At 41.7% G+C, this 57,109-nt stretch carries 46 protein-coding genes, 1 tRNA gene and 1 pseudogene; 8 read left to right on the forward strand and 40 right to left on the reverse strand.

Features of this window, described 5'->3' with window-relative positions; genetic code table 11:
• Positions 1-214 precede the first annotated feature (214 nt).
• Positions 215-814 (reverse strand): acyl-CoA thioesterase, encoded by a 600-nt coding sequence (locus DXB54_RS11510; protein WP_243104806.1) that lies wholly within the window; start codon positions 812-814, stop codon positions 215-217.
• A gap of 231 nt (positions 815-1,045) precedes the next feature.
• Here DXB54_RS11510 and DXB54_RS11515 point away from each other — a divergent pair, with 231 nt between their 5' ends.
• Entirely contained in the window at positions 1,046-1,291 is a 246-nt protein-coding gene (locus DXB54_RS11515) for a GlsB/YeaQ/YmgE family stress response membrane protein (protein WP_021937920.1), read from the forward strand.
• A gap of 430 nt (positions 1,292-1,721) precedes the next feature.
• Here the strand turns inward: DXB54_RS11515 and DXB54_RS11520 are convergent, their stop codons facing one another.
• The 20 genes and pseudogenes from DXB54_RS11520 to pflB all read right to left on the reverse strand — a co-directional run bounded on the left by DXB54_RS11520 (position 1,722) and on the right by pflB (position 24,067).
• On the reverse strand, positions 1,722-4,232 hold the full coding sequence (locus DXB54_RS11520) for a YARHG domain-containing protein (RefSeq protein WP_021937919.1): 2,511 nt from the start codon (positions 4,230-4,232) through the stop codon (positions 1,722-1,724).
• Between the two features lie 20 nt (positions 4,233-4,252).
• Positions 4,253-4,693 carry a YARHG domain-containing protein gene (locus DXB54_RS11525; protein ID WP_118695256.1) on the reverse strand — a complete coding sequence of 147 codons (441 nt, stop codon included), beginning with the start codon at positions 4,691-4,693 and terminating at the stop codon, positions 4,253-4,255.
• A gap of 91 nt (positions 4,694-4,784) precedes the next feature.
• Positions 4,785-5,510 (reverse strand): glycerophosphodiester phosphodiesterase, encoded by a 726-nt coding sequence (locus tag DXB54_RS11530; RefSeq protein WP_021937917.1) that lies wholly within the window; start codon positions 5,508-5,510, stop codon positions 4,785-4,787.
• Complete coding sequence (locus tag DXB54_RS11535) at positions 5,452-7,953, reverse strand: 6-pyruvoyl-tetrahydropterin synthase-related protein (RefSeq protein ID WP_118695258.1); 2,502 nt, start codon at positions 7,951-7,953, stop codon at positions 5,452-5,454. The genes DXB54_RS11530 and DXB54_RS11535 overlap by 59 nt, the downstream gene beginning before the upstream one ends.
• Position 7,954: 1 nt before the next feature.
• Positions 7,955-8,401, reverse strand: coding sequence for a 6-carboxytetrahydropterin synthase (locus tag DXB54_RS11540; RefSeq protein WP_021937915.1), 447 nt, complete (start codon positions 8,399-8,401; stop codon positions 7,955-7,957).
• Positions 8,402-8,495: 94 nt separating this feature from the next.
• On the reverse strand, positions 8,496-9,644 hold the full coding sequence (locus DXB54_RS11545) for a hypothetical protein (protein WP_118695259.1): 1,149 nt from the start codon (positions 9,642-9,644) through the stop codon (positions 8,496-8,498).
• Positions 9,637-11,010, reverse strand: a complete 1,374-nt coding sequence (locus tag DXB54_RS11550) for a TIGR03111 family XrtG-associated glycosyltransferase (protein ID WP_021937913.1) — start codon at positions 11,008-11,010, stop codon at positions 9,637-9,639. The genes DXB54_RS11545 and DXB54_RS11550 overlap by 8 nt, the downstream gene beginning before the upstream one ends.
• Positions 10,997-11,563, reverse strand: a complete 567-nt coding sequence (gene xrtG, locus DXB54_RS11555) for an exosortase family protein XrtG (protein ID WP_243104807.1) — start codon at positions 11,561-11,563, stop codon at positions 10,997-10,999. Before xrtG ends, DXB54_RS11550 begins: the two co-directional genes overlap by 14 nt.
• A 20-nt stretch (positions 11,564-11,583) precedes the next feature.
• The gene (locus DXB54_RS11560; protein WP_118695261.1) at positions 11,584-12,264 is read right to left on the reverse strand and encodes a Firmicu-CTERM sorting domain-containing protein; all 681 of its coding nucleotides are present in this window, start codon (positions 12,262-12,264) and stop codon (positions 11,584-11,586) included.
• The gene (locus tag DXB54_RS11780; protein WP_147361035.1) at positions 12,195-12,416 is read right to left on the reverse strand and encodes a hypothetical protein; all 222 of its coding nucleotides are present in this window, start codon (positions 12,414-12,416) and stop codon (positions 12,195-12,197) included. The genes DXB54_RS11560 and DXB54_RS11780 overlap by 70 nt, the downstream gene beginning before the upstream one ends.
• The gene (locus DXB54_RS11565) at positions 12,413-12,820 is read right to left on the reverse strand and encodes a 6-carboxytetrahydropterin synthase (RefSeq protein ID WP_021937910.1); all 408 of its coding nucleotides are present in this window, start codon (positions 12,818-12,820) and stop codon (positions 12,413-12,415) included. The genes DXB54_RS11780 and DXB54_RS11565 overlap by 4 nt, the downstream gene beginning before the upstream one ends.
• Before the next feature lie 296 nt (positions 12,821-13,116).
• Positions 13,117-13,620: a GNAT family N-acetyltransferase gene (locus DXB54_RS11570; RefSeq protein WP_021937909.1), complete on the reverse strand. Its 504-nt coding sequence runs from the start codon at positions 13,618-13,620 to the stop codon at positions 13,117-13,119.
• A gap of 25 nt (positions 13,621-13,645) precedes the next feature.
• The gene (locus tag DXB54_RS11575) at positions 13,646-14,629 is read right to left on the reverse strand and encodes a diaminopimelate dehydrogenase (RefSeq protein ID WP_118695262.1); all 984 of its coding nucleotides are present in this window, start codon (positions 14,627-14,629) and stop codon (positions 13,646-13,648) included.
• Positions 14,630-14,741: 112 nt separating this feature from the next.
• Positions 14,742-16,502 carry a 1-deoxy-D-xylulose-5-phosphate synthase gene (locus tag DXB54_RS11580; RefSeq protein WP_118695263.1) on the reverse strand — a complete coding sequence of 587 codons (1,761 nt, stop codon included), beginning with the start codon at positions 16,500-16,502 and terminating at the stop codon, positions 14,742-14,744.
• 297 nt (positions 16,503-16,799) lie between these two features.
• Positions 16,800-17,669, reverse strand: a complete 870-nt coding sequence (locus tag DXB54_RS11585) for an EamA family transporter (RefSeq protein WP_118695264.1) — start codon at positions 17,667-17,669, stop codon at positions 16,800-16,802.
• Between the two features lie 550 nt (positions 17,670-18,219).
• The gene (rbr, locus tag DXB54_RS12355) at positions 18,220-18,762 is read right to left on the reverse strand and encodes a rubrerythrin (protein WP_243104809.1); all 543 of its coding nucleotides are present in this window, start codon (positions 18,760-18,762) and stop codon (positions 18,220-18,222) included.
• Positions 18,763-18,822: 60 nt separating this feature from the next.
• A pseudogene (locus tag DXB54_RS12360) lies at positions 18,823-19,440 on the reverse strand (flavin reductase); the annotation flags it as partial.
• A 228-nt stretch (positions 19,441-19,668) separates the two neighbouring features.
• Positions 19,669-20,565 carry a cation diffusion facilitator family transporter gene (locus tag DXB54_RS11595; protein WP_118695266.1) on the reverse strand — a complete coding sequence of 299 codons (897 nt, stop codon included), beginning with the start codon at positions 20,563-20,565 and terminating at the stop codon, positions 19,669-19,671.
• 121 nt (positions 20,566-20,686) lie between these two features.
• Positions 20,687-21,529: a radical SAM protein gene (locus DXB54_RS11600; protein ID WP_118695267.1), complete on the reverse strand. Its 843-nt coding sequence runs from the start codon at positions 21,527-21,529 to the stop codon at positions 20,687-20,689.
• Between the two features lie 261 nt (positions 21,530-21,790).
• Positions 21,791-24,067: a formate C-acetyltransferase gene (gene pflB, locus DXB54_RS11605; protein WP_118695268.1), complete on the reverse strand. Its 2,277-nt coding sequence runs from the start codon at positions 24,065-24,067 to the stop codon at positions 21,791-21,793.
• A gap of 308 nt (positions 24,068-24,375) precedes the next feature.
• Here pflB and DXB54_RS11610 point away from each other — a divergent pair, with 308 nt between their 5' ends.
• Positions 24,376-25,071 carry a Crp/Fnr family transcriptional regulator gene (locus DXB54_RS11610; RefSeq protein WP_118695269.1) on the forward strand — a complete coding sequence of 232 codons (696 nt, stop codon included), beginning with the start codon at positions 24,376-24,378 and terminating at the stop codon, positions 25,069-25,071.
• Positions 25,072-25,138: 67 nt separating this feature from the next.
• On the opposite strand, the gene DXB54_RS11615 is transcribed toward DXB54_RS11610, so the two are convergent.
• The 11 genes from DXB54_RS11615 to DXB54_RS11665 all read right to left on the reverse strand — a co-directional run bounded on the left by DXB54_RS11615 (position 25,139) and on the right by DXB54_RS11665 (position 40,912).
• Positions 25,139-25,906 carry an alpha/beta fold hydrolase gene (locus tag DXB54_RS11615; protein ID WP_118695270.1) on the reverse strand — a complete coding sequence of 256 codons (768 nt, stop codon included), beginning with the start codon at positions 25,904-25,906 and terminating at the stop codon, positions 25,139-25,141.
• A 326-nt stretch (positions 25,907-26,232) separates the two neighbouring features.
• Complete coding sequence (gene ppdK, locus DXB54_RS11620) at positions 26,233-28,869, reverse strand: pyruvate, phosphate dikinase (protein ID WP_118695271.1); 2,637 nt, start codon at positions 28,867-28,869, stop codon at positions 26,233-26,235.
• A gap of 633 nt (positions 28,870-29,502) precedes the next feature.
• Positions 29,503-30,753: an aspartate aminotransferase family protein gene (locus DXB54_RS11625; protein WP_118695272.1), complete on the reverse strand. Its 1,251-nt coding sequence runs from the start codon at positions 30,751-30,753 to the stop codon at positions 29,503-29,505.
• A 51-nt stretch (positions 30,754-30,804) separates the two neighbouring features.
• A complete protein-coding gene (locus DXB54_RS11630; protein WP_021939353.1) occupies positions 30,805-32,202 on the reverse strand; it encodes a glycine--tRNA ligase in 1,398 nt (465 codons plus the stop codon).
• Positions 32,203-32,305: 103 nt separating this feature from the next.
• Positions 32,306-33,046 carry a DNA repair protein RecO gene (gene recO, locus DXB54_RS11635; protein ID WP_118695273.1) on the reverse strand — a complete coding sequence of 247 codons (741 nt, stop codon included), beginning with the start codon at positions 33,044-33,046 and terminating at the stop codon, positions 32,306-32,308.
• A 3-nt stretch (positions 33,047-33,049) separates the two neighbouring features.
• Positions 33,050-33,964, reverse strand: coding sequence for a GTPase Era (gene era / locus DXB54_RS11640; protein WP_021939351.1), 915 nt, complete (start codon positions 33,962-33,964; stop codon positions 33,050-33,052).
• A gap of 108 nt (positions 33,965-34,072) precedes the next feature.
• Positions 34,073-37,015 carry an insulinase family protein gene (locus tag DXB54_RS11645; protein WP_118695274.1) on the reverse strand — a complete coding sequence of 981 codons (2,943 nt, stop codon included), beginning with the start codon at positions 37,013-37,015 and terminating at the stop codon, positions 34,073-34,075.
• Between the two features lie 32 nt (positions 37,016-37,047).
• The gene (locus DXB54_RS11650; protein ID WP_118695275.1) at positions 37,048-37,464 is read right to left on the reverse strand and encodes a cytidine deaminase; all 417 of its coding nucleotides are present in this window, start codon (positions 37,462-37,464) and stop codon (positions 37,048-37,050) included.
• A 357-nt stretch (positions 37,465-37,821) separates the two neighbouring features.
• On the reverse strand, positions 37,822-39,450 hold the full coding sequence (gene groL, locus DXB54_RS11655; RefSeq protein WP_118695276.1) for a chaperonin GroEL: 1,629 nt from the start codon (positions 39,448-39,450) through the stop codon (positions 37,822-37,824).
• A gap of 49 nt (positions 39,451-39,499) precedes the next feature.
• Positions 39,500-39,787 carry a co-chaperone GroES gene (locus tag DXB54_RS11660; RefSeq protein WP_021939347.1) on the reverse strand — a complete coding sequence of 96 codons (288 nt, stop codon included), beginning with the start codon at positions 39,785-39,787 and terminating at the stop codon, positions 39,500-39,502.
• A 132-nt stretch (positions 39,788-39,919) separates the two neighbouring features.
• Complete coding sequence (locus DXB54_RS11665; protein WP_243104808.1) at positions 39,920-40,912, reverse strand: DNA-3-methyladenine glycosylase family protein; 993 nt, start codon at positions 40,910-40,912, stop codon at positions 39,920-39,922.
• Positions 40,913-41,049: 137 nt separating this feature from the next.
• On the opposite strand from DXB54_RS11665, the gene DXB54_RS11670 reads away from it, so the two are divergent.
• The gene (locus DXB54_RS11670; RefSeq protein WP_118695277.1) at positions 41,050-41,772 is read left to right on the forward strand and encodes a DUF6062 family protein; all 723 of its coding nucleotides are present in this window, start codon (positions 41,050-41,052) and stop codon (positions 41,770-41,772) included.
• Between the two features lie 222 nt (positions 41,773-41,994).
• On the opposite strand, the gene DXB54_RS11675 is transcribed toward DXB54_RS11670, so the two are convergent.
• The gene (locus DXB54_RS11675) at positions 41,995-43,644 is read right to left on the reverse strand and encodes a glutamine--tRNA ligase/YqeY domain fusion protein (RefSeq protein WP_118695288.1); all 1,650 of its coding nucleotides are present in this window, start codon (positions 43,642-43,644) and stop codon (positions 41,995-41,997) included.
• 149 nt (positions 43,645-43,793) lie between these two features.
• On the opposite strand from DXB54_RS11675, the gene DXB54_RS11680 reads away from it, so the two are divergent.
• Positions 43,794-43,866: transfer RNA gene (locus DXB54_RS11680), tRNA-Thr, on the forward strand.
• Positions 43,867-43,882: 16 nt separating this feature from the next.
• On the opposite strand, the gene DXB54_RS11685 is transcribed toward DXB54_RS11680, so the two are convergent.
• Genes DXB54_RS11685 through cysS form a run of 4 tightly spaced genes read right to left on the reverse strand, consistent with a single transcriptional unit; the run spans position 43,883 to position 47,139 of the window.
• Entirely contained in the window at positions 43,883-44,503 is a 621-nt protein-coding gene (locus DXB54_RS11685) for a sigma-70 family RNA polymerase sigma factor (RefSeq protein WP_118695278.1), read from the reverse strand.
• Between the two features lie 12 nt (positions 44,504-44,515).
• Entirely contained in the window at positions 44,516-45,280 is a 765-nt protein-coding gene (gene rlmB, locus DXB54_RS11690; RefSeq protein ID WP_118695279.1) for a 23S rRNA (guanosine(2251)-2'-O)-methyltransferase RlmB, read from the reverse strand.
• A 36-nt stretch (positions 45,281-45,316) separates the two neighbouring features.
• The gene (locus DXB54_RS11695) at positions 45,317-45,751 is read right to left on the reverse strand and encodes a Mini-ribonuclease 3 (RefSeq protein WP_021939341.1); all 435 of its coding nucleotides are present in this window, start codon (positions 45,749-45,751) and stop codon (positions 45,317-45,319) included.
• Positions 45,736-47,139, reverse strand: coding sequence for a cysteine--tRNA ligase (gene cysS, locus DXB54_RS11700; RefSeq protein WP_021939340.1), 1,404 nt, complete (start codon positions 47,137-47,139; stop codon positions 45,736-45,738). The genes DXB54_RS11695 and cysS overlap by 16 nt, the downstream gene beginning before the upstream one ends.
• Before the next feature lie 338 nt (positions 47,140-47,477).
• On the opposite strand from cysS, the gene DXB54_RS11705 reads away from it, so the two are divergent.
• Together DXB54_RS11705 and htpG are read left to right on the forward strand one after the other, a co-directional pair.
• Entirely contained in the window at positions 47,478-47,975 is a 498-nt protein-coding gene (locus DXB54_RS11705; RefSeq protein ID WP_118695280.1) for a DUF5721 family protein, read from the forward strand.
• Positions 47,976-48,132: 157 nt separating this feature from the next.
• The gene (gene htpG, locus DXB54_RS11710; RefSeq protein ID WP_199708765.1) at positions 48,133-50,130 is read left to right on the forward strand and encodes a molecular chaperone HtpG; all 1,998 of its coding nucleotides are present in this window, start codon (positions 48,133-48,135) and stop codon (positions 50,128-50,130) included.
• A gap of 223 nt (positions 50,131-50,353) precedes the next feature.
• Here htpG and DXB54_RS11715 read toward each other — a convergent pair whose 3' ends face one another.
• From DXB54_RS11715 to pyrE, 3 genes are all read right to left on the reverse strand, one after another.
• The gene (locus tag DXB54_RS11715; RefSeq protein ID WP_118695281.1) at positions 50,354-51,226 is read right to left on the reverse strand and encodes a methionyl aminopeptidase; all 873 of its coding nucleotides are present in this window, start codon (positions 51,224-51,226) and stop codon (positions 50,354-50,356) included.
• Between the two features lie 315 nt (positions 51,227-51,541).
• The gene (locus tag DXB54_RS11720) at positions 51,542-54,091 is read right to left on the reverse strand and encodes an LTA synthase family protein (RefSeq protein ID WP_118695282.1); all 2,550 of its coding nucleotides are present in this window, start codon (positions 54,089-54,091) and stop codon (positions 51,542-51,544) included.
• Between the two features lie 8 nt (positions 54,092-54,099).
• Positions 54,100-54,774, reverse strand: coding sequence for an orotate phosphoribosyltransferase (gene pyrE / locus DXB54_RS11725; RefSeq protein WP_118695283.1), 675 nt, complete (start codon positions 54,772-54,774; stop codon positions 54,100-54,102).
• A 445-nt stretch (positions 54,775-55,219) separates the two neighbouring features.
• Between pyrE and DXB54_RS11730 the strand changes: the two genes are divergently transcribed.
• A complete protein-coding gene (locus DXB54_RS11730) occupies positions 55,220-56,158 on the forward strand; it encodes an Abi family protein (protein ID WP_118695284.1) in 939 nt (312 codons plus the stop codon).
• Between the two features lie 196 nt (positions 56,159-56,354).
• The coding region (locus DXB54_RS11735) for a restriction endonuclease subunit S (protein WP_199708766.1) at positions 56,355-57,109 on the forward strand (755 nt) is incomplete at its 3' end.

Here is a 57,109-nt window from a genome sequence, read left to right on the forward strand (position 1 = left end):
TTGCGACAGCCTGTATAGGTTATCACATTTAGAAGCATCTGTCAACAACTTTTTTATTTTCCTTTGCGTTTATGTCTCAGGCCTGATTCGAAGATCGGCGTCTTTCGACTGCGCAAGTGATATAATACTAAACCAGTCCTCAAATGTCAACGACTTTTTGGGGCAAATATTGTATTAATTTTTATACAGATTTTATGTAAACTTTACCCGGATTTCAGAAGCCCTCTATCCTTCTCTCGAGTCTAAGTTCCCTTCTTTTTTCCGCAGCTTCCCACTCTGCCCTTTCATTTTCATGAAGCAATTTTATCCTTGGCACAGTCTTTGGTCTTCCTGTATCATCAAGAGCCACCATTACCAGATAGGCTCTGTTTATTGGTCTTCTCTCCCCATTAAGATTTTCAACATAGGTATCCACCCTGACTTCCATAGATGAATTACCCACATGGGTTATATAGCCAACCAGTACCAACAGCTCATCCACATAAGCACCGTCCTTAAATATAAGATTATCTATGGACGCCGTTGTAACATTTGTCTGACCTGTATGCCGCTTGGCTACAATAGCTGCAACCTCATCTATCATCTGCAGAAGATCTCCTCCGAACAGTCTTCCTCCTCCGTTAAGATTTGCCGGAGCCACCAGCCTCGTCTGTACAGTTCTTGAATATTCCACAGTTCTGGTAACTTCTTTAGTCTTTTTACATTTTCCGCCTTCAATATATTCATTATTTTCCTTGTACTCTTCACTCACCATATGCTTATCACCTGCCATATAATTTATATTTTTCTTTTCAATACGTTTATCACCCGCCATATAACTTCAGTTTCCCATATATTCTATATCCTATTTATATATCTTTACTTCCGGCATAGTCTCTACCTGCCTTACACTATTTATCTGTCACTCATCCGCCACTTTCGTATTTAACCGGAGGTTCAATTTAACAATATTTTATTTTCTTTTAATTGTATTATAAGAAAATGGTGATAATATATACTAATATAACATATATTTGAATTTAATGTGATCAGGAGGTCAAAGATTATGGGAATAATTGTTGGTATCATCGTGAATATCATCAGCGGAGCTATTGCAGGATATATCGCAGGTAAGCTTATGGAGTCCGAGGGGTCCCTTGTACGAAATATAATCCTCGGCGTTGTAGGCGGTGTTATAGGAAGTGTTCTCCTTCGTATCATTGGAATACATGCCTCAGGTTTTATCGGCGGCACTATAGTTTCTATAATAGGTGCATGCATACTTGTATGGCTTGCAAGAAAGTTACTGTAATATCCCCAAAAAGTATAATGTGCGAAAACATATTACATGCCAAAACATATTATACGCAAAATCATATTACATGCCAAAACATATTACATGCCAAAACGTATTATATGTAAAAACATATTATATGCAAAAACGCATTATAGGTTCAAAATACATTGCATAGCATAAGCAAATTTACACGAAGGCTGTGTTACAGATCAAAAAACACTCCAAAGTATGAATGTATCATATCAATCATACCATGGAGTGTTTTTCTTGTGTTATGGCAACGAGTCAAGTGCAACATGCTTGCATGATTGCATTTGTGTGTCGACTGCTAATCAGCGTATAAAACTCGCAAAGCATGTTTTATCGCTGTTCATTTCTTGTATATCTTATATGTCACTTATTTCCGGCACTGTCCTTTACCTCATGTGACATATTTCTCCTATCCCTATTCGCTTTCCGCACTGTATCCTGTGTCCACGCCATCCTGATGCTTCTTAAGGAAGGATATGTTCTTGTACTCATAAGTATTAAATACACTGCTGGAGAAGTTCTCACTGCTTACAGTTCCCTTATACCATGACTTTCCTTCAAAATACGCACGAAGCTCCGGATCATTGAATATATATCCATGTCTTGCATATATTTCATTTCTGGCATACATAAGCTGTGTGCCTGTCATATTCTTAAGATCGTCATTATTGAGATACCTGTTGCTGCTGTATGATATTACATAGTCGTCATCACCGGAGGTCTCAGGAGTTTCCGTGGTCGCCTCGGTGGTTGCTTCTGTGGTTACCTCTGTTGTGGCCTCTGTTGTTGCTTCTGTGGTCGCCTCGGTGGTTGCGTTATCCTTCTTCACCTGTTCAGGATCCACCACATCATACTCTCTTAAGGCGTCTTTATTTACCGCTGTAAATGTCATATCCGCCTTTATGTTCCACTTAAGATGTGCACCTGTAGTATCAACATCATCTTCTGTAAGGCTTGTCCTTTCAAATGCAAACATAGTGATCACATCCTGGTTCTTAAGGCTTCCGTCATCATTCCATATAAGTCCGAGCTTGTTCTTAAGGTACGCCTGTATATCTGAATAATAAGTATCATCCCTGGAAATCAGGTCAGGACTTATTCCTTCCTTGTCCTTTCTATCTGCCTTATACTCATCCGAGAACAGGGAAACGTCTCCCGGAGTGTTAGTTTCATCACTCCACTGATCCTGGTATGAGCCATCTGAAAGCCTCTCATAATACTGATATCCACTTATAGGCGCCGCATGATTTTCATAGCCGAAATCAAGTTCAAAGCTGTTGTTCTTATATGACAGAATATCATTGTAGATGTATATAGGAGAATAACTGTCCACATTTAATGGATATCTCTTATAGTCATTATCTGTAACCGCAATATACATTGCGTCCTTGCCGGGTGCTATCCTTACTGTTATATCCCTGTACGTCTCTGTAGAATCATAGAAGGAATAATTATGTATAGGCCTCAACACAGAACTGCCACAATAGCTGTCGGTATACTCGTCTGCCAGGGTTACCTGACCATTTTCAAGCTCATACATCCTAAAGCTCATACATTTTCTGTTCTCCGGACTTATGACCATAGATGTGTCCTGTACGCCTGCTGGGACATCCTTAGTCCAGTCGGGAGCGTCAACTATTGAAACTACAAACAATTCAAGGCTGCCATCGTAATCGAAGTCGGCTATCCTGTAGTTAAGTATACCTGTACTATTAAACCAAGGCTCGGAATTAACGACCCTGCCGTCTTTTGCAACATCCCAGGTTACATCAACCTTTCCCGTCACCTCGGTCTCCATCATTCCATCTTCTTTTACCACTGTGTCCTCGTAATACTTCTGAAGCTTCTCCCTGTCAGTGAGCTTCGCTGCTTCCGTAGTGGTCTCCGTATCAGTTGCGGACGCTGCCTCTGTAGCCGCCTCCGTAGTGGTATTGTCTTTATTACTGCCAAAATTACGCATAATGGCATAGGTTCCCACGCCTACACCTACAGTGACAACTACAGCAATGACACCTATTGCCACTTTACCTGCAGTGGTTGAAAGGAAGCTCTTTGGTGCACCGTTTTCTGTACCTGCTGCCTCATCCATGCCGGTGCTTCCTGACACATCATCCATGTCATCTGTGTCTATCATTCCCACATCTCCCGAGAACTCTGACATGGTCTGCTCGTCAAATATCCCCTGTGGTTCAGCCGGCTGGGGTGCACCTGCCACATAGAGTCTTCCTGTAAGCTCACCGCTTATAAGTCCTTCTGTGCTTCCGGAGAAAATATACCATATAGCACCTAAGGTGTTCACATTATCTCCCCTGCCTGTGCCTGTGGAAGCTCCGCCATACTTCATGACTGCATACTTCACCACCGACTTAATGTAGGCGATATTGCTCCTTACCTCATCAGGGTTCATGCTCATGGAAGCGGCTATCTCGGAAATACTCATATTTTCAAAATAATACTTTTGCTTGATTATCCTGGCAGTAACCGGAAGTCCTTCAATGTATTTGAACAGCTCTTCTATACACTCTCCGTTCTTAAGTGCCGCCAGCGGCACAAATACCTCTCCATCCTGTCCTGCATAATCTGTAACAGACTCTGCAGAGCCATAGGAGTAATCCACCTTCGCGTCAAGAAACTCCGGTGAATTATTGTATACATAGGAAAATGCTGCGTCTGTGGCAATACTACCTGCCCACACATAAAACATCTGGGGATCATCCAATGTTCCTATGTAATTGTATATCATTTCATATACTCCGGTAATTATGCCTGCTACTGCCTGCTCATCCGGAATAACATCAAATACTATGGCATGTACATAATTATATGTACGTCCATAGAAATCACCTTTCATTGAATAATTATTATTCTTAAAGGATAAGACCGCTTCATAAATCGGATCTTCTGTAGTTATTGTTTTACTGAACATCTTCTGCCTCCTGTTATAATCTATTCACTTTCTGCACTGTAGCCGGTATGCTCTCCATCCTGGTGTTTTTTTAAGAAAGTAACATTCTTATATTCGTAGTCATTAAATACACTGCTGGAGAAATCCTCACTCTTCACTGTTCCAGTATACCATGGTTTCTTCTCAAAGTATGCATATATCTCATTTCTTGCATACATAAGTTCCTCAGACGACAATCCCTCAAGATCATCATTTGTAAGATATCTGTCACTACTGTATGGTATAACATAATCCGTCTCTTCTGTCTCTTCATCAGTTTCGGTGGCCTTCTCTGTAGTAGTCTCCGTAATTTTCTCTTTCTGAGTGTCTTCAGAAGCAGACGAAGTTTCCTCGTCTCCCACAGACTCATATCTGCCGTCATCCGACGTGTTTATAGCTGTAAATGTCATGTCCACCTTTATATTATATTTTTCTTCATACATAACATTACTAAGTACAGCCTTTATATATGTATATTACAGCTCACAATTTAATTGCGTGCTATACCCGGAATAACTCGGCTAACATATCAGATTATGCCATTTTCATCTTCATCTTTAATTCTATCATAACATCAGGGCGGTCCGTGATTATTGCGTCAACCCTCTTATGTATAAGCTTTTTCATTGTCTTGCTGTCATTTACTGTCCACACATATACAGGTATCCTCTGCCTTCTCATTCTCCCTGCAAATTCTCCCGTGACCAGCTTATAATGTGGCGACACAAAATCCGCCTTACACAGTCTCAGCCGCTTTTCGGGAAAATACTCATGGATATGAGTTTTAAAGCCTGTATGCTCAGTTCCCACAAGCAGCCCTGTGGTTATTTTGTTATCAATTTCCTTTATCTTAAGAGATACTATATCTAAAAATGATTTTATGGAATATTCATTGTAATTGTAATATCTCCTCACCAGATTAACAACTCTTTTTTCGTAACCTGTCTCCTTAAGTTCTATGTCAAGGTGCACCTTTCCCTGACACACCTTAAGAACCTCAGCAAATGTAGGTACTCTGTACCCTTCCTTACCTGTTATATCATTTATCTGTCCATATGTAAGCTTCCCTATATCCGTCCCCTTAAGCTGTTTATCGTGAAACACCACAAGCTCATCATCCATAGTTCTTCTCACATCAAATTCTACCATGTCAGCCTTAAGCTCCATGGCAATATCAAATGCCTCAAGGGTATTCTCATGTTCAGCCAGAGCACTGGCTCCCCTGTGGGCTATGACCTGACATTTTTTCTTTTTCCTCATGGCAACCTCCACCATCCCTATAGTATAACACTGCAAACGCTGCCATACCAAGTATACTTACTATAAGTCCCTGTAAGAAAAGCGGATAATGGAGTTCTATCTCTGTCCTTCCGGCGTCAACTACCAGAAGGTTATTATCCTCCCTTATCTCACTGTCAGAAACAAATATATCCTGATATGCAATAGTCGTGTTCACATTATCACTGTCTGTATCTATAATAAGATTATTTCCCGAATATTCAATCGAAACCGAAACGATCTTCCTATCAGGAATACTGTCATGGGACGCAGAAAGTATATCATCAAGTACCCCTGCGGCTGTGTCATCTCCTGTAGATGTAGCAAAATACATAAGATTTATACCAAGAAAATACACATTCGGAGTATCATCATTATATCCGAAGAAGGTCAGTGTATGGGTATCATATCTGAAAGTTCCTAAGGGATTATCAAGGTATGCTATATATCCTGTGGTAAATTCCCTGTCTCCGTACATAAACGGTCCTGTGGATATATTCTGTCCGTTTATGGTAAGCTCCGGATAACTGTTGGTAAATCTTATCTCCTGATGTAACACATTAAGGAATTTCTGCTCCTTACTCCCTGATGTTACCGGCATATGAGTAGTATCTATCACCACTCTGACACCCTTCTCTCCAAGCTTTCTTACCAGATTCTCGGCATTTGCCCTGTTTCTGTACTCAAAGCCTGAAAGGAATATGGTATCATAGCCTTCAAGCTCATCCATATCGTAATCATCAATATAAATACTGTCTCCCATTTTAAAGCATGGGTACAAAGTTGTCATCTCATCAGCGTACTTTCCTATGGCGATATCTTTATACTCTGATACCACACCAAAATTCTCACCGGAACTTAATGTACCATTTGCAGACAGCTTAAACACATAACCCGTATCTGTTTCGGAAACCAGGCTGTAGCCACACTTATCTGCCGCAGCCAAAAGCTCCTCTTCCGTGCCCTCGCTGTGTGCCAGCTTATTCTTCTGTACCAGCACAGCGTCATCTCCAAGCTCTATGCTCCGGTCAAATACATATAAAAATCTTCCCTGTTCCAGTGCCTCATTAAGCAGCACTATATTTCTTCCGGTGACGGCTCCCTGCCATGCCCAGCCGAAGGTATATGCCACGCCCTCATCTCCACTTACACCAAAGGAAGGGTATGAACCGTATTCGCTGCTGTCCATGACCGACGCTCTCTGGACGGTATTATCCCTTAAAAGACTCACATCCCTCTTTGTTGAGGAACCGGCATTTATCCTGTAATCGTTAAGCATAAGGGATGGAATTATCTCAAGGATAAGTATACCTGCCACCACTGCAAGATATCTGTTCTTTATGGTCTTCCACTCCATAAGTGAGGCGAAGAAGAATCCATACATCATAGGTGAAAATCTTGTCATCCAGAAGAGACTGCTAAAGGGCAGCTTAGACAGAAATACTGCTGCCGACGTGGTAGTCAGTGCCACAAGTATGATGGCAAATATAAACCCTGCCGTACGTTTTCCCCTGGCAAGAAATGCCCCTAATATGCATATGAGCATCACACCTATACCGAAATAATAAACGTCCCTGGAATTGATCACAAACCTGTAAAACGGATTTAACGATACACTTAGTGGGTATGAATAATCCACAAGTATGGTAGATCCGGTCTGCTCTGCGGCGGCAACTCCGCCACCTGAAAGGGCAGGAACTATGATGATACCTGCAAGAAGTATTCCGCATACCATGTAGCAAAGTGCCATAAACATCCTCTTCCAGTCCTTATTTATAAGCTGATCTATAAAGAGGTATATGAAGGCAGCAAGTCCTGTTATGGCTGTAACCATCACATGTCCAAGTACCATAAAGAACATACTTGCAAATAAACCAACAGCTGCTTTCTTAGACTTATCATGTACATATCTGCACAGGAAAAATATCACATAAGGTGTTATGGCTGTGGTTATGATCTGTGGAAGATTTCCGTCACAGAAGGACACCTTGATTATGGCAGGCATGAAGAACCAGAGAGCTCCGGCAGGCACGCCGACCCGCCTTCTGTCTGTTATGTTTCCCCATATGACAAACGGGAGACCGCCCGCAAAGAATACGATTCCAAGAAGAAGTATATAGGCTGATATAACATCCCCACCGGTGAAGAAAAGACAAAGTGCCATAACATAATATGAAAGAGGCGGCCAGTATCTGTACAACTGGATACCGTTATACCATTTCATATCAAACAAAGGGTACAGATCCCCCTTCTTTAGTGACTGGTACATATACTGTCCCTTGTACATGTGACCCCAGATGTCATTTCCCGACGGCTCCCAGTTAATGGCATGGAGCACCAGAACAAGGATCACGCTTAATGAAAGCAGTATAAATATTCCTGTTAAATTGTATATCCACCTCTGCCTGTTCTCTCTCTGCTTCACTTTAATCTTCTACTCCGTTATTTATTTCATCCAGTATCATATCCGTAAGAGTACTTATATTCTGATCTGCATAAGAATCCTGCTCATCCATCAGATTTAATACATAGGTTCTGGCAGGAGTCTCGCTTATTTCAAGCATTAACAGCACCCAGCCATTTGCATTTAATATGACCTGTATCCTATCCTTGAAATATCTGGCACAATTCTCAAGTGTCGGGTTGATCTTGTCAAAGGGCTCCACATCGTTAAGGGTCTTTGACTGGTAACTGTCAACGAAATCTTCTATCTGTTTTTCCACTTCACCAAACCTTATAAATCCGCTCTTAAGTTTGGTAACATGAAGGATGATCTCCCATGTATGAGGGTGCACATCCCCCAATCTGCCGTTTATATATATGGCATGTCTGGCATTAAGATAAAACTTGAATTTATACTGCTGGTATCTCATATACTGTCCTGCCTCCTGATCTCCTATACTGATCTCTCATATTTATCTCTTATTAATTTCTTATACCAATTTTTTACACAAACGTCTCGCTCTGTTATCTTATACCGTTTTCCGTATATGAATCCATTATCGCCACCATATTTCTGCCATCATCATATTCAATACTGTGTCTCACTCCAACATTAAGACCGGAAACTGCCTCGTCAAAACTCTTTACCAGCTCTTCATATCTGATAGTTACCTGTCCCCTGTCTGCTTTATATGAGAACACCACGAACACTCCGCCCCTTAGCCGGCCTAGCACCTCATTATCTCCAAGGAATTCCTTAAACCTCTGTATACACTTAAACATCTGGTCCCTTGAGATATGGATCTGGTCAAATATCACTCCAAAAAACATCATGTGAACATTTTCCATGCCACGCTTCTTGGATTTTACCATCAGATCTCTCATGGTAAATACATTAAATACCGACACGCCATTCACAGTCTCTATACCGGTATTAAAGCCATAGTTGTTGTCTGCAGCCACCGGACTCTTAGTCTCGGTTCCCTCAGACGTATCCGACATAAGCTCCTCGGAGAGATCCTCCATGTCCTGGTTTCTCCGCTCCAACATATCCTGGGCATTGATATATTTCTTCTCCGCACTGCCCCATACCCCAAGCATTATCTCCAGTATGGCAAGCATTATAAGGCAGATCAGGGCAAGTATCATATAGACATAATACGAGTGCTTTATCATTCCCATATCTGCCTTTACGGTATATATATCAGATATCACAGCGATCTCCATATTTGAATCTGCGCCTCTAAACACCGCAGACGCAATAGACACTTCCTGTTCCTCTATCCGATCATAAAATCGGGTCTTATCCTTAAGAGCACCAAGACCTTTCGTAGTCACAATATCCCTGGCAAATATAACCTCATTTTCCTTGGTAAGCACATAGAATCTGCTGCCGGAAGACTCCAGAGAATCCATATACTCTATTATCTCCTGATCATTCCTGCCATCACTGTACATCAGGGACAAAGTATCACCAAGCTGCCTGGCCATCCTGTTCTGATCATCGTCATATCGGTCAAGAACGTCATACTCATAGTTACTCATCTCCATCACCGCCGCAAGGGTTACCAGTGCCATAAATACTGCTATCCCAAGGGTAAACAGTACCTTTTTTTTCTTAATGCTCTTTTTATTTTTCCTGCTTTCGCTTTTCTCGCCAAGCTTCTTACTCATTATTATTTACCTCGTTCCGAAGTCTCTCTAAAAATTCCGATGCCCCAAGAAAGTCCTTCTTTATAACCTGCCCAAAGCTGTGCCATTCCTCCGTCATGGTCCTGGTCTTCCATGACTGCACTCCCTTTATGGAATTGATTATACCTGCAAATCTGAACCAGAAAATAACAAAATTGTAAAACGGAAGGATGAATACTGTATACCATTTTCTCATGTAATATCTTCTGATATCCTTAAATCCCTTAAGGAACATGATTATGCATATATACATAAGTCCATTTGCAATGGCATACAGAAAATACATGAACAGAGTGGACAGTACCACCAGCTTAAGGGGATAATTGATAAATGCAAGACATATCAAGGCAAAGTACCATATCATACGGGGAAATGCGAAGGTGTGGTCATACATGAGCACCCTGGTAACAAAGTCAGACACAAACCCTCTGGCTGCATGGAGCTTTTCTTTTCTGAACATATGCATTACCTCCAGCTCACCGCTCTGCCAACGCTGTCTCTGCACATATAATTTGTTAAGGGACTCTATGGGATCAACGAAGAAGATGGCGTTATAGCAAAGAGAGATCTTCTTTCCCATTCCATCTCGTATCTGAAAGGTGACGTCAGTATCCTCACAAACAGTATCTGTATTATATAACTTACTCTTTAATATTGACGACTTCCTAAAGGCTGAAAATGCTCCCGAAAGGGTAAATATACTATTTAACTCTGACTGGAAATTCCTGCCTGCAAGAAATGCCTGACAATACTCACTAAACTCCAGCTTCTGCATGAAACGCTTGAAAAATCCCCTGGTCTCGTCAATCTGCGTAGGATTTGTAAGTATAGTACCCGTAAGACAATCCACGTCATCTTCATTTTCAAACATAGTTACCATATTTCTTATGGCTGAGGTCTCAAGTACTCCGTCACTGTCTATATGAATGATGTACTTGCCGTTGCTGTTAAAAAGGGCAAGATTTAACGCTCTGGACTTTCCCTGCTTGGCATTGAGCCAGTTCATGTGAAGTTCCGGGAAATCCTTCTGACACTGACAAAATATTGAGAAGCTGTCATCCTTTGTCATGTTATTTACAATCAATATATCTATCTTATCCTTTGGGTAGTCCGACTCCATTATGGATTCTATACATTGTCTGAAGGTCTGCTCTGAATTATATACCGGGATTATCAGCGTTATCTCCGGATAGAACACCAACGGTGAATACCTGCGTTTTTTTATCCTTCGCTTTATTAGTATAAAGAAATCTCCTATGGCAGGGATTATCTCCATTATAAGTGGGATTATTATCCAGGCAATCCAGAACATGACAGAGGATAAAAGAAGATCTTTAATTTCGCTCATAGTGGAACACACCTACCTTCTGCCTGATTATCTGCGGCTTGGTAAATACATAGAAATACAAAAATACCATACAAAGATAGAAGAATATCCTTCCCACTATAGTATGGGCTATAAAATAACAGTCACTGCCGAAGCATTTTATGAGAACACATATAAGGAATATCCTGAGAACATTTGAGATAAATATAAATATTGTTCCCACAACGCTTACGGCGATCTTCTCATATACATCGTACACCTGGAAGAACCACAGCAGGGACAGAAATGCCAGTATCTCTATAACACCCGAGCACTCAAAGTCTATATACATGGACAGATTGTCATGTCCGTTCTGTATAAACAATATCCCCTGATTGAAATAGGATTCATACATACCCGATGCCATGCCAAGTATGCCTGCCGCTGCGGAAACAGCCTTCTGCAGAAATCCCACAACATATGGTTCAATAAGGATCATGGAAAATATAAGCACTCCAACACTTCCTGTGATGAAGTACCATACTCCCATCTCTGCTCTCTTCATGACTGTCAGCACATATATCCAAATTATCAAAAATAATATTACTACCCAATTCATACAGATTTCTTTTTCTTTCTTCTATACAATGTAACTCCGCCTACAGCAACAAGACATATAGCAATACCAAGCCATGGTGCTGTGGAAGAGCCTGCTATGGTCACGCCCTGACTGCCAAGGTTAGGATTGTATATGGTTATGGTTCCCATCTGATCAGGATCAATGCCTGTATATTCCGCAAGCTTTGAAAGGCTTAAGGAAAATTCTATCTCATCGCCCTTTGCCCCCTGTCCATGGACAGAATCATATATTGTAAGGGCAACATTACTTCCCAGCTCGTCACCGCCGCTGTATCCGAAGAACATCTTAAGACCTGTGTAGGTTCCCTGAGCAGTAGGTATGCCCTTGCTCCAGTCAATCCTTCCACCGGATTCATTCTGTATCTGTATAGGGAACTGTCTTCCGTTTATATTGATGTACCATATCTGTATCTGCATATTGCTGGTATACAGGTCATTTGCCTTAAAATGTCCGAAGAGCTTATCTCCGCTTATGGCTAGCTGTCCGTAATGGTTACACTCTGCGTTGCTGCTGTTATAGGTTATGGTGGTCTTAGGATAACCCTCCCAGTCACCGTAATGGCCATCTATGGTAAGAGCTCCTGTAACTACGATATCTCCGTCTCCCGATGTGACATCCACGTCTCCTGCCGTAGCAACAGGTGTGGCATCTGCCACGTCATTTTTCCGGAGGAAGTGATAACTGTTTCGTCGTCAGACGCTGCCTTAACCACTGAAACCGGATACCATAATACCAGTACCACAGCCAGTACCACTGCTATAAGCTTACTCATATTATTCAACTGTTTAAGATTAAATAAATGTCTCATAATATCACCTCACGATTATTATTAGCATGAAATGCAACGTCCCCAACCTCATAAACAAATAATGGATTTTCTGCAATATCCAGCCTGTTAAGTTTAAACTCCGTCTTATCTATAAGTCCTGCAAGCTGGTCATAAAAGAAATCTCCTATATCCTCCACGCTTGCCCCATTCTCTGAAAATGGCTCCATATCGTTGAGGTATCTTCCCTCATACTGATGAAGAAATGACTCCACAAGCCGGTCGATACTGCCAATCTCCATATCGGTGGTATCGTTTTCAAGGTCTTCGCAACTTTTCCTCTCTACATATACTGATATGTGAAAGGTGTGACCATGTTCACTTTCTCTGCCACTGAAGCTGTGGGTAGCATTCATATTATATCTGCAAATGTAATAATCCTTCATATCCACATCACTCCCTTACCTTAACACGACTTATGGCAAAGCACGCCATGATACTCACGCTACTTCTTCTAGCTTCATTCCATTGTTTTAATCTGCTATCCTTTTTCGACCATATAGTACTTCACATTATTTTTTTCGTCAATATAACTATGAACAATTCATTAACATTTCACAATTACAATGTTCACGTTTATGCATTTTTACGCGCAACTGTTGCAATAATAAACAAAACACCCTGTAGAGGATATCTATATACGATCTGTATATGACATATCCCCCACAGGGTGCCCTATGTTTTAAACTAATTTCTTCTCATAGCAGAGAAACGGCTGTTCATACAGATCACATTCCCCCACTACATTAAATTTAAGCTTATTATATGACTTTATTGCCTTGAGGTTATTTTTATTTACAAGGAAATGGATACTCCTGTACCCGCGTTTCTTTAGTTCCTCCATGCCTGCCTTAAGCATTTTTACGGCAATACCCCGGTTCTGGCACTCCGGATGTACTGCAAGTCTTGACAGTTCTCCTCCGGGAGCAAGCTCCGGTGACCAGCACTCAAGTGCTTCCACATTTTCATCCTTGTCAATGGAAACTGACGCAATTACCCTGCCATCCTTTTCCTTCATTACAAACAAAGCATTTCTTGAAAGATCATAATCTATCTCTCCTGTACCCGGATAATGTTCATCCCAGGGACAGTACTCCCTTCCAAGCTGGAGCTTGTACAACCTGAGTATTTCGTCTCTGTCGTCAGATGTGGCTGCCACTATAATGTTTGTTGTATTTTCTTCCATATTTTACACCTTTTACTCTCTTATATTATAAAAGGTGTGCTCTCATATCCTCATCGCTCATGTTAATAAGGTATGCCGGAGCTATATCAAACACTGTCTTACAGCCTGTAACACCCTCGATGTTAAGTCTGTGGATGGCTCTTGCATACGCTGCAAGAACTGCACCTGTGAACTCAGGATTAGAATCAAGCTTGAGGCTGTACTCTATTACATGCTTATGCTCTCCCTCAAAGCCTGTAACACCTGTTCTTATAACTGATCCACCATGTGGAAGTCCGCTGTGATCCCGGTCCATCTCTTCCTTTGTGATGAAATGTACTGTTGTATCATAATCAGCAAAATAGTTAGGCATTTCCTTGATTTCCTTCTCTATTCTTGCCTTGTCTGCACCTTCCTTGGCAACAACATAAGCAACTCTTGTGTGCTTCTGTCTTGTTGTAAGCTCAGGATTTTCTCCGTTTCTTACCTTTTCAACAGCCTCCGGAACAGGAACTGTATACTGTCTTGCGTCCAGGACGCCTTCTATTCTTCTGCAGGCATCTGAATGTCCCTGGCTTACGCCTCTGCCCCAGAAGGTATAATCCTTACCGTTGTTAAGGATCGCATTTGCATATAATCTGTTTAATGAGAACATTCCCGGATCCCAGCCTACTGATATCATTGCTGTCTTGCCGGCTTCCTTTGCTACCTTGTCAACATTTGCAAAATGTACAGGAATATTTGCATGGGTGTCAAATGAATCTATGCAGTTAAAGTTCTTGGCGATCTCCGGTGTAAGTGTTGGCAGATCCGTTGCACTTCCTCCACAGATGACCATTACATCAATGTCATCCTTATACTGCTCTGCGTCAGAAAGCTTTGCTACCTTAACGCCCTCTGTCTTTATTGTCACGCTTGCAGGATCACGTCTTGTGAACACTGCCACAAGCTCCATATCCTCATTATTCTTCACGGCAGCTTCAACGCCTCTGCCTAAATTTCCATAACCGGCTATACCTATTCTTATCATGTCTGTTGTCCTTTCGTTATTATATTCTTAAGTATTTATGCCATTATCGTTAAATAATATAAATCATTTACAGTAAATACTTCTTTTAATAAATATAATAACGAAATTGCCTCTATCTTTCAATAATTAATTTAATATCTTCAACTATCTGCTCCGGAGTAAGGTGATTGTCCTTCATGACAGTATCCACATCATATCTGTCAAGGAACTCCTTCTTTATTCCGTAGTTTCTGGTCTTCACGTCCGAAGCTCCGTAAAATCTTGAGATCTTCTCGCCAAAGCCTCCGTCAAGGATACCATCCTCAAGAGTGATCACCAGTTCATGATCCTCCTTTAAGGATCTAAGAAGTTCTTCATCCACACCTGTTATATAGTACGGATTGATAAGGGTGGCGTCCATGCCTGTCTGCTCCTTAAGAAGCTCCCTTGTCCTATCTCCAAGACCGTAGAATGAGCCAAGACCTATAATGGCAACCTTGCTTCCCTTGTGGGTAACTTCATACTTGTTAAGTATTGAAAAGTCCTTGTCCACCTTCCTGCCATCGGATATAAATTCACCGCCAGGCACACGGATCGCCACTGGATATTCTGTCTGGTCAATACTCCAGTCAAGCATTGCAAGGTATTCTTCCTTTGTTACAGGGGCAAGATACACCAATCCCGGTATATTGGACATCATTGGAATGTCATATATTCCAAGATGTGTCACGTCGTTCATTCCCCATATGGAAGCTGAAAATGTTATTATGGTGGCAGGATTTCCATTTACACAGAGATCCTGGGATAACTGATCGTAGGTTCTCTGGATAAAGGTGCTGTATACACCATATACAGGCTTGCCGCCATTTGCAGCGATACCTGATGCCAGTGCGACGGCAGTCTCCTCTGCGATACCAACATCCACAAACTGTGCACCTGCTTCCTTACGCTTGTCCTCGGTAAATCCCATAACTGTAGGGGTGGCAGATGTAATGGTAACAACCGACTTATCCTTCTTCATCTTGTCCATAAGATAGTTACAGGTTATGCCTGAGTAATCCTCGCCGTCAAATTCATATAATGACTTTCCTGTCTCAATGTCGAACGGTCCGTTGTAATGCCACTGCTCCTTATGAGCCTCTGCCGGTGCGTAGCCCTTTCCTTTAAGGGTACGGATATGAACAACTACAGGCTTGCTACTGTCCTTAACAGACTGGAATGCAGCTATAAGTGATGGGATATCATTTCCCTTGTCCACATATACATAATCAAGTCCCATAGCCTTAAAGAGATTGCACTCAGCCTTGCCATTTGTTTCACGGAGCAGCTTGAGATTGCTGTACAGTCCACCATGGTTCTCAGCTATTGACATATCATTATCATTTACAACAATGATGAGGTTTCCATCTATCTCTGCGGCATAATCAAGACCCTCAAGCGCCTCACCACCACTTAATGAGCCGTCTCCGATTATGGCAACAACATTGCCGGTCTCCCCCTTCACGTCACGTCCCTTGGCAAGTCCGCAGGCAAGACTTATGGAGGTTGAGGTGTGGCCGATTATAAAATGGTCATGCTTGCTTTCATCCGGATTGCTGTATCCTGATACATCATTATAATGCTCCTCATACAGGTAAGCGTCCTTTCTTCCGGTAAGCATTTTATGTGGGTATGTCTGATGGGATACATCAAATACTATTTTATCCTTAGGTGAATCAAATACATAATGCAGAGCTATGGTAGCCTCTACCATACCAAAGTTCGGTCCGAAGTGACCGCCGTGGATACTTGCTCGCTTTAAAAGTGCACTACGCATTTCCTCTGCAAGACTCACAAGCTCTTCCGCTGATAATTTCTTCACATCTTCAGGTCCGTTGATCCTCTCGATATACATATACATAATCCTCCTGATTTTTTATTATTAGAGAGTTTTCAATGCCCATGTCCGTCATAATGACACCTGCGCATCCTATTCTTCTTGATTATAATACCTGAACTTAGCTTTAGGTCAAGAGTATTTTATATTGCCTCTTAAAATGTAAAAGTAACTTTTCATATGATCTTTTTAACCTATTTCATAATATCATTCTATCTTCATGTTTTTTCCTGTTTGATATTTCTGATCATAGTTTATAAACTTATATGTAATTTCAGACATTTTTAATCTGCCATCAACATTTTTAATCTGCCATCACATAACCGCCAGAAGTATGGTTCCTGCAATGATAGCAACAAGACCTTCCCCTGACTTAATATTTAACCGCTCATTAAATACTATCCTTGAGAAAACAATAGTAACCAGAATACTCAATTTGTCTATAGGCACTACCACACTGGCAGGGCCTTCCTTTAATGCCCTGTAGTAGCACAGCCATGAAGCTCCGGTAGCTATGCCTGAAAGGATTATGAACAAAAGCTCACGTCCTTCTATCTTCTTCACCTCTGAACATTTTCCCGTAACAAGCACCGTGAACCATGCCATAAGTAACACTACGGTAGTTCGGATAGCAGTTCCAAGATTGGAGTCGATATCCTCTATTCCTACCTTGCCAAGTATGGCTGTCACACTGGCAAATACTGCCGACAGTACTGCATATATAAGCCAGCCTCTGCTGTCCTTGTCTCTGTCTGCCTCTGTAGATGCTTTTCTGTCTATCATCATAAGAGTACCCACAGCAATAAGTACAACGGAAATTATCTTAACAGGGCTTAAGCCTTCCCCAAGAAATATCAGTGCCAGAAGTATGGTAAGCACTGTGCTTGATTTGTCTATAGGCACTACCTTGTTGATATCACCCTTCTGTAAAGCCCTGAAATAGCACAGCCATGAGGCTCCCGTTGCCAGTCCCGACAACACAAGAAATACCAGTGTTTTTGTGCTTATGTTGCCTACCTGGTTTCCACTTCCGACTATAAGGACCATTATCCAGGAAAATACCAGCACAACTATGGTCCTGACTGCTGTTGCCACATTAGAATCAGTCTTCTTTATTCCGATCTTTGCCAGGATAGATGTTATTCCTGCAAAAAAAGACGAGCCGACTGCATATAAGATCCACATAATAATTCCCCTTTTCACATCATGTCGGACAGATCAGTTCCAGACAGACTTATATTAACCTACACAATATACTGCTCCCTTTTCCATATGATATCACAACCTGATAGTATCTTAGCTTTAAAAGTTTAATTTGCAGTATGTTAAACATAAACATTTCCCAAACTTATAAATAATACTACAGATACCTCCATATAAAAAGACCATATATGTAATATGCTACATATCTTTATTTTCATTGCTTCCGTATCTACCGCTGAGCTTTTGTTATCATTCATCTGCAAATGTGCATAGTGGTCAAGTACTCCTATTGCCACATATAAAGCCGCTCCTTAAGATCTGAAAGCTTCTTAACAGAAAATAAAAGATGGCACACAGGTTGCTTTTATACATCATGCATGCCATCTTTTAAATGAACTTATTATTTTACACTTAACTAACTTATTCAGTACTTACTTTCTTAAATTTATGTTTTATAGCCTGAACAGAGTTTCCTATCTTAGGTATTGAGTTCAATAATCCCATCAGAATTTACACTCTTAAACTAGCATAATTAATAATTTTCTTCGTGAACCTCGAAGTAGCTCTGAGGATGGTTACATACAGGGCATACCTCCGGAGCCTTTGTTCCAACTACGATATGACCACAGTTACGGCACTCCCATACCTTAACCTCACTCTTCTCAAATACCTGTGCTGTCTCAATATTCTTAAGAAGTGCACGATATCTCTCCTCATGGTGCTTCTCAATCTCACCTACAGCTCTGAACTTGGCAGCAAGCTCAGGGAAGCCCTCTTCCTCAGCAGTCCTGGCAAATCCCTCATACATGTCTGTCCACTCGTAGTTCTCGCCCTCTGCTGCGGCAGCAAGATTAGCCTTTGTATCGCCAATTCCTGCCAGCTCCTTAAACCACATCTTTGCATGCTCCTTCTCGTTATCTGCTGTCTTAAGGAACAATGCCGACATCTGCTCATAGCCCTCTTTCTTGGCTACAGAAGCGAAATATGTGTATTTATTTCTTGCCTGTGATTCTCCTGCAAACGCCTCTTGTAAATTCTTCTCTGTCTGTGTACCTGCATACTTATTTGTTGCCATAATTTTTTCCTCCGTATCTTTATCTTTCTTAACATTCTTAATTATCTTCTCAAAAACTGACGCCGGCTGCTTACATAGCGGACATATAAAGTTCTCCGGCAGTTCCTCTCCGACATATTCATATCCGCAAACAGTACATCTCCACACGGTCTGCCCCTCATCTGTGACTCCCACAGCCTTAGGATTTGGCTTAATGTTGTCCAGATAATATTTATATGTCATCGAGGTTATATCATTCAGCACCTTCATCTCTGTTATCTCGCCAATAAACATTGTATGGGATCCCAGATCCTCAGTTTTAAAAACCTTCACCGAGATATATGAATTAGTTCCCTCAGTAATATAGTACAGACCATTTTCACCGGCTGCATACTCATTGTAACCTGCAAATTTATCTGTAGTCCTTCCCGACTGAAATCCAAACCGCTCAAACAACTTAAGGGTTGCTCTTACGTTTATCACTGACACATTAAACTCTCCTGTCTTAAGTATCATGTCATGGGTAAGGTTGTTCTTATTAACACTTATACTTAACTTAGCCGGCGCCGACGCCACCTGCACAGCAGTATCTATTATACATCCATTGTGCCGGTCTCCGTCTCTGGCAGTCAGCACATAAAGTCCATAGGTCAGGTTATGCATTGCATTACCAGCCATATACACGCCCCCTTTTTTCATAATTATACCACAAAAAATATTTATTATACTTTTTCATCGTGTAAAGTATTTCACGAACAAGTTTGCGCTCTCTTATTGGGAATTATTCTTGATAAGAATATATTAAAATATATATGAAAGTTTGTCAAGGGGGGAATTCAGCTTTCATTATGAATATAATCTGTGCATGATCAACACGTAATATCCCGTCTGTGACTGCCCTGTTGCATATGTATTCTCATTTTGCTTTTAATCAGGAATAACCTCGATATACACCTGATCGTACTTATATTTCAACTCCTGCTTTATCTCGTCCCTTACCTTGTGCAGAATGCTGATATGTATTACGTCTGTTTTGTTGCCTATATAAACCTCAACCCACAGCTTGCGTCCGGTCTGGATAACGTCAAGGAATGTAACCTCATAGGGATAATCCTGCATATGCTTGTCAACAATGCTTCGTATCTGGCTCAAGACCTCTTCTTCCGGAGCAAAAAGTATAAGGTTTTTGATACTTTGGAATATTACTGTCACCGGTTCCCTGATCAGGAGTATTGCCATGATCACCGCAACCGCAGGGTCAATATACGGAGCAATGAAGCTTAATTTTGTTTTAAGTAATATTACCTGGACTGCAAATGCTACCGCAACCCCCACACTGCCTACTATATCCAGCCTCCACATATAAAGCTCAGCCTTAATAGTTGTGGATTCATATTTCTTGCTGTAATGATTAAGTATCAGATACATGCCAACACAACCAAGACACACCACCAACTCAAATATAGCGATACTTCCCGCGTCCACATCATGCCCTCCGTGGAGCAGCAGCTTAATATTCTCGATCATAAGATTACAGGTAAGCGCCAGCAATACGCTGTATTTGACCAGAAGAAACAGTGACTCCACCTGAGCGTATCCGTAAGGGTGCTTCTCCGTAACGGGCTTATAAAGCAGTGGAACCAGCACCATAAAGGGGCCGATCATAACTAGATCTGCTGCGTCAAACAGACAATCTGTCCATATGGAATGGGAATGGCTGAAGGCTGCCATAATGCCTTCTGCCAGAATGAACATAACACTTCCAAGAAATGATAACTGCAATATTCTCTTCTCAATACTTAGTTTATCTTTTTTTGTTTTCATATTTTTGATCTCCTTCTTCCCAACACTATAACATAAAAATCCCGTCTGGCATACACCAAACGGGATTTCTCAGTTATATTCTTTTTGATGATCAGCAGTAGAATTTCCGCTTCTGACCTTTCTATTCAAGTATGCTCTTTGCAAGCTTCTGCTGCTCATCTGTTGGAGGATCGATTCCCTCAAGCTTATATGGGATACCAAGCCTCTCCCACTCAGTAATTCCAAGCTTATGGTATGGAAGCACCTCAACCTTATCCACAGTCTTAAGAGTATCTATAAATTCCTTTGTCTTTTTAAGATCATCTTCATCTGTTGTTACAGTCGGAACAAGGACGTGTCTGATCCACATATGTTTGCCGTTATCTGACAGATACTTAGCAAGATCAAGGATATTGCTGTTTGAAAATCCTGTAAGTTCTCTGTGTTTATCATCATTTATCTGCTTTATATCCAGAAGGAACAGATCTGTGAGTGCCATAAGCTCATTGAACTTGGAGAAGAAGGGCTCTTCCCTCGTAAATGGGTTACCTGCTGTATCTATAGTTGTATGGATACCCTGTGCCTTAGCCAGCTTGAAGAATTCAATAAGGAAATCCATCTGAAGCAGTGCCTCTCCACCACTTACTGTTATTCCTCCGCCATTCTTCCAATAAGGCTTATAACGGAGTGCCTGCTTTAACAGATCTTCAGGGGTCCTTGCCTCAACCTTAACGCCCTTATCCTTAAGCAGCTTGGTATTCTCTTCTATTTTCTTTGAAAGCTCTGCTTTTTCTTCATCACTTACATCATCTGAATAAAGCCTGCTGTAATCCGTCACAAGATTCCATGTCTCCGGGTTGTGACAATATTTGCATCTCATCTTGCAGCCCTGTAAAAAAACTACAAATCTTATGCCCGGACCATCTACTGCTCCAAAGCTCTCTGTTGAATGGATATATCCTAAAACCTGTTTATTTTCAGACATTTTTCACCTCTAAGTTCTTTCTATATCAAATGTTCAATAATTTTCTAATTTAATCTTCGGTTTAATCTTACTTTTAGTATTTCAATTAATCATATATTAATTCACGCCGGGTAAATTATCGTTAAATATCTTTTGTTAGGATCATAAAAAACATGCACCTTATTTTAAAAAAGTCCCGGAGAGGTTATCCCCGGGACCATGGTTTTGTTATATCTGACAAATCATCTATAACTTCACTGAAAATCCAGTTTTCACTAAGAATTAAAGTGAGTCATGGAATGTTCTGTTGATAACGTCGAGCTGCTGCTCACGTGTAAGTGATATGAACTTAACAGCATATCCTGATACACGGATTGTGAAGTTAGCGTACTCTGGCTTATCTGGATTCTCCATTGCATCAAGAAGCTTATCCTTACCAAATACGTTTACGTTAAGGTGATGAGCACCCTGATCGAAATATCCATCCATTGCGCTTACAAGCTTAGTAGCTCTCTCTTCCTCATCATGTCCAAGTGCTGATGGGTTCATTGTCTGAGTATTTGAAATACCATCAAGTGACCACACATAAGGAATCTTAGCAACAGAGTTAAGTGAAGCAAGAAGTCCTGATGTCTCAGCGCCGTAGCTTGGGTTAGCACCTGGTGCAAATGGTGTCCAAGCACGTCTTCCATCTGGAAGGTTACCTGTGAACTTACCATAAACTACGTTAGATGTGATTGTAAGGATAGATGTTGTAGGCTCTGAATTACGATATGTGTGTCTCTTCTTGATGTCTGTAAGGAACTCATGAAGAAGCCATACACCGATGTTATCAGCTCTGTCATCGTCGTTACCATACTTAGGGAACTCGCCTTCGATCTCGAAATCTTCAGCAAGTCCTGTCTCTGCATTACGGATAACCTTAACCTTAGCATACTTAATAGCTGACAGTGAGTCAATTACGTGTGAGAAGCCTGCGATACCTGTTGCAAATGTACGACGTACGTCTGTATCGATAAGAGCCATCTCAGCTGCCTCATAGTAATACTTATCATGCATATACTGAATGAGGTTAAGAATATTTACATAAAGTCCTGCTAACCAGTCAAGCATCTTCTTGTACTTAGCAAGTACTTCATCATAGTCAAGATACTCTGATGTGATAGGTGTGTAATCTGGTCCTACCTGCATTGGCTTACCTGTCTTCTTGTCAAGGAACTTCTCATCCTTACCACCATTGATAGCGTAAAGAAGACACTTAGCAAGGTTTGCACGAGCTCCGAAGAACTGCATCTCCTTACCAGTCTGAGTAGCTGATACACAGCAGCAGATTGAGTAATCATCGCCCCAGACAGGCTTCATTACATCATCGTTCTCGTACTGGATTGAGCTTGTTCTTACAGAAATCTTAGCAGCATACTTCTTGAATGTATCCTGAAGATCTGATGAGTAAAGAACTGTAAGGTTTGGCTCTGGAGCTGGTCCCATGTTCTCAAGTGTATGAAGGAATCTGTAGTCGTTCTTTGTAACCATTGAACGTCCGTCAACACCGATACCACCAACCTCAAGAGTAGCCCATACTGGATCTCCTGAGAATAATTCGTTGTATGACTTAATTCTTGCGAACTTAACCATACGAAGCTTCATTGTGAAATGATCGATAAGCTCCTGAGCCTGAGCCTCTGTAAGCTTACCAGCCTTAATATCTCTCTCAATGTAGATATCAAGGAATGTAGATACACGTCCAACTGACATAGCTGCACCGTTCTGAGTCTTGATAGCTGCAAGGTATCCGAAGTATAACCACTGAACAGCTTCCTTAGCGTTTGAAGCAGGCTTTGAAATGTCATAACCGTATGACTGAGCCATAACCTTCATTGCCTTAAGGCTCTTGATCTGCTCTGAAAGCTCTTCTCTCTGACGGATAACATCATCAAACATGTTGCCATCGCCACAGTTTGCCTTATCCTCTTCCTTCCAAGCAATAAGCTGATCGATACCGTAAAGAGCAACTCTTCTGTAGTCACCTACGATACGTCCACGACCATATGTGTCAGGAAGACCTGTTACGATATGTGTATGACGAGCAGCCATCATCTCTGGTGTATAAGCATCAAATACTGCCTGGTTATGTGTCTTGTGATAATCTGTGAAGATCTTATGGAAGTTCTCATTTGGTGTATATCCGTACATCTGAAGTGCTTCCTCAGCCATCTTGATACCACCATAAGGCATGAATGCTCTCTTAAGTGGCTCATCTGTCTGAAGACCTACAATCTGCTCAAGATCCTTTGTCTCTGGATCAATGTAACCTGGGCCGTAAGCTGTGATGCTTGATACAACATCTGCATCCTCCTTTAAAACTCCACCGTTATCTCTCTCAGCCTTCTGAAGAGCCTGAAGCTTATCCCAAAGCTTGTTAGTAGCATCTGTTGGTCCTTCAAGGAAACTCTCGTCTCCGTTGTACTGTGTGTAGTTGTTCTGGATGAAGTCTCTTACATTACACTCTTCCTTCCAGAGTCTACCTGTGAATGATTCCCATTCCTGGTTCTGTAACATGATAAAATTTCTCCTTTCAGTATTTTAATATGTGAAAATGCCACACACTATTTACTTATTATACAAAATTTTTGTTGATAATTCAATAATGCTTTCACATTCCTTGCTTTTCGTTTGTAAGTATATTATACTTTGCTTGTATATTCGGTTGTTATAACCACGGAATAGCAATTTAGCAAACTTTTTTTCAAATTTTTTCAAAAATTATACATTCGATATATTGTGCTTTGTCTGCATATAAATCCTTATACGGACACAATATACAGTAATCGGTAAGCAAGTATATGTAATCGGAGGAGGGATATATTATGAAACTTAAGATACCAAAATACGAGATGGCGGATGTTCTTAATATGATGGCATTTAAAGGCATATCCGAAGAAGATATAAAGACCATGAAGGAGCTCGGAATTCTCCGTGAGCACTATTACAGATCAAACTCTGCCATATTCAAGGCAGGTGAGATCACTGAGGAGCTGGGGATCGTCATCAAGGGACGTGTTATAGTTGAAAATGTTGATTACTGGGGATCCAAAAGTGTTCTGAGTTCTGCCCTTCCGGGAAAGGTCTTCGGGGAAACCTATGCCCTGTCCGGTCATAAGCTTATGATCGATGCCAGAGCCACGGAGCCTACCATCGTATTCCTGCTAAACGCCCAGCATATCATGTCAGGAAAATACAACAACTATCCATGGCATCTGCAAATGCTTAAAAATCTCCTGCTGCTTTCATCCAGAAGGAGTCTTACCCTGTCCCTTCATATCTTCTATATAAAGCCAAAGAAGATCAGAGAGCGTGTAAGCTATTATCTGTCCGGTCTTGCCAGCTCCATGGGTACTACGGAATTCGACATTCCATTTAACCGGGAACAGTTCGCCGATTACCTGAATGTTGACAGAACCGCTCTATCAAAGGAACTGTCAAACATGCAGAATGAAGGTCTGATCGAGTTTAAGAAAAATCACTTCAAGCTGCTGGAGCTTGACCATGAAGAGCTGACGTAAAAAGGTCTGAAGTCACTAAAGCTTGACCGCCCCGGAACGGTATTCATCGTCCAATTGAAATGCATCCCTATTCAATACTAAGCACTTCCGATATTATCTCATTAAACTGTCTTCCCTGATCTATATTACACACATGTCCGCAATGCTCTATTATTATCAGTGTTGCATCAGTCAGATCAGATTCTTCCACAATTCCATTTATAAAACACAGGTCACCGCGCCCGGATATATATATATTTTCCTCATGAGATACACTCACAAACTCATCGCAAAAAGAGAAATGCTCTATAAAAATGTTCATATAGGCTTTAAATTCCACACTATTAAGTGCTTTTGCGCATTTACAGAACACTTTTCTGCTTGTTCTGCTGACCTTCCATGGCATAAACAGCTTGGCCATTATTCTGTAGACAATGGGAAATGGCAGTTTATCACCAATTCTTGCAAAGACATTAACTGCACGTCTGAGTGGCTTTCCCACGGCACCAAGTGCACCTACAAGTATAGCCTTGTCTATATAGCTTTCATACCTCATCTCCATATATTTGATAAATATTGTTCCAAGCGACACACCCATAAAAACGGCACTCTGTATTCCCATCTCATCAAGCACCTGGATTATATTGCTTACAACAATATCCATAGTATTTCCCACCTCAGATAGCTTCAACTCACTGTCGCCGTGACTGGGAAGTGTTATTGCCAGAACATTAAACTTCTTCTGCAGCAAAGGTATCTGATTCTTCCATACCCTGTTATTCCCACCAAAGCCATGAAGCAGTACTATATATCCGTCGGTACCACACACACTTTCAAACACCTCATAATGTAACATTTACTTATACCTCTTAATCATTCGCATTATTTATACCTATACATTATTGGTAAGTTTATCACCGAGATACATCCTAGTCAATTATTTTCCACCCGGACAGCTATCCAGCTTTTGAATATATTTTTTTAATTAACGTAACCGCTAACAAAAGTAGCGATAAACCATGCTTTGCAAATTTTATCCGTTGATCAGCAGTCATCAAATGCAGACATGAGGGCATGTTGCACTTGACTCATTGCCATAACAAAAGGAGCCCCTGTTCCTACATGACATAGAAACGGAAGCTCCTAATGGTATACAAAATTAATTTATTCTAATTAATCTTATTACTTGTTAGCGATTGCAGCCTGAGCAGCAGCAAGTCTAGCGATTGGTACACGGAATGGTGAACATGATACATAATCAAGACCAATCTTGTGGCAGAACTCAACTGATGAAGGATCTCCACCGTGCTCACCACAAATACCAATGTGAAGGTTTGGATTAACTGGCTTACCAAGCTTAACAGCTGTATCCATAAGCTTACCAACACCTGTCTGATCAAGCTTAGCAAATGGATCGTTCTCGAAGATCTTAGCGTCATAGTAAGCATTTAAGAACTTACCAGCGTCATCTCTTGAGAAACCGAATGTCATCTGTGTTAAGTCGTTTGTACCGAAGCAGAAGAAGTCAGCTTCCTTAGCGATCTCATCAGCTGTAAGAGCAGCTCTTGGAATCTCGATCATTGTACCAACTTCGTACTTAAGCTCTACGCCAGCAGCAGCGATCTCAGCGTCAGCTGTCTCAACAACTATCTTCTTAACGTACTTAAGCTCCTTAACCTCACATACAAGTGGGATCATGATCTCAGGCTCAACTGTCCAATCCGGATGTGCCTTCTGAACTTCGATAGCTGCACGAATAACAGCCTTTGTCTGCATCTTAGCGATCTCTGGATATGTTACAGCAAGACGACATCCTCTGTGACCCATCATTGGGTTGAACTCATGAAGTGAGTTGCAGAGAGCCTTGATCTCGTCTACTGACTTATTCTTAGCCTTTGCAAGCTTCTCGATATCAGCTTCCTCTGTAGGAACGAACTCATGAAGAGGTGGATCAAGGAATCTGATAGTAACAGGGTTGCCCTCAAGCGCCTCATAGAGTGCCTTGAAGTCATTCTGCTGATATGGAAGGATCTTCTCAAGAGCCTCTTCTCTCTCTTCTACTGTATCTGAGCAGATCATCTCACGGAATGCTGCAATTCTTTCTGGATCGAAGAACATATGCTCTGTACGGCAAAGACCGATACCTTCTGCACCAAGCTCACGAGCCTTCTTAGCGTCTGCTGGTGTATCAGCATTTGTTCTAACCTTAAGTGTTCTGTACTTATCAGCCCATGCCATAACACGACCGAATGTACCAGCGATCTGAGCATCAACTGTCTTGATAACTCCATCGTAAATATTACCTGTTGTACCATCGATTGAGATGAAATCTCCCTCGTGGAACTCCTTACCTGCAAGTGTGAACTTCTTGTTCTCCTCATCCATGATGATGTCACCACAACCTGATACACAGCATGTACCCATACCACGGGCAACAACTGCAGCATGTGATGTCATACCACCACGAACTGTAAGGATACCCTGTGCTGACTTCATACCTGTGATATCTTCTGGTGATGTCTCAAGACGAACAAGTACAACCTTCTCTCCTCTTGCAGCCCATGCCTCAGCGTCATCTGCTGTGAACACGATCTTACCGCAAGCAGCACCTGGTGAAGCGCCAAGACCCTTGCCCATTGGTGTAGCTGCCTTAAGAGCTGCTGCATCGAACTGTGGGTGAAGAAGTGTATCAAGGTTACGAGGATCGATCATAGCAACTGCCTCTTCCTCTGTCTTATGTCCCTCATCAACAAGGTCACAAGCGATCTGAAGAGCTGCCTGAGCTGTTCTCTTACCATTTCTACACTGAAGCATGTAAAGCTTCTTGTTCTCAACTGTGAACTCCATATCCTGCATGTCATGGTAGTGATTCTCAAGTGTCTCACAAACCTTAATGAACTCTGCATAAGCGTCTGGGAATTCCTGCTCCATCTGAGCGATTGGCATTGGTGTACGAACACCGGCAACAACGTCCTCACCCTGTGCGTTGATAAGGAACTCACCCATAAGCTTCTTCTCACCTGTTGCAGGGTCACGAGTAAATGCAACACCTGTACCAGACTCATTGTTTAAGTTACCGAATACCATAGGCATTACGTTAACTGCTGTACCCCATGAATAAGGGATATCGTTATCTCTTCTGTATACGTTAGCTCTTGGGTTATCCCATGATCTGAATACGGCTTCGATAGCGAGCTTTAACTGCTCTACTGGATCTGAAGGGAAGTCTGATCCTAACTGGTTCTTGTACTCAGCCTTGAACTGCTCTGCAAGAGTCTTAAGATCTGCAGCTGTAAGTTCTACGTCAAACTTAACACCCTTCTCTTCCTTCATCTTATCGATAAGCTGCTCGAAATACTTCTTACCAACTTCCATAACAACGTCTGAGAACATCTGGATGAAACGTCTGTAAGAATCGTATACGAAACGCTCAAATGCTGGATCTGGGTTACCAGCGATCATAGCAGCAACAACTTCGTCATTAAGTCCAAGGTTAAGGATTGTATCCATCATACCAGGCATTGATGCTCTGGCACCTGAACGTACAGAAACAAGAAGAGGATTCTTTAAATCTCCGAACTTCTTACCATTGATCTCTTCCATCTTCTTAACGCCTTCCATAGCCTGAGCCATGATCTCATCGTTAATCTTACGTCCATCCTCGTAATACTGTGTACAAGCCTCTGTTGTAATTGTGAATCCCTGTGGAACCGGAAGACCGATAGCTGTCATCTCAGCAAGGTTGGCACCCTTGCCGCCGAGTAAGTTACGCATGCTCATATCGCCTTCGCTAAACATATAAACCCACTTGTTTGCCATTTGTAATATACCTCCTAAGTACTGTTAATATATTTCTGCAGTGCAGACAGCGAAAAGTCCACACCACGCTGTGATAATTATACCATACGAGCATATAGTATATCAAACTATTTTTAAAGTATTTTTCACAAAGTTGTAATAAATAAGAGCAGCAACCATTTGAATTTGCCTACGGCAAGGGTTGCTGCAGCGTAACGATGTCATAGACATCATTACAATAAATAAGAGCAGCAACCATTTGAATTTGCCTGTTTGGTATCGCCCCCTCATATTATGGGTAACGCCCCCTCGTTTACACTCGGCGGCAAGTCGATTGTGCCATTCCAATATGCGTTTTCAACGCATGGTCACAATCTCTCGGCGGCATTTCGTCAGCACCATTCTAAATGTGTCTTCGACACTTGGCGCTTCCTACGGCAAGGGTTGCTGCAGCGTAACGATGTCATAGACATCGTTACAATAATAAAAACAGGTGCGAAAGCTCACACTCTCACACCCGTATTTAGATATACATTTACTAATTTTTTATCAGACCGATAGATGTTTTCAGATAAAATCATCTCCACTTTTACAGCCAGCCATATTTAATATAAAGCTGTCTTTACCTGTTTCACATCATCTCCCGAAGCATATTTATGCCTCTACTGAATCTATAGCTTTCTTGAGGATATCAAGCCCTGCGATCAGATCCTCATCTGAAATGATAAGAGGTGGCATGATCTTGATGACCGCATTGTCACGGCCGGCTCTCTCTATTACAAGTCCCTTCTTGAATGCACTTGCTGTGATGGCACCTGCTGTAGCATCATCCTTAACCTCAACGCCCCAGAGAAGTCCTATACCTCGGGTTGCAACTACATTTGGATCTCCGTTCATGTTCTTCTCAAGATACTCTCTTACGATCTCACCCTTACGCCTTGTCTCTGCCTCAATGTTGTTGTCAAGCATGAACTCAAGTCCTGCCTTGGCAGCTACCATTGAAAGCTGGATACCTCGGAATGTGCCTGAGTGCTCACCCGGCTTCCAGAGGTCATACTCCGGCTTGAACATTGCAAGACCCATAGGGAACGGATAACCGCCTATGGACTTGGACAGTGAGAACATATCAGGCTTGATACCTGCTCTCTCAAATGAGAAGAATGTACCCGTCCTTGCACAGCCAACCTGAACATCATCAACCACCATAAGTATATCATTCTTGTCGCAGAACTCGCGGAGTGCCTTAAGGTATTCTACTGAGAATACATTTACACCGCCGTCTGCCTGTACTGTCTCGATAAATATTGCTGCAGGCTTCTCCACTCCTGAATGATCGTCATCAAGAAGTGTCTGCATGAACTTGATGGTATCAAGCTCAGGGAACATGTATGGTGCCGGAATGTGATACACATTGTCAAGACCAACCCCTGCACCTGCACGGCTTGCAGCATCACTTGTAAGTGATATTGAACCGAGAGTCATTCCATGGAAACAGCCCATGTATGCCCAGATCATCTCTCTCTTCTTAACCTTACGGGCAAGCTTTAAAAGTGATTCTACTGCGTTAGTTCCGGTAGGACCAGCAAACATGATCTTATAGTCAAGTCCTCTTGGCTCAAGAACCTTCTTCTCGAAGAACTCAATGAATTCAGCCTTTGGTGCTGTCATCATATCGAGAGAATGCATTATTCCGTCATTCTGGATGTAATCGATGACCTTTTCCTTTATATAATCGTTGTTGTGTCCGTAATTCAGGGCACCTGCGCCTGCGAAGAAGTCTATATACTCCTTGCCGTTCTCATCATACATCTTGGCTCCCTTAGCCTTTGTGAATATCTCCGGAAAGCTTCTGCTGTATGATCTTACATTTGCCTCGTATTCTGAAAATAATTCTTTACTATGCATTTTAATGCCTCCTGTAAAACGGGGGTCCGGCAAAACCGGGCACACCATCAATTAAAATTCTAACTTCTTCTCAAAGTATGCCTTAAGGTCTTCTATCTTTATTCTTTCCTGCTCCATGGTGTCTCTGTCTCTTACTGTAACGCAGCCATCTGTCTCTGAATCAAAGTCATATGTTACGCAGAACGGAGTACCGATCTCGTCCTGTCTTCTGTATCTCTTACCAATATTTCCTCTGTCATCGTACTCACAGTTGAAGTACTTTGAAAGCTCTGCATAGACCTTCTCAGCACCCTCGTTAAGCTTCTTTGAAAGTGGAAGCACACCAACCTTAACAGGTGCAAGTGCAGGATGGAAATGAAGTACTGTACGAACATCAGGCTTCTCTTCTGTTCCGATGTTCTCTTCGTCATATGCTGCACAGAGAAATGCAAGTGTTACACGGTCTGCACCAAGTGATGGCTCGATAACATAAGGAATGTACTTCTCCTTCTTCTCATCATCGAAGTAATCCATAGGCTCACCTGATGTATTCTGGTGCTGTGTAAGGTCATAGTCTGTTCTGTCAGCGATACCCCAGAGCTCGCCCCATCCAAATGGGAATAAGTACTCGATATCTGTTGTACCCTTGCTGTAGAAGCAAAGCTCCTCAGGTGAATGGTCACGAAGTCTCATCTCATCTTCCTTGATACCAAGGGCAAGGAGCCAGTCACGACAGAAGCCTCTCCAGTACTGGAACCACTCAAGGTCTGTACCAGGCTCGCAGAAGAACTCAAGCTCCATCTGCTCAAACTCTCTTGTTCTGAATGTGAAGTTACCAGGTGTAATCTCATTTCTGAATGACTTACCTATCTGTCCGATACCGAATGGAATCTTCTTTCTTGATGTTCTCTGAACATTCTTGAAATTGACAAATATACCCTGAGCTGTCTCAGGTCTCAAATATACTGTATTCTTGGCGTCCTCGGTTACACCCTGGAATGTCTTGAACATAAGGTTGAACTGTCTGATACCTGTGAAATTGTGCTTTCCACATGTTGGACACACAATGTTGTTGTCATTTATATAGCTCTCCATCTGCTCATTTGTCCATCCGTCAACTGAGCCCTCGATGGTTACACCATGCTCTGCCATGTAATCCTCAATAAGCTTGTCTGCTCTGAATCTCTCATGGCATTCCTTACAATCCATAAGAGGATCAGCAAAGCCGCCAAGATGTCCTGACGCAACCCATGTCTGTGGATTCATAAGTATCGCACAGTCTACACCTACGTTATAAGGATTTTCCTGGATGAATTTCTTCCACCATGCCTTCTTAACATTGTTCTTAAGCTCAACACCCAGATTACCGTAATCCCATGTATTTGCAAGGCCACCATATATCTCTGAACCCGGATATACAAATCCTCTGTTCTTGGCAAGAGCCACTATTTTGTCTAATGTCTTTTCCATATCGTCCTCCATGAATTTTGTATTATACTAATTATGGTTATTCCGGCATAAGGTAATATAACCTGCCTTATCCGAATCATTTTACCTTTAAACAGTTATTTTTTCAAGTTAAAGTTTCTATAACTTCAAGGGAATTGAACTTCTTTCCTATGTGGACATCATAAAACCTCGCTGTGATGTTCTCAAGCTCCTCAAGAACCTCGTCCTTCACAGTGAAATTATAGAGAGTTCCAAACTTCTGTCCGTTTATATATTTCAGTGTATAGACACAGGCGTCACTTACAGCTATGTTGTGCATTGTTCTTCCTGCACAGTGAATGCACACCAGACCTCCTGCCTCTGCACTGAATATGCCGGAGGGCTCATTTCCACATACGGGACAGTGATAGCTCTGTATTCCCTGTCCGAACACATCAAGCATTTTTATCTCGAATATGACCCTTATGAGCTTTGGCGAGATCATGGCTTTCTTAAGAGCATTTAGACTCACAAACAGCAGATTAAGATAATCTGTGCTCCGCTCCCCCTCTCTTGTGAAGTATGACATGACCTCACAGAAATAAGAACCATAGCAGTACTTCTCCATGTCGTATGTAAGCTCATGAAAATATTCCTTAGCTTCCACACTCTTAAGCGTGTAGGCATCCCTGCCCTCATACAGGGTAAATTCTCCCATGACAAATAACTGGGTCTTGGAGACCAGCTGATTATTCGATTTTCTTACACCTCTGGCAAATGCAGTTATCCTGCCCCTCTCCTTGGTAAGTATCACAAGTCTCCTGTCATACTCACCTACAAGGCTCATGGCCAGAACGATTCCCTGCAGTACAACCTCATCCCTCATATATTATTCATCTGCATGATACCCGAAGTTCTTAAGAAGGGTATCTGTATCTCTCCAATCTTTCTTTACCTTGACCCACAGCTTAAGATTGACCTTTGCGTCTAAAAGCCTCTCCATTCCGTAACGGGAATGGGTTCCTATCTTCTTAAGCATCGAGCCCTGTTTTCCTATTATTATCCCCTTATGGGAATCTCTTTCGCATATGATGGTGGCATTAATATCTATGATACCACCCTCAGTCCTCTCCTTCATGGAGTCAACCACCACGGCAATACCGTGTGGGATCTCCTTGTCAAGCTGTCTTAATGCCTGCTCTCTTATGAGTTCAGCCACGATCTGTCTCTCTGGCTGGTCTGTAATAGTATCCTCATCATAGTACTGAGGTCCGTATGGAAGATATTTTAACAATGTATCTATAAGCTCATCTGTATTGCTTCCGTTAAGTGCCGACACCGGTACGATCTCAGCGAAATCACAGGCATTCTTATAGGTGTCTATAGCCTTGAACACATCCTCATCGGACACCTTGTCTATCTTATTTATAACAACTATTATAGGTGTCTTCACCCGTTTGAGCTGATCTATGATATATCTCTCACCGGCTCCGATAAAGGTGGTGGCTTCAACTATCCACATAACAAGATCAACCTCATTTAAGGTTCCCTCTGCCACCTTTAACATATATTCTCCAAGCTTGTTCTTGGCTCTGTTTATACCCGGAGTATCAAGGAACACTATCTGTCCCCTGTCACAGGTATATACTGTCTGTATCCTGTTTCTTGTGGTCTGTGCCTTGCTGCTGGTTATGGCTATCTTCTGACCTATAAGCTGGTTCATAAGGGTTGATTTCCCAACATTTGGTCTGCCTATTATAGCAACGAATCCCGACTTGTAATTCTTCATATTTGTATCTACCATATTCTGTGTTTCACCTTTTCTATGATCTCCTCTGACCATCATACCATAATTCCCATTGCTGCTTAAGACGATGGTCAGATCATCTTTTCATTTTATAATTATAATTTCTTACCGTTTTATCTTCCAGTCTGTAACAATATTACCGAAGTTCTCTCCGGCCTCCTGGATCTTGTCCTCACCGCCGATGGCACATATTATGCCGCTGTCTGTAACAGCCTTAACATAAGGTGCAAGTGCCCTTATCTTCTCATTTGTAACAGAAATGACTTCATCTCTTTCCTTCTGCAGCATTTCGTCTGTCAGACCTGCTATATAGCATATGAAGCTGAAGGTTCCTTCTGAATCCGGAGTCATAGGTGCGTCAAGCTTGGCAATAGCACCTATTATATACTTGGTCAGGTCTCTCTCGTCAGCGTCGAAGCTTTCCACATATTTGTAGGCTTCCTTGTATATTTCATAGGTGCTCATAAGGTTAGGATCCCTGTAGGAAGTAAGGTAGCTCATTCCCGATCTTCCAAATGAACACATGCTGCCGTAAGCTCCACCCTTTACTCTTACATTTATCCAGAGATAGTCATAGGAGAATATCACCTGCAATACGTTTAATGCGCCTGTATAGGTAAGTCCCGCCTTACTGAAATCTCCTGCAAGAGCCACATACTGTACCTGGCTGGCGGTCTTAAAGCCCTCGTTTCTTACCTCGGTCTCTATGTCTCCTGTCCTGTTACATGAAGGCTCAGTGCTTATGCTTCCTATGAAGCCTGTAATACTGTCCTTAAGGCAGCTTATGTCCTTATCACCTGTATACGAAATTATAAGTCTGTCCTTCTTTAACACCTCGGCAAGAACAGCCTTAAACTTTTCTATAAGCTCATCAGCCTTTTCATCAAAATGCTCGTCAAGATCCACAAGGAAATTATAATATCCTATGCCCTCTGTCATATCCTTATAGGCTGAATACTTTGATATATAGCTCATGGCACGGGTTGCTGTGGTCAGATGTCCTGAAGATGTAAGTTCCGAATTAAGCCCCGCCTTCTCCTCTGCGATGATCTCCTTCAGACGCTTCTTATCATCAAGCTTGGAGCCGAATATTATCTCCTTTACTATGTCGATGGCTGTGTCAAGCTTCTCATAAAGTGCCTTTGTCTTTATGGCAAAATATGACACAGCTGCCGAATTGTCTACCTTCGGAACTATCCCTGTAAGGAATGCTATACCGCCTGTGTGGAAATCGATCTCATCAGCCAGATCTCCGTAGCTGTGCTTATCCGTATCAACATATTTGAAGACATCTGCAAGCAGTGTTGCATATGGATATAATGACACATCAAGGCTCTCTGTCTTAAACATAAATTCAAGATATCCGATACCATTTGTGAATATATCATGGCATACAGCGGTAACTCCGTCTATATCAGTAACATCATTCTTAAGCTTTCTTGCCTTCTTCTCAATATCCGAAATATTAAGAAGAGGAACTGTCATAAGCTCTTCCCTTGTGGATGGTATCTCCTGGTATCTCTTAAGCTCCTTTGTGGATGTGATAATCTCCTGAAGCTCTGCCTCGGTAAACCTCGCCTTCTTCTCAGCAAGCTCACGCTTCTCATCCTCATCCATCTTCTTTGCAAGACCTCTTTCAGGCTCTAATACTATAAGGGTTCCGAAGCTGTTATCCCCCAGTGTATTCCAGAGCAGTTCCTCGAAGTAGCCTGTATCTATCTCATTCTTAAGCTCAGTGTACACGTCATTCATCTCAAAAACGCTCAGGGCTTCTGCGTCATCATAAAGCCATGTGCCGAAGGCGTCCAGTCCCATCATAAGCCCCTTTGGAAATCTTCCGAAGTTTCCTTCCTTGTGCTTAAACTCAAAGTTATTTATAGCTGCCTCCAGGGACTTGTGGCTGAGGGTCGGTGCCTTGCCGTTTCTTCCGCAGAGCTCTGCTATGGTGTCATCTACGGTCTTTACAAATATATCCTTTTTATCCGGATCTGAATTTTTTATTATAATTGCAAATATTGCCTGTCTTATCTCATTGTCAAATGAAGAAAAGCTGTCCTCACATATACCTGCATTTGTAAGTGCCTCCTTAAGAGGTGCTCCCGGTGCGTCCATAAGGGCATACTCAAGCACTGACAGAGCTGTCATCTTCTTCTTGTCAACGCTTCTTCCAACCACATGGTTGTAGGCAATATATGTCTTTCTTGAAATATCCTCGTTATCTGCCACAGAATATCTGGCATTGATCTCCTGTATGCTGTCATACGGCTCCTGTATACCTATCTCTGAATCTACAAATTTATAGTCATAGTGACTCAGATACTCTCTGTCGATATAGTCAAGCTCCTTCTCCATATCACAGTCACCATATATATAAATGTAGCTGTTGGATGGATGATAATACTTACTATGGAAATCAAGAAATCTCTCCTGGGTAAGGGTAGGGATATACTTAGGATCTCCGCCTGAATCCTTATCATACGGTGTATCCTTAAGAAGTGACGCTTCGATCAGTCTGTTCAATAACTGTTCCGGAGATGAATACACACCCTTCATCTCGTTGAACACAACGCCGTTGTATTTAAGCTCACCGTCAACGGAATCCAGTTCGTAATGCCAGCCCTCCTGTCTCATGATCTCTGTCTTCTCATATATGTTCGGATAAAATACCGCATCAAGATATACCTTCATGAGATTTTCAAAATCTGTTGTGTTGCAGCTTGCCACCGGATATACAGTCTTGTCCGAGTAGGTCATGGCATTTAAGAAGGTATTAAGGGAGCCCTTCGCCAGCTCTACAAATGGATCCTTAACCGGATACTTCTTTGAGCCGCACAAAACCGAATGTTCAATTATATGAGGTATTCCGGAATCATCATAAGGTGGGGTCCTAAAACCGATATTAAACACCTTATTCTCATCATCATTTGAAATTATAAGCACTCTTGCCTTTGTCTTAATATGCTCAAGTATATATCCTGTTCCGTTTACCTCAGGAAGTTCCTTCTCAGTCACTATCTTATAACTCTTTAAACTCTTGATATCCTTCAAATTTTCTTCTCCTTACACTATTATTCTGATTTCTATCTTTTCAGGGCGAATGCCTCAGGCAGTAATTCCTCCACCTTATACACCCTGTAATCCTCTTCTGATACAGCCACTATAATAACAGTATCTCCATCTGCGAACTCACTTATAACCTGTCTGCATATTCCGCAGGGATAAGCATACTCCAATTCATCTCCTGTCTCATATCCTCCTGTTATGGCAATGGCTCTTATAAGCCGCTCCCCTTCACTGACCGCCTTGAATATGGCTGTTCTTTCTGCACAGTTTGTGGCTCCATAGGTGGCATTCTCAATATTACAGCCACTGTACATGCTTCCGTCACCTGTATATACGGCAGCTCCAACCTTGTAGCCGGAATATGGAGCATATGCACGATTTCTTGCCTCCAGGCTTTTTTTGATAAGCTGTTTTATGATTTTTTCTTCTATCATGCACCCACACTTCCTTTCCCTGTATACACCCTGTTTATTCTAACACATATTATATGTTTTTTCACTATATCATGAACTTCGTTCATGATCGCCCTTCGCCGCTCCCGATGAATAAGCTGCGCTTATTCCCGCTCGCTAACGCTCATTATATCATATCAAACTGTAAATATAAAAAAATAATCGGCATAACAGAGATAAAACATACTTTGCGAGTTTTATCCGCTGATCAGTGGTCATCAAATGCAAGCATGTCGCACTTGACTCGTTGCCATAACAAAAAACCGGGCGGCAGGAAAATTCCCGAACCACCCGGTCTGTAATTTTTTTTATTAATTTCTGTTCTGGGACAGGCTGATATTACATCATACCCATTCCGCCACCCATGCCACCTGCTGGCATAGCCGGAGCGTCTTCCTTGATATCAGCAACAACCGACTCTGTTGTAAGGAGTGTTGAAGCAACTGATGTTGCATTCTGTAATGCACTTCTTGTAACCTTAACAGGATCAATGATACCTGCATCTATCATGTTCACATACTCTTCCTTGTAAGCGTCGAAGCCGATACCTGCTGCTGACTCTCTTACCTTGTTGATGATAACTGAGCCTTCAAGACCTGCATTTGCAGCGATGTGATAAAGCGGAGCTTCCATAGCCTTAAGAACCACCTTAGCACCTGTCTTCTCATCACCCTCAAGGGTATCAGCAAGCTCTGCAACCTTCTTTGCTGCGTGGATGTAAGCTGATCCACCACCTGAGATGATACCTTCCTCTACTGCTGCTCTTGTAGCATTCAAAGCGTCTTCCATACGAAGCTTAGCTTCCTTCATCTCTGTCTCTGTAGCAGCACCGACTCTGATAACTGCAACTCCACCGGCAAGCTTGGCAAGTCTTTCCTGAAGCTTCTCCTTGTCAAATTCAGAAGTTGTCTCCTCAAGCTGTGACTTGATAACATTTACTCTGCCTGTTATATCTTCCTTAGCACCGTAACCATCTACGATAACTGTTGTTTCCTTTGTAACCTTAACGCTCTTAGCACGGCCAAGATCTGTAAGCTGTGTTTCCTTAAGATCATATCCAAGCTCTTCTGTGATAACCTTGCCACCTGTAAGAACTGCGATATCCTGGAGCATTTCTTTTCTTCTGTCACCATAACCAGGAGCCTTAACAGCACATACCTGGAATGTTCCTCTTAACTTGTTGAGGATTATTGTTGTAAGAGCCTCGCCCTCGACGTCCTCTGCGATAATCAACAGCTTTGCGCCACTCTGCATAATCTGTTCGAGTACCGGAAGAATATCCTGTACGTTGGAAATCTTCTTATCTGTAATAAGGATATATGGGTTATCAAGCTCTGCAACCATCTTCTCCATATCTGTTGCAAGATAAGCTGAAACATAACCTCTGTCAAACTGCATACCTTCTACAAGATCCAGCTCTGTCTTCATTGACTTAGACTCTTCGATTGTGATAACGCCATCATTTGAAACCTTCTCCATAGCGTCAGCAACCATCTGACCTACTTCTTCATCACCAGCTGAAATTGACGCAACCTTTGCGATCTGCTCTTTTCCTGTGATCTTCTCGCTCATCTCTGAGATTGAAGCAACCGCTGCGTCACATGCCTTCTTCATTCCCTTTCTGAGAACGATAGGATTTGCTCCTGCTGCCAGGTTCTTCATACCTTCATTGATCATTGCCTGTGCAAGAACTGTAGCTGTTGTTGTACCATCACCTGCAACATCATTTGTCTTCGTTGCAACTTCCTTGACGATCTGTGCACCCATATTCTCGAATGCATCCTCAAGCTCTATATCCTTTGCTATTGTAACACCATCATTTGTAATAAGCGGTGAGCCGTAAGACTTTGAAAGTACTACGTTTCTTCCTTTAGGTCCAAGTGTTACTCTTACTGTATCTGCTAACTGATTTACTCCTGCTTCCAATGCCTTTCTTGCTTCAGCACCATACTTTATTTCCTTTGCCATTCTGTTTTACCTCCAATGTTGTTCAATCTGATAATTTAATACTCTTAAATTAATCTTCAATTATTGCAAGAATTCCGTCCTGTTTGATAACTATGTACTCCGTATCCTCAAGCTTGATCTCTGATCCGGCGAACTTCTGGTAGATTACCTTATCGCCAACCTTAACTTCCATTGGTACAAGCTTGCCGTCAACTACTGCACCAGGACCTACTTCTATAACTTCTGCATACTGTGGCTTTTCCTTTGCCTGGCCAGGAAGTATGATTCCTGACTTAGTTGTCTCTTCAACTTCTGCCTGCTTTAATACTACTCTGTCTCCAAGTGGTTTTAACTTCATGATTTATATTCCTCCTAAAACATTTTTTCGCTCTTACTTTTAGCACTCACAAAGCTTGAGTGCTAACACAATTATTATTGTATTCATTTTCAGAAAAAAATCAACCCCCTAATTCTAAAAAAAGAATAAATATTAAAGGTTAAGGTTATTTCTCGCATAATCGAACAGATACTGCTGTGCGTAGCCTCCATATTCGCCAAATCTCTTCACTGCAAATTCCTCTATGACGCTCTTCTTAGTATCCTTTCCTTCAAAGTACATCTGCTCGCAGATCCGTTTCATCCACACGTCCACAGGAAATGCTTCACGTCTTCCAAGTCCGAACAACAGCACGCAATTTGCCACCTTTTCACCTACACCTTTAATCTGCATTAACACCTGCCTTGCCTCATCTATTGGAGCAGTTCGTAAGATAACTTCATCCAGACATCCGTCTGTATATGCCTTACATGCATTCTTTATGTATGGCGCACGAAATCCCATTTTACACTCCCTTAAGGCCTCCTCGCTCACCTCATTTAAGACCTCCGGATCCGGAAATGTGTAAAATGTCTCACCATTATATCCTATGACCGGTTCTCCGAAATTATGCGAAATATTTTTCACTATCTGCTTTATCTGGGTTATCTGTTTGTTCTGGGATATTATAAATGAGATCAGGGTCTCAAAAAAATCCTGGTTCAATATCCTTATCCCCGGCTTCTGTTCAACCGCACACACAAGCTTGTCATCTGCCAGGCACACGCACCTCTTTATCTCGCTGTAGTCCCTGTCCATATCAAAGTAGTTCTTCCAAACCTTCTCATAGGTATCAATATCTGTGTTGTACAGTATGACCTTATCTTCCTCCTGTTTAACATGGACAGGTCTCTTAAATGCCATAATGTCATACTCTTCCTCATCTGTTTTTCTGAAGTTAAAGCACTGCCCGCACTCCATGGTCTGGGACAGCACAAAATCCTTCACACCCGTGATCTCAACCCGGTCTTTATACTCTTTTGTATCCATAAATGTTTCCTCATCAATTTTTCTAATGCTCTTACTCTGCTTATTATATGCCACAGCACCCTCCATGGCAAATAATTCTGTTGTTCCCGAAACATACCATTCTTCCGGTTTTCTCATGGCAAATACCGGATAATATGATATAATGAGCGTTAGCGAGCGGGAATAAGCGCAGCTTATTCATCGGGAGCGGCGAATGGCGATCATGAACGAAGTTCATGATATAATGCAAAAAAATCAGAAGGGAAATATACCATATGGCTGAACAGATCTATACCATACCTGTAAATGACGCATTTGACAGCGGCTGCGAATGTCCTGTCTGTGCAATGAACAGGGAACTGGAGAACAATGCAATCGAATATACCATGGGGCCAAGCTACATGGAGGATGACAACCGGGCGCTTACAGACAAGATGGGCTTCTGCCCTCATCACACAAGACTTTTGTATGCCCAGAAGAACCGTCTTGGACTGGCACTTATGTTAAAGACCCACACAGACAAGACCATAAAGGAAATGAAAGAGCTGGCAGCCAAGGGTCCTGCCCCTAAAAGCTCCTTCTTCGGAAAAAGCCAGACAGAAGCACCTGTTGTGGAATACATTAAGGAGCTTGAGAGCACCTGCTTTATATGTGACCGCATGGAGCAGATGTTTGACAGATATATAGACACCATATTCCATATGTGGAAAAAGGACCCCGGTTTTCCTGAGAAATTCAGATCCTGCAAGGGCTTCTGCACATACCACTACGGACTTCTCTACGAGAAAAGCAGTGACAAATTAAAGGGTGACAACCTTACTTCCTTTATAGACGCACTGAATAATGTCTACTTTGATAATATGGAACGGGTGAACGAGGACATAAGCTGGTTCATAGATAAGTTTGACTACAGATACAAAAATGATCCCTGGAAGAACTCCAAGGACGCCCTGCCGAGAGGGATCATAAAAACAGCCCACACCATTATCGATAACTAAAAGCGGCAAAGAACATTTGGTCCGCTGCCATAACAGCGGCAAAGCACGCAGGCATATTCCACTTAACTCATTGCCATAACAAAAAAAGATTATGGAAAACCACAAAAGCTATTAAGCAATCACGTTTTCCATAATCTTTTTTATTTTATTTCAGGATCTCTCATCCGAAGATGACTTCGGTCTAATTGTATTGTACCGATCGGTTTTCACTCCATGTTTTTATTATTTTCCCGGCTTGTATGAGCTCTTAAGGGAAACAATCCTGTTGTATACAGGATGATCAGAAGTTGAATCCTTAGAGTCAAGACAGAAGAAGCCGTTTCTTACAAACTGGAAGGCTTCACCAGGCTTAGCCTCTGCAAATGTCTTCTCAAGCTTACATCCCTGCTTAACAACCAGTGAATTAGGGTTAAGGTTCAATGAACCATCCTCGTTGAGCTTACCCTTCTCTTCATCTACGATATTCTCGTAAAGTCTTACCTCTGCGTCTATAGCCGACTCTGCTGATACCCAGTGGATAGTACCCTTTACCTTACGGGCATTGAAGCCTGAGCCACTCTTCGTCTCCGGATCATAGGTACAGTGTACTGTTGTGACATTTCCGTTTTCATCCTTCTCACAGCTTGTACATGTAACAAAGTATGCATTCATGAGACGGACCTCGTTTCCAGGGAACAGTCTGAAATACTTCTTTGGAGGCTCCTCCATGAAATCGTCACGCTCAATGTAGAGATACTTTGAAAATGGTATCTGTCTTACACCCGCTGCCTCATTCTCCTGGTTATTTGCTGAATCAAGCATTTCAACCTGATCCTCAGGATAGTTATCTATAACAAGCTTGATAGGATCTACTACAGCCATGTATCTGTTTGCCTTAAGCTTAAGATCGTCTCTTACACAGTACTCAAGCATTGCGTAGTCAACTGAACTGTTACTCTTTGAAATTCCCACAAGCTCCATGAACTTCTTTATTGAATCGGCTGTAAAGCCTCTTCTTCTTAAGGCTGCGATGGACACAAGTCTTGGATCATCCCATCCATCAACAATTCCGTCCTCAACGAGCTTCTTGATGTATCTCTTACCTGTTATAACATTTGTAAGGTATAACTTGGCAAATTCGATCTGCTTTGGTGGATTCTCGTACTCAAGCTCCCTTACAACCCAGTCATAAAGAGGTCTGTGATCCTCAAACTCCAATGTACAGATTGAATGTGATACTCCCTCAATAGCATCCTCAATAGGATGAGCGAAATCGTACATAGGGTAAATGCACCATTTATCACCGGTATTGTGGTGAGTCATTCTTGCAACTCTGTAGATAACAGGGTCACGCATGTTGATGTTAGGTGACGCCATATCGATCTTGGCTCTTAATACCTTGCTTCCGTCAGGATACTCACCATTCTTCATACCCTCGAAAAGCTCAAGGTTCTCTTCTATGGATCTGTTTCTATACGGACTTTCCTTACCGGGCTCTGTAAGAGTTCCCCTGTACTCACGGATCTCATCTGCCGACAGATCACATACAAATGCCTTGCCCTTCTTTATAAGCTTAACAGCGGCTTCATACATCTGATCAAAATAATTTGAAGCAAAGAATACCCTGTCTCCAAAATCAGCTCCAAGCCACTTCACATCCTCAAGGATCGACTGTACGAACTCTGTCTTCTCCTTTGTAGGGTTTGTGTCATCAAATCTGAGATTAAACTGTCCGCCGTATTCCTTTGCCAGACCATAGTTTAAAAGTATTGATTTTGCATGACCGATGTGAAGGTATCCGTTTGGCTCAGGTGGGAAACGTGTTACAACCTTCTTTACCTTTCCCTCTGCGAGATCCTTCTCGATAATCTGTTCAATGAAATTCTTTGACATTACTTCTTCTGCCACTGTAAGTTCCTCCTATAATTACTTATATGGTATCCATATAATTTTAATCATATATTTTAAATAAATATAATTTACATTCTTTGTGTTGACAAAAAGTCATATTTACTATATATTATCACTTGGTATTTATAAAAGCTACTATAGCTCAGGTGGTAGAGCGCCACATTGGTAATGTGGAGGTCACGGGTTCGACTCCCGTTAGTAGCTTTTTTTTTGTCTAAATTTACTGATCAAGCTTTTTTCTTATCCTCTGAATGGCATTATCAATAGACTTTTCCGGTTTTCCAAGCCTTGCAGCGATTGTATCATAGGAGTCCCCGGTGAGATATTCCGCAAGCACCTTCTTCTCGTAAACAGAAAGCCTGCCCTCTATCTTCTTGTTCATATCATCTATATTGTACCTGTACATCATAAGGGATTCCGGTTTGCTAAGCTCATCAGCCTCCAGGGTATCTATGAGCATTACATCCTCTTCGTCTCCGCCGGAGTAAAATGACACGGCTGAGTTTAGAGGCTGGTGCTTCTTCCTGTTTGACATGTTCACGGCAGAAAGCATTTGCCGCCTTACACACATATTGGCAAATGTAAAAAAGCTGGTTCCCTTATCTGCCGAGTAATCCCTGACAGCCTTATAAAGCCCGATCATCCCTTCCTGGATAAGATCTTCCCTCTCTCCGCCTATGAGATAAAGGGCACGGCTCTCCTTCTTCACCATTCCGGTGTACTTGTTGATGAGATAATCAACGGCTCCTTCATCGGTGTTATGTCTTATCATGTCTATAAGCTCTTCATCAGATCTGTCTATATAATTTTCATTCTGTGATCCATGTAAGACCTGCGGCATTTCATCCTCCACTTAAGCATTAAGTCTCTGTCTTACCACCTCGTAAGCAAGCACTCCGGCTGCCACTGAAGCATTAAGCGAATCTATGTCTCCCTTCATAGGAATTGATACAACATAGTCGCACTTCTCCTTAACCAGTCTGCTTACGCCATTTCCCTCATTTCCTACAACGATGCCCATTGAGCCTGTGAGATTACACTTATACATTATCTCGCCGCTCATATCGGCACAGGCGAACCACATTCCCCGGTCCTTAAGCTCGTCAATGGTCTTGCCTATATTGGTAACCTTAACTACAGGTGTATAGTTAATGGCTCCTGCGGAAGCCTTCACCACTGTAGCTGTGATACCTGAAGCACGACGCTTAGGTATTACCACACCGTGGGCACCTGCAAGATTGGCTGTTCTTATGATAGCTCCCAGATTATGGGGATCCTCTATCTCATCCAGCACGAATATAAACGGTGCCTCACCACGGCTTGCTGCCAGGTCAAATATATCATCAATGGTGCTGTATCTGTATGCGGCAGCGTGGGCGATAACCCCCTGGTGCTTGCCGGTTTCTGACATGGCATTGAGCTTGTCCCTTGATACATAATTGATTATGGTATCTGCCTTCTTAGCCTCTCTTATGATAGAATTTATGCTTCCATCCTGACAGCCGGTAAGCACATACAGCTTGTCGATGGTTTTACCTGAACGGTATGCCTCAAGAACGGCATTACGTCCCTCTATGACAAACACCTCTTCATTTGTCTGTTTTTCATTGTTATCCATAATATAATGGTTCTCCTGTTTTCTGTATATACTGCGTTACTGCAATGAATCCTTATAGTTCATGACCTTCTTCACCAGTTCAAAAAGTCTGTCGTAATCCTTCTTAAGGTACAGATATCCCACAAGAGCTTCAAAGCCTGTAGCCTTTCTGTACTGTCCCACAGTCGCATTCTTGGCTGTGGAATGGGATTTCGCGTTTCTGCCCCGCTTGTATATATCCTGCTCCTCCTCTGTAAGCTCATTAAATAAATGATCTATACAGATAGCCTGGGTCTCAGCCTTAACGTAACTGCTGGCTTCCTTATGATACTTAAATGCCTGCTTGTTGTTTCTTGTTACAAGCACAGTCTTTATAAGCAGGTCATACACACTGTCTCCTATATAGGCAAGAGAAAGGGGTGAATATTCCTTAGGGTCACTGTATACTGCCCCCAGGACCGACTCAAAGTAACTGTCTATGCTCTTTTCCATTTTACACCTTCTCTTGTATCTAAGAGTGTGATTCCCATGTCGGCAAGCTTGTTTCTGATTTCATCTGCCTTAGCGAAATCCTTGGCCTTTCTTGCCGCCTGACGCTCATTTATGAGAGCCTCTATATCTGAATCCAAAAGCTCCTCTTCCTTTTCTGTGATTATTCCAAGCACATCACATAACTTTTCCACAGTTGAAAGAGCCTTGTCTACAGTTGCCTTTGGTGTGTCATTTGTCACGTTGATATTTGTATACTTAATAAGCTCAAATATTACGGATATGGCATCCGCTGTATTTAAGTCATCATCCATGGCAGCCTCATAACGCTTAACGAAATTTTCAAGCTCTGCCTCTATTGCAGGGTCATTTCCTTCATTTGCAGGTTTAAGCTCCTTAAGCTTTTCTACTGCTGTGAGTATTCTCTCAAGTCCGTTCTTTGATGCCTCAACAAGATCTGCAGAGAAGTTAAGCGGACTTCTGTAGTGAGCTGACAGCATGAAAAATCTTATTACCTGTAATGGGTACTTCTCTGAGATCTCTCTTACTGTGAAAAAGTTGCCCAGTGACTTACTCATCTTCTCATTGTTTATCTTAAGGAAGCCGTTGTGCATCCAATATCTGGCAAATTCTGTGTCATTTGCAGCTTCACTCTGGGCGATCTCATTCTCGTGGTGAGGGAATATAAGATCCTCGCCGCCGGCATGGATATCAATAACGTCGCCGATGTACTTCTTGGACATTACCGAACATTCAAGGTGCCATCCCGGTCTTCCGTCTCCCCATGGTGACGGCCATGATGGCTCGCCTTCTTTCTTAGGCTTCCAGAGAACGAAGTCAAGCGGATCCTCCTTCTCGTCCTCTCCCGACACCTTAAGCTGATGGTTCTCTGCTCTGTGTCCTGACTCAAGGTCATCTATATTCTTATGGGATAATTTTCCATATCCATCAAAGCTTCTTGTTCTGAAATAAACTGTGCCGTTCTTCTCGTAAGCGTGTCCCTTTTCTATGAGTACCTTGATCATCTCGATCATGTCAGGTATCTCCTTTGTTGCCTGTGGATGGGTTGTGGCAGGCATTACATTAAGTCCCTCCATATCCTTCTTACACTCGGCAATGTACTTCTCTGATACAACTGCGGATTCAACCCCAAGTTCATTTGCACGCTTAATGATCTTGTCGTCAACATCAGTGAAATTTGACACATAATTTACATCATAGCCCTTGTATAACAGATATCTTCTGAGGGTATCAAATACGATCATAGGTCTTGCGTTTCCTATGTGGATGTAATCGTAAACCGTAGGTCCGCACACATATATACCGACCTTGCCTTCATTTATAGGAACAAATTCCTGCTTACTTCTTGTAAGTGTATTAAATATTTTCATAGCCTGATCCTTTCTGCCAAATATCAGTCATTTGATTTTTGCCTTAGAAAACAGTGCACTACGGCACATTTACACTTCAGTATAAAATTTGCTGTTTCTTTTGTCAACCGGAAAGAGTCCAATAAGTTTCCTGTTTTGCATAAAAATTGACCATTATGTTTCACATTTCTCATATTGGCACTGTAAATTTCATCTGAAAATTGTTATACTTGACAGTAAGTGATTACAACTTGCGAAAAAGTTGTTCATGAAAATGGCTCAAGGAGACACCTTCGTACCATTGTGTCACACTGCAAGCTTTAAGCTTTTATGAAATTTAAGTGAGGTTTACATAATTCATGTTAAATATCCGTATATCAGACTTAAAAATATTTGTCCATAAGCTTCTTATAGATAAGACCTTTGATCCTCTCCTGCTGGTGGAGGCAAGTATTAAAAGTGATGTTTCCTATCACATAAGCGGCAGGATCAACAGGGAATTTTTCACAGATGAAGAGCTTGAAGCTCTCCCCTCTGACATGTACATTCCATGGTCAGCCCAAAAGGGAAATATCTTTAATGTAATAAAGGGAAGCAAGCTGCCCCTTGGCTTTAAGATAGTCCTTATCGCCAGAGACAGAGACATAAAGCACATAATAGAAAACAACAATCTCCATATGAATCCCGACGACGTGGCCAATCTCGCCATGAACATACTCTACGATGGAAACGAGATAATCGTCACCACCATCACCTCCCTTAAAACCTTCTCTCTTTCAAAGGAGCTGGAGCACCTGTGGGATCAGAATGTGAAGGCTTTTCTTTCAAAAAACGAGATTACATTTGAAGAAAGGTAGGAAAATATAAAAAGCTTTATTAGCACTCATTCGAAATGAGTGCTAATTTTTTCTTGACATTCTGATTTTATTATCCTAATATGATGTAGAAAGTTAATATTTCAATGAAACTTACTGCTTTTACAGAGTTACATATAAGAAGGAGATGTATTTTATTATGAAAAAAGGAAGTTTATCGATCAACAGTGAAAACATATTTCCTGTCATTAAGAAATGGCTCTATTCAGACCATGATATATTTGTCAGGGAATTGATCTCAAACGGCTGTGACGCCGTAACAAAACTTAAGAAGCTGTCTCTCATGGGTGAATATGAAGAGGATGGAAAGCCTTTCAGAATAGACGTTATCGTCAGTCCTACAGACAAGACCATACAGTTTATCGATAATGGTATCGGTATGACCGAGGAAGAGGTTGACAAGTACATAAATGAGATCGCATTCTCAGGTGCTTCTGCATTTCTCGAACAGTATAAGGACAAGGCTACCGAGGAACAGATCATCGGTCACTTCGGTTTAGGCTTCTATTCCGCTTTCATGGTTGCCGACAAGGTTACTATCGAGACCCGTTCATACAAGGAGGATGAGGACGCTGTATTCTGGGAGTGCGAGAACGGCACCGACTACAAGATGAAGAAGAGCATGAAGTCTGACCGTGGTACTGTCATCACCCTTTACCTGAATGAGGACAGCACGGAATTTGCAAATGAATATCGTATAAAGGAAGTTATTGAGAAGTACTGTTCATTCATGCCTGTTGAGATCTACTTCACAAATGCCGATACACCTGTGGAGGACGCAAAGACTGCCACTGTTGATGTGGACGCTAAGGAAGTAGACACAGAGGAGAATAATGACGCAGAGAAGTCCGACGCTGCCGAAGCAGGGGATGGCGCCGAAAAGACTGCGGACGCTGCTGATAAGAAAGAGGAAGAAAAGAAGGAGCCTGAAGGACCTAAGCCTCTTAACACCACTACCCCATTATGGGCAAAGCACCCAAATGACTGTACAGATGAGGAGTACAAGGAATTCTACAGAAAGGTATTCCATGATTACAAGGAGCCACTGTTCTGGATCCACCTGAACATGGATTATCCATTTAACCTTAAGGGTATATTATACTTCCCTAAGATCAATACCCAGTATGACAAGCTGGAGGGCACAATAAAGCTCTACAACAACCAGGTATTCGTAGCAGATAACATCAAGGAAGTAATCCCTGAGTTCCTTATGCTGCTTAAGGGCTGTATCGACTGTCCTGACCTTCCGCTTAATGTGTCAAGAAGTGCTCTTCAGAACGATGGCTTCGTAAAGAAGATCTCAGACTACATTACAAAGAAGGTTGCAGACAAGCTCACCGGTATGTACAAGGTTCACAAAGAGGATTATGAGAAGTACTGGGATGACATCAATCCATTTATCAAGTTTGGATGTCTTAAGGATGAGAAGTTCCTTGAGAAGATGAAGGACGCCGTTATATTCAAGAACCTCAAGGGCGAGTACACTACCCTTAAGGATTACCTTGAAGCCGGCAAGGAAAAGTACGAGAACAAGGTCTTCTATGTTACAGACCCTGTTGCCCAGTCACAGTACATTAACATGTTTAAGAATGAGGAAATGGACGCCCTGTACATGGATCAGACCATAGACAGTCCGTTTATCACTTTACTTGAGCAGAAGAACGAAAACGTCCACTTCTACCGTATTGACGCTGACCTTACGGATAACTTCGTAGGTGAAGAACTGTCAGAGGAGACAGTCAAAGAATATACGGACTCTCTTACAGAGACCTTCAAGAAAGCTCTGGGTGTTGAAAATATCACTATTAAGGTCGAGTCCTTAAAGAACCCTGACATCTCATCTCTCATTACCCTGTCCGAGGAATCAAGAAGAATGCAGGAAATGATGAAGATGTACGGAATGGCAGGAATGAATTTTGACGCTGACATGTTCGGTGGAAAGGGTGAGACCCTGGTTCTTAACTCTAACAATGATCTTGTCAAGTATGTACTTGACAACAAGGACGGCGAGCATACTGATGACATCTGCTGCCAGTTATACGATCTTGCGGTTCTTGCCAACAGACCATTGGCGCCTGAGGCAATGACCAGATTCGTTGCAAGAAGCAATAGGCTTCTGACGGTACTTACAAAGTAGAACACTTTCAGTACTTAATTTATATAGGTTACGGACGGTTTTATCAGCATGTACCGTCCTATATAAATGACAGGACAAAAAACAATGATAAAAAAGCCATACATAGGTTCCTGATATAGTTCCTTTGATTAAAGGTTTTATACCAGCCTCCCATGCATGGCTTTTTACATTATAAATACTATTTCAGTATATAAATATTTTTTGATATATACACTCTTCTATTTTAGTGTGCCAGGATCTCTACACCATGATCTGTCATAACCAGAGTGTACTCCCACTGGGCTGATGGCTGTCCATCATCTGTGTATATTGTCCAGCCGTCATCAGCGTCCTGATATACCTCATGGGTTCCAAGATTTATCATAGGCTCAATGGTGAATACCATTCCCGGTGCAAGAACACAGTCTGTGCCCGGCCTGCCCACATGAGAAACATATGGATCCTCATGGATCTCAAGACCTACACCATGACCACCGATCTCTCTTACAACCTGGTATCCCTGCTTAGTTGCAAATGTATTGATGGCATAGCCTATATCCCCGATAGTGACCCAGGGCTCCTTGCAGACCTCTACGCCTATATCAAGCGCCTGCTTGGTATCTGTTACAAGCTTCTGCCATACAGGATCCACATCACCTATCATAAACATTCTTGATGAATCTCCGTAATAACCCTTGTACTTTGTTGTACAGTCAATATTTACAATGTCTCCATCCTTAAGTATTGTGTCATCACTTGGAATACCGTGACATACCACATCATTTATAGATATACATACACTCTTAGGATAACCCATATAGCCAAGGCAGGCTGGTATTGCATCTATGGATTTTGTATATTCATATATCCTTCTGTCAAGCTCTCCTGTAGATACTCCCTCCACAACAAATGGTGTTATAAAATCAAGTACATCTGTATTGACCTTTGACGCCTCTCTTATGCCCTCTATCTGCTCCGGAGTCTTTATCATCTTTCTTGTTGGAATCACCATTCCTCTGTTCTTTAAGGACTCAAGCTTATCATCAAATGCAAGATGACATGACTTATACTTCTTTCCGCTTCCACACCAGCATGGATCATTTCTACCTATCTTCATTTTCACAAACTCTCTTTCTTTTGAACATCAGTCCATTATCACTCCGACCTGCCAAATCCTGCGGGCTGTCATGCAATGTAACCATATGCTCCATCAGTATAAAAAAAATTGGAGCAGCAACCATTTGAAATTTCCTGCGGCAAGGGGTTGCTGCGGCGTAAGGATGTCTCAGACATCCTTACAAGCAATGTGCGGATCAGTCATTAAGCCGATCCGCACATTATTTTATATCATATTAAAGTTAGTTTCAACTACATAAACGGAACTTAATAATATAAAATCTCATTAAATCCGTTGAATATATGTATTTTCTTATTATTTTTGAGAATAGTACTCATCCACATAACGCCAGAAATCATTTTCACATATCCCCTTGGCAGCAGTGAATTTATTTGCCACGTAGGCATTCATGTTCTCAAGCTCATCATCTGATGGTACGGCACCGCTCTTCACCGTGACCTCATTCGTTGATGAATTGTATATGTAGTTATCCGTGATATAGCTTCTGTCCGGGAAATACACTATGCCCGGCGAATCCGACAGGATATCCTGACCGATCAGCAGCCTTGAATCATAGTCAAGTCCCATAAGATTGGAAACTGTGGCAAGTATATCTATACTTGAGCACACCTTGTCTACCTTAACCGGAGTCTCCATAGCTCCTGAGAATATGATAAGCTTACTTCTGTATTCCTCGAAATTATCCGTAAGATTTTTTCCGGCGAGCTCCGAAAGTACATCCATACAGTCATAAGGAACATGATCTCCCGCCAGGACTATCACTGTATTCTCATACAGCCCTGCTGCCTTAAGATCCTTTATAAGCTCCGAAAGTGCCAGTTCTGTCTCATACTCACTGGCAATATACGCTTTCATGGTCTCAGAGCAGTCAAGCTCTTCCACCAGTGCTTTATTCTTATATGCCATATAATTTCCGTCAAAGGTATATACAATATGTCCCGATACAGTCAGGTAATACACATTAAACGGTGTCTCATCCTTATATTCATCAAAGGTATCCTGCACCATTATAAGATCCGACTGTGGCCATGGTGTAGTCCCTGATTCCAGCTTTTGAGCCTCAAGCCCCGATCCATTTGCCCGCCAGTCATAGCCTAACACAGGATGGGAAATATCCCTGTCATAATAATCATAACTGTTATCATGATAGCCAATGCTTGTGTATCCCTGTCGATTTAACTGATTTGCAATGGAGAAATACAGGTCATTGCCATGACTTCCCGCATAGGTCATATTGAGATATCCTCCATCATTAGGCATCATTCCCAGGAGATTCGCATATTCCCCTCCAAGGGTTGAACCGTACCACAAAGGCTGATAGTAATTCTCAAATACAAAGCCGTTCTCTGCCATATAGCTTATGGTAGGAAAATATTCTTCCTCCTCAAGAAGGTATCCCGAAAATCCCTCACAGGTTATCCATATAAGGTTAAAGCCCTCAAACACACCTGTGTATTTGTTCTTATTTGTAGGGGTAAGGCTGTTAAAATAGTCACACATAGAGGCTATGGTATCACTTCCTGAGGCTTCTCCTATTGCCGCAAGATCTATGTCCATGACATTAGGTGATACATCAACAGTAACCGCTTCTTCTGTCACAGCCTCTGCCTGACTGCCACTGTATTCATTTCCTGTACTCTGAGCGCCTGCTCCGATATCATTACCACTGCCATCACCGGAAGTCTGGTCATCCCCGGCAACTGCTGTCGGAAGCTCACCGGTCTTCACAAAGGACACCGACTCACCATTATCACCATTCCTCCTGAACGCTTCTCTTACATCAAGAACAAATGACTCACAGGCACCAAGCTCCTCCACCGCCATATCAACCGAAGTAAATTCCTTATAAACCTGATACGGATTGTACAGGCCGTCGTTCTGCAACACCAGTGCCAGCACTGTAATAAAATGAAGTGCCACAATGCCCAGTACAAGAACAACCGTCTCAGCAATATGATTACGTCTGTAATCACATATCTTCCTTGACAACAGCACCACCACAAGAAGCGGAACAAGGAACAGCAAAACCATGAGCCAGTTGCCGCCTATATTCTCTGCCACAGTGGCAGTATTGTCTGCAGCCTGGTTTCCATACTGTATGGTTCCCACTATGGACAGATAATTGTTAAATACCGAATTATATATAAGGTGTGCAAGGTAAAATACCGTCAGCACCAAGGTTATGACTATAGCAATAATATAATTCACCTTAGGTGAGAACAGTTGTACAAATACACTGCACACACATCCCACTATAATTGCAAATAAAATTATATTAAGGAGATATCCGTCATCTGCCCCAAATCTGTTGATATGGAACAAGACCTCAAAATATATAACAATAAGCACAAAAAATATTGATGCGTTAAATGGAACTCCTGCAAGCAGCGGATGGGATGTTCTTCCTTTTGAATGTCCCGTGCCATCCATTTTACCTTCCGAATTATCTTTACCATTGATTCTTTCATGTGTGACACGCCTGTTCATCTTCCCTTTGGTCATTCCTGGAACCTGTAAGCTTTCATAGTCATTGCTATGAACCTTATCCTTTGACGTATCATCCTTCACCACATATATATTACGCCTTATGTCAGAAACCTTTTCTGCTTCATCTTCCCCATCTACACTGTCTTGAATTTCTGCCGGTGTACTATCTTCCACAGTTTTTTCAGGCTCCGTGGATTTATCACCACCCGCATACTCCTCGGCAATGGCAAGTGCCTCCTTAAGCAGGCTGTCAAAGTCCTGATCCGATGTTTCCGAACATTTCGACGTTACCTGTGTTTCTAATGTTTCCGTCGCTGTTGGCTTCGTCAATGTTTCTTTATGTCTGTCCTCGCTCATAAGTTATATTACTTTACTCCATACTGATCGTAATAAGCGTCAATAGCAGCCTTAAGAGTGTCGTCAATAATAACTCTTCCCTTGTACTCTCTGTTGTAAAGATGTTCTACAACCTCTGCCATAGTTACGATAGCTGTTGTCTTTATTCCGTACTTCTCCTCGATCTCGGCAAGAGCGCCCTTCTTCCCCTGTCCGCGTTCCATTCTGTCTACTGAAACGCAAAGACCGATAACATCAACATCTCCCTGAGCCTTGATGATAGGGAGTGTCTCCTCTATTGATGTACCTGCTGTCGTAACATCCTCTATGATAACAACCTTGTCGCCATCACTTATATGGCTTCCGAGAAGTATTCCCTTATCGCCATGATCCTTTACTTCTTTTCTGTTTGAGCAGTACTTAATGTCCTCATCAAACATCTCTGCAATAGACATGGTTGTGGCAACTGTAAGAGGTATTCCTTTGTATGCAGGTCCAAATAATACGTCAAAATCAAGGCCAAACTCTGTGTTGATAGCCTCTGCATAATACTCACCAAGTCTCTTTAACTGTGCACCTGTTCTGTAGAAGCCTGTGTTTACAAAGAAAGGTGTCTTTCTTCCACTCTTTGTAACAAAGTCTCCAAACTTAAGTACGTTACAGTCAATCATAAATTCAATAAATTCCTTCTTGTAATTTTCCATCGTATTTCAAAACCTCCTGTTTATGCGGCTTTGTGCCGTTATTGTTATTTAATAAATGCTTTAATGCACACTTTCTATAAAACTCCCCTGATAAATCATATCTTTTCTTTGCGCTATCGTTCCTTATTCTACCATAAAACTTTTTTGGATTCAATGTGGAAAAAAAGGCAGAACATCTGTTCGCTGTGTGTTATAATATATATACATTTCAGATAGCAAGCCCTATTCCTCCAGATATTATGGACGCAAGAACAAAAATAAGAATATTACACATAGAAACGCATAAACTATTAATACCACTAGTAAAATATCATTTGACATCTCTAAATATCAATGGTATAGTTCTCATAGTGGTTGTGCTACGTAGCTTGCGAGGCGCGTGGCCGGTGGAGTTCCATGCGTGGGCTCCACTTTTTTTATACCCTTTTTAGAAAGGCGCCACTATATGCTTAAGACATTCTTCACATATGAACAACAATTAAATAAACTTCAACATGAAAAAGGACTTATTGTTCCTGATATTACATCAGCCACTATAACTTTAGAAAAGCTCAGCTACTACTCTCTTATTGGTGGATATAAACAACTCTTCAAGCACACACCATCACAAAAATATAAGTATGGAGTAACATTTGACGAATTAGTTGCTTTCTACTATTTTGATGAAGAGCTCCGTTCTCTTTTTCTAAAATATATCTTACATGTCGAGAGACATATCAAATCTCTGCTCTCATACTATTTTTGTGAAAAACATGGAGAGCAAGACACTGAATATCTTAATATTCACAACTACGCATTGACTAAAAGGAATTATTCCAATGTCAGCCGACTGGTCAACTCTATGAAAAAAGCAATTGCATTACCAAGCAGGTATACATATATTGCGCATCATGCCCACACTTACGGAAATATACCTTTATGGGTGGCTATGAACGCATTTACATTTGGGCAGGTATCTAAAATGTACCAATACATCACCAATGATGTACAATATAAAATCAGTCAAAAATTTAACAATATTACTGAACGCGAGTTGCATCAGTTTATCAGTGTTCTTTCACGCTGTAGGAATGTGTGCGCTCATGGCGAACGTCTCTTTTCATTTAAAATTAACGAGAATATACCAGACACTCTCTTACATAAAAAACTAAACATACCAACTATCAATAATCATTATGCATGTGGTAAACAGGATTTATTTGCTGTGGTTATTGCCCTACGCTATCTGATAGACAGTGACGAATTCAAACAGTTCAAATCTGCTCTTTCAAAGCTTATAAAAACTGTTCTTATGCAGTGTCCTCACCTTACAGAGGAACAGTTGCTTGACAATATGGGTTTTCCTACTAACTGGGATAAGATTAGCAGATATCGGAAAATATAATTATCTTATGTCTATAGTAACAGTTCATTGACTTATAAATTAAATGATGCTACTGTACATATGGTTGTGCTACGGAAACTTGCGATGCCCGTAGCCGGTGGAGTTTCATGCGTGGGCTCCACTTTTTTATTTCATGCATCAAAAACTCACCGATTGTGTCAATAATTTGCATTATGAGAAGTTTCAGGATGGGACTGTGAAATGTATTGAAGATGAGATACCATTTGAGCTGCCGGAGGGGTGGGAATGGGCAAGACTAGGTAATTTATTTTCTACAATAACAGGAAATACACCGTCTACAAAAGACGTTTCTTTATATGGCGATGAATATCCATTTTATAAACCAACCGATTTGGATGCTGGGTTTGATGTGTGTTTTTCAGAAGATACTGTTTCTGAAAAGGGATATAAGAACGGTAGAATTCTTCCCGTTTATTCAGTTTTAGTAACGTGCATTGGCGCAACTATCGGAAAAACCGGATACATTAGGAATTCTGGTATTTGTAATCAACAAATAAATGCCATCTTACCTAATACATTTATCCTACCTGAATATACATATTTTTGTATGTGTTCAGCATTTGAACAACGACAGATATGGACAAATTCATCAGCAACAACGCTTCCTATTCTAAACAAAAGCAAGTTTGACAGCCTTTTTTTTCCGGTTCCACCTAAAGCACAGCAAACACGAACTGTAGAAAAAATAAAAGAGCTCCTTCATTTTGTTGAAATTATTCAACAAGAAAAAAGGACTTTACAAGAGACAATTAAATTAACTAAATCAAAAATCCTTGACCTCGCCATTCGTGGTAAACTTGTACCTCAAGACCCAAATGATGAGCCAGCTTCTGTTCTTCTTGAGCGTATCCGTGCTGAAAAAGAAGAACTTATTAAACAAGGCAAAATCAAGCGTGATAAGAAGGAATCTGTTATCTTCCGAGGTGATGA

Source organism: Coprococcus sp. OM04-5BH (assembly GCF_003482105.1).
Classification (GTDB): Bacteria; Bacillota; Clostridia; order Lachnospirales; family Lachnospiraceae; genus Coprococcus.

What these genes read in the sequence shown, in the direction of transcription:
- DXB54_RS11730 (WP_118695284.1), top strand. Translation starts at nt 55,220, where the DNA reads ATGCTTAAGACATTCTTCACATATGAACAACAATTAAATAAACTTCAA.
- cysS (WP_021939340.1), bottom strand. Translation starts at nt 47,139, where the DNA reads ATGAAAATATTTAATACACTTACAAGAAGTAAGCAGGAATTTGTTCCT.
- htpG (WP_199708765.1), top strand. Translation starts at nt 48,133, where the DNA reads ATGAAAAAAGGAAGTTTATCGATCAACAGTGAAAACATATTTCCTGTC.
- DXB54_RS11660 (WP_021939347.1), bottom strand. Translation starts at nt 39,787, where the DNA reads ATGAAGTTAAAACCACTTGGAGACAGAGTAGTATTAAAGCAGGCAGAA.
- DXB54_RS11580 (WP_118695263.1), bottom strand. Translation starts at nt 16,502, where the DNA reads ATGTATATCGAGAGGATCAACGGACCTGAAGATGTGAAGAAATTATCA.
- DXB54_RS11625 (WP_118695272.1), bottom strand. Translation starts at nt 30,753, where the DNA reads ATGCATAGTAAAGAATTATTTTCAGAATACGAGGCAAATGTAAGATCA.
- DXB54_RS11545 (WP_118695259.1), bottom strand. Translation starts at nt 9,644, where the DNA reads ATGAGTAAGAAGCTTGGCGAGAAAAGCGAAAGCAGGAAAAATAAAAAG.
- DXB54_RS11685 (WP_118695278.1), bottom strand. Translation starts at nt 44,503, where the DNA reads ATGCCGCAGGTCTTACATGGATCACAGAATGAAAATTATATAGACAGA.
- DXB54_RS11675 (WP_118695288.1), bottom strand. Translation starts at nt 43,644, where the DNA reads ATGTCAAAGAATTTCATTGAACAGATTATCGAGAAGGATCTCGCAGAG.
- DXB54_RS11610 (WP_118695269.1), top strand. Translation starts at nt 24,376, where the DNA reads ATGAAACTTAAGATACCAAAATACGAGATGGCGGATGTTCTTAATATG.
- DXB54_RS11570 (WP_021937909.1), bottom strand. Translation starts at nt 13,620, where the DNA reads ATGGAAGAAAATACAACAAACATTATAGTGGCAGCCACATCTGACGAC.
- DXB54_RS11530 (WP_021937917.1), bottom strand. Translation starts at nt 5,510, where the DNA reads ATGAGGAAAAAGAAAAAATGTCAGGTCATAGCCCACAGGGGAGCCAGT.
- groL (WP_118695276.1), bottom strand. Translation starts at nt 39,450, where the DNA reads ATGGCAAAGGAAATAAAGTATGGTGCTGAAGCAAGAAAGGCATTGGAA.
- DXB54_RS11565 (WP_021937910.1), bottom strand. Translation starts at nt 12,820, where the DNA reads ATGAAGGATTATTACATTTGCAGATATAATATGAATGCTACCCACAGC.
- DXB54_RS11665 (WP_243104808.1), bottom strand. Translation starts at nt 40,912, where the DNA reads ATGAGAAAACCGGAAGAATGGTATGTTTCGGGAACAACAGAATTATTT.
- DXB54_RS11540 (WP_021937915.1), bottom strand. Translation starts at nt 8,401, where the DNA reads ATGAGATACCAGCAGTATAAATTCAAGTTTTATCTTAATGCCAGACAT.
- ppdK (WP_118695271.1), bottom strand. Translation starts at nt 28,869, where the DNA reads ATGGCAAACAAGTGGGTTTATATGTTTAGCGAAGGCGATATGAGCATG.
- DXB54_RS11515 (WP_021937920.1), top strand. Translation starts at nt 1,046, where the DNA reads ATGGGAATAATTGTTGGTATCATCGTGAATATCATCAGCGGAGCTATT.
- pflB (WP_118695268.1), bottom strand. Translation starts at nt 24,067, where the DNA reads ATGTTACAGAACCAGGAATGGGAATCATTCACAGGTAGACTCTGGAAG.
- DXB54_RS11780 (WP_147361035.1), bottom strand. Translation starts at nt 12,416, where the DNA reads ATGAGACATTTATTTAATCTTAAACAGTTGAATAATATGAGTAAGCTT.
- DXB54_RS11550 (WP_021937913.1), bottom strand. Translation starts at nt 11,010, where the DNA reads ATGAGCGAAATTAAAGATCTTCTTTTATCCTCTGTCATGTTCTGGATT.
- DXB54_RS11650 (WP_118695275.1), bottom strand. Translation starts at nt 37,464, where the DNA reads ATGATAGAAGAAAAAATCATAAAACAGCTTATCAAAAAAAGCCTGGAG.
- DXB54_RS11720 (WP_118695282.1), bottom strand. Translation starts at nt 54,091, where the DNA reads ATGAGCGAGGACAGACATAAAGAAACATTGACGAAGCCAACAGCGACG.
- DXB54_RS11615 (WP_118695270.1), bottom strand. Translation starts at nt 25,906, where the DNA reads ATGTTACATTATGAGGTGTTTGAAAGTGTGTGTGGTACCGACGGATAT.
- DXB54_RS11525 (WP_118695256.1), bottom strand. Translation starts at nt 4,693, where the DNA reads ATGTATGAAGAAAAATATAATATAAAGGTGGACATGACATTTACAGCT.
- rbr (WP_243104809.1), bottom strand. Translation starts at nt 18,762, where the DNA reads ATGGCAACAAATAAGTATGCAGGTACACAGACAGAGAAGAATTTACAA.
- DXB54_RS11705 (WP_118695280.1), top strand. Translation starts at nt 47,478, where the DNA reads ATGTTAAATATCCGTATATCAGACTTAAAAATATTTGTCCATAAGCTT.
- DXB54_RS11575 (WP_118695262.1), bottom strand. Translation starts at nt 14,629, where the DNA reads ATGATAAGAATAGGTATAGCCGGTTATGGAAATTTAGGCAGAGGCGTT.
- DXB54_RS11600 (WP_118695267.1), bottom strand. Translation starts at nt 21,529, where the DNA reads ATGTCTGAAAATAAACAGGTTTTAGGATATATCCATTCAACAGAGAGC.
- DXB54_RS11695 (WP_021939341.1), bottom strand. Translation starts at nt 45,751, where the DNA reads ATGGAAAAGAGCATAGACAGTTACTTTGAGTCGGTCCTGGGGGCAGTA.
- DXB54_RS11585 (WP_118695264.1), bottom strand. Translation starts at nt 17,669, where the DNA reads ATGTGGATCTTATATGCAGTCGGCTCGTCTTTTTTTGCAGGAATAACA.
- DXB54_RS11520 (WP_021937919.1), bottom strand. Translation starts at nt 4,232, where the DNA reads ATGTTCAGTAAAACAATAACTACAGAAGATCCGATTTATGAAGCGGTC.
- recO (WP_118695273.1), bottom strand. Translation starts at nt 33,046, where the DNA reads ATGAGGGATGAGGTTGTACTGCAGGGAATCGTTCTGGCCATGAGCCTT.
- pyrE (WP_118695283.1), bottom strand. Translation starts at nt 54,774, where the DNA reads ATGGAAAATTACAAGAAGGAATTTATTGAATTTATGATTGACTGTAAC.
- DXB54_RS11595 (WP_118695266.1), bottom strand. Translation starts at nt 20,565, where the DNA reads ATGAAAACAAAAAAAGATAAACTAAGTATTGAGAAGAGAATATTGCAG.
- DXB54_RS11670 (WP_118695277.1), top strand. Translation starts at nt 41,050, where the DNA reads ATGGCTGAACAGATCTATACCATACCTGTAAATGACGCATTTGACAGC.
- rlmB (WP_118695279.1), bottom strand. Translation starts at nt 45,280, where the DNA reads ATGGATAACAATGAAAAACAGACAAATGAAGAGGTGTTTGTCATAGAG.
- DXB54_RS11630 (WP_021939353.1), bottom strand. Translation starts at nt 32,202, where the DNA reads ATGGAAAAGACATTAGACAAAATAGTGGCTCTTGCCAAGAACAGAGGA.
- DXB54_RS11510 (WP_243104806.1), bottom strand. Translation starts at nt 814, where the DNA reads ATGGCGGGTGATAAACGTATTGAAAAGAAAAATATAAATTATATGGCA.
- era (WP_021939351.1), bottom strand. Translation starts at nt 33,964, where the DNA reads ATGGTAGATACAAATATGAAGAATTACAAGTCGGGATTCGTTGCTATA.
- DXB54_RS11715 (WP_118695281.1), bottom strand. Translation starts at nt 51,226, where the DNA reads ATGAAGATAGGTAGAAATGATCCATGCTGGTGTGGAAGCGGAAAGAAG.